Source organism: Amycolatopsis sp. NPDC049252 (assembly GCF_043197175.1).
GTDB lineage: Bacteria > Actinomycetota > Actinomycetes > Mycobacteriales > Pseudonocardiaceae > Amycolatopsis.
On sequence record NZ_JBICSQ010000064.1, the window covers coordinates 1 to 52304 of the forward strand.

Annotated in this window: 44 protein-coding genes; 13 read left to right on the plus strand and 31 right to left on the minus strand. The window is 71.9% G+C overall.

All coding sequences use genetic code 11. From position 1 onward, the window contains the following. A partial coding sequence (locus ACGFMK_RS37710; protein WP_392773774.1) for an NAD-dependent epimerase/dehydratase family protein occupies positions 1-823 on the plus strand: 823 nt, incomplete at its 5' end. A 278-nt stretch (positions 824-1101) separates the two neighbouring features. Here the strand turns inward: ACGFMK_RS37710 and ACGFMK_RS37715 are convergent. Together ACGFMK_RS37715 and ACGFMK_RS37720 are read right to left on the minus strand one after the other, a co-directional pair. Next, positions 1102-1593, minus strand: a complete 492-nt coding sequence (locus tag ACGFMK_RS37715) for a DUF6912 family protein (RefSeq protein ID WP_392773776.1) — start codon at positions 1591-1593, stop codon at positions 1102-1104. Next, positions 1590-2996: a wax ester/triacylglycerol synthase family O-acyltransferase gene (locus ACGFMK_RS37720; protein ID WP_392773777.1), complete on the minus strand. Its 1407-nt coding sequence runs from the start codon at positions 2994-2996 to the stop codon at positions 1590-1592. Before ACGFMK_RS37720 ends, ACGFMK_RS37715 begins: the two co-directional genes overlap by 4 nt. A gap of 34 nt (positions 2997-3030) precedes the next feature. On the opposite strand from ACGFMK_RS37720, the gene ACGFMK_RS37725 reads away from it, so the two are divergent. Beyond that, positions 3031-3798: a TrmH family RNA methyltransferase gene (locus tag ACGFMK_RS37725; RefSeq protein ID WP_392773779.1), complete on the plus strand. Its 768-nt coding sequence runs from the start codon at positions 3031-3033 to the stop codon at positions 3796-3798. On the opposite strand, the gene ACGFMK_RS37730 is transcribed toward ACGFMK_RS37725, so the two are convergent. Continuing rightward, on the minus strand, positions 3792-4166 hold the full coding sequence (locus tag ACGFMK_RS37730; protein WP_392773831.1) for an HAD-IA family hydrolase: 375 nt from the start codon (positions 4164-4166) through the stop codon (positions 3792-3794). The genes ACGFMK_RS37725 and ACGFMK_RS37730 overlap by 7 nt on opposite strands. A 211-nt stretch (positions 4167-4377) precedes the next feature. Between ACGFMK_RS37730 and ACGFMK_RS37735 the strand changes: the two genes are divergently transcribed. Then, positions 4378-4839 (plus strand): Rv3235 family protein, encoded by a 462-nt coding sequence (locus ACGFMK_RS37735; protein ID WP_392773781.1) that lies wholly within the window; start codon positions 4378-4380, stop codon positions 4837-4839. 99 nt (positions 4840-4938) lie between these two features. Here the strand turns inward: ACGFMK_RS37735 and ACGFMK_RS37740 are convergent, their stop codons facing one another. The 8 genes from ACGFMK_RS37740 to ACGFMK_RS37775 form a co-directional block, all read right to left on the minus strand. After that, positions 4939-6120: a cytochrome P450 gene (locus tag ACGFMK_RS37740; RefSeq protein WP_392773783.1), complete on the minus strand. Its 1182-nt coding sequence runs from the start codon at positions 6118-6120 to the stop codon at positions 4939-4941. Between the two features lie 97 nt (positions 6121-6217). Next, positions 6218-9103 (minus strand): preprotein translocase subunit SecA, encoded by a 2886-nt coding sequence (gene secA / locus ACGFMK_RS37745; protein ID WP_392773785.1) that lies wholly within the window; start codon positions 9101-9103, stop codon positions 6218-6220. A gap of 205 nt (positions 9104-9308) precedes the next feature. Beyond that, positions 9309-9995 (minus strand): ribosome hibernation-promoting factor, HPF/YfiA family, encoded by a 687-nt coding sequence (gene hpf / locus ACGFMK_RS37750; RefSeq protein ID WP_392773787.1) that lies wholly within the window; start codon positions 9993-9995, stop codon positions 9309-9311. 855 nt (positions 9996-10850) lie between these two features. Further along, positions 10851-11489 (minus strand): hypothetical protein, encoded by a 639-nt coding sequence (locus tag ACGFMK_RS37755; RefSeq protein WP_392773789.1) that lies wholly within the window; start codon positions 11487-11489, stop codon positions 10851-10853. Positions 11490-12441: 952 nt separating this feature from the next. Continuing rightward, positions 12442-14154, minus strand: a complete 1713-nt coding sequence (locus ACGFMK_RS37760; protein WP_392773791.1) for an LpqB family beta-propeller domain-containing protein — start codon at positions 14152-14154, stop codon at positions 12442-12444. After that, the gene (gene mtrB / locus ACGFMK_RS37765; protein WP_392773792.1) at positions 14151-15875 is read right to left on the minus strand and encodes an MtrAB system histidine kinase MtrB; all 1725 of its coding nucleotides are present in this window, start codon (positions 15873-15875) and stop codon (positions 14151-14153) included. The genes ACGFMK_RS37760 and mtrB overlap by 4 nt, the downstream gene beginning before the upstream one ends. A 7-nt stretch (positions 15876-15882) precedes the next feature. Next, positions 15883-16560: an MtrAB system response regulator MtrA gene (gene mtrA / locus ACGFMK_RS37770; RefSeq protein ID WP_005150760.1), complete on the minus strand. Its 678-nt coding sequence runs from the start codon at positions 16558-16560 to the stop codon at positions 15883-15885. A gap of 178 nt (positions 16561-16738) precedes the next feature. Beyond that, on the minus strand, positions 16739-17056 hold the full coding sequence (locus tag ACGFMK_RS37775; protein WP_323323265.1) for a bifunctional 3-phenylpropionate/cinnamic acid dioxygenase ferredoxin subunit: 318 nt from the start codon (positions 17054-17056) through the stop codon (positions 16739-16741). A gap of 164 nt (positions 17057-17220) precedes the next feature. Here ACGFMK_RS37775 and ACGFMK_RS37780 point away from each other — a divergent pair, with 164 nt between their 5' ends. After that, a complete protein-coding gene (locus ACGFMK_RS37780) occupies positions 17221-18006 on the plus strand; it encodes an IclR family transcriptional regulator (protein WP_392773796.1) in 786 nt (261 codons plus the stop codon). On the opposite strand, the gene ACGFMK_RS37785 is transcribed toward ACGFMK_RS37780, so the two are convergent. Next, positions 18003-18965, minus strand: a complete 963-nt coding sequence (locus ACGFMK_RS37785; protein ID WP_392773798.1) for a helix-turn-helix transcriptional regulator — start codon at positions 18963-18965, stop codon at positions 18003-18005. The genes ACGFMK_RS37780 and ACGFMK_RS37785 overlap by 4 nt on opposite strands. 64 nt (positions 18966-19029) lie before the next feature. Here ACGFMK_RS37785 and ACGFMK_RS37790 point away from each other — a divergent pair, with 64 nt between their 5' ends. The 3 genes from ACGFMK_RS37790 (at position 19030) to solA (ending at position 22883) form a co-directional block, all read left to right on the plus strand. After that, the gene (locus ACGFMK_RS37790; protein WP_392773799.1) at positions 19030-19479 is read left to right on the plus strand and encodes a hypothetical protein; all 450 of its coding nucleotides are present in this window, start codon (positions 19030-19032) and stop codon (positions 19477-19479) included. Between the two features lie 87 nt (positions 19480-19566). Then, positions 19567-21759, plus strand: a complete 2193-nt coding sequence (locus ACGFMK_RS37795; RefSeq protein ID WP_392773800.1) for an FAD-dependent oxidoreductase — start codon at positions 19567-19569, stop codon at positions 21757-21759. Beyond that, positions 21756-22883, plus strand: a complete 1128-nt coding sequence (gene solA, locus ACGFMK_RS37800) for an N-methyl-L-tryptophan oxidase (protein WP_392773802.1) — start codon at positions 21756-21758, stop codon at positions 22881-22883. The genes ACGFMK_RS37795 and solA overlap by 4 nt, the downstream gene beginning before the upstream one ends. Here the strand turns inward: solA and ACGFMK_RS37805 are convergent. From ACGFMK_RS37805 to ACGFMK_RS37815, 3 genes are all read right to left on the minus strand, one after another. Then, positions 22880-23521 carry a dTMP kinase gene (locus ACGFMK_RS37805; RefSeq protein WP_392773804.1) on the minus strand — a complete coding sequence of 214 codons (642 nt, stop codon included), beginning with the start codon at positions 23519-23521 and terminating at the stop codon, positions 22880-22882. The genes solA and ACGFMK_RS37805 overlap by 4 nt on opposite strands. Before the next feature lie 70 nt (positions 23522-23591). Beyond that, a complete protein-coding gene (locus tag ACGFMK_RS37810; RefSeq protein WP_392773805.1) occupies positions 23592-24359 on the minus strand; it encodes a hypothetical protein in 768 nt (255 codons plus the stop codon). Next, positions 24356-24937 carry a papain-like cysteine protease family protein gene (locus ACGFMK_RS37815; protein WP_392773807.1) on the minus strand — a complete coding sequence of 194 codons (582 nt, stop codon included), beginning with the start codon at positions 24935-24937 and terminating at the stop codon, positions 24356-24358. The genes ACGFMK_RS37810 and ACGFMK_RS37815 overlap by 4 nt, the downstream gene beginning before the upstream one ends. Before the next feature lie 247 nt (positions 24938-25184). Between ACGFMK_RS37815 and ACGFMK_RS37820 the strand changes: the two genes are divergently transcribed. Continuing rightward, entirely contained in the window at positions 25185-26183 is a 999-nt protein-coding gene (locus ACGFMK_RS37820) for a hypothetical protein (RefSeq protein ID WP_392773833.1), read from the plus strand. 31 nt (positions 26184-26214) lie between these two features. Here ACGFMK_RS37820 and ACGFMK_RS37825 read toward each other — a convergent pair whose 3' ends face one another. From ACGFMK_RS37825 to ahcY, 3 genes are all read right to left on the minus strand, one after another. Next, positions 26215-26658, minus strand: a complete 444-nt coding sequence (locus ACGFMK_RS37825; RefSeq protein WP_392773808.1) for a type II toxin-antitoxin system VapC family toxin — start codon at positions 26656-26658, stop codon at positions 26215-26217. Next, positions 26652-26939 carry a toxin-antitoxin system HicB family antitoxin gene (locus ACGFMK_RS37830; RefSeq protein WP_392773809.1) on the minus strand — a complete coding sequence of 96 codons (288 nt, stop codon included), beginning with the start codon at positions 26937-26939 and terminating at the stop codon, positions 26652-26654. The genes ACGFMK_RS37825 and ACGFMK_RS37830 overlap by 7 nt, the downstream gene beginning before the upstream one ends. A gap of 107 nt (positions 26940-27046) precedes the next feature. Then, complete coding sequence (gene ahcY, locus ACGFMK_RS37835; RefSeq protein ID WP_323323293.1) at positions 27047-28519, minus strand: adenosylhomocysteinase; 1473 nt, start codon at positions 28517-28519, stop codon at positions 27047-27049. Positions 28520-28610: 91 nt separating this feature from the next. On the opposite strand from ahcY, the gene ACGFMK_RS37840 reads away from it, so the two are divergent. Beyond that, on the plus strand, positions 28611-30869 hold the full coding sequence (locus tag ACGFMK_RS37840; protein WP_392773835.1) for a hypothetical protein: 2259 nt from the start codon (positions 28611-28613) through the stop codon (positions 30867-30869). Positions 30870-30935: 66 nt separating this feature from the next. On the opposite strand, the gene ACGFMK_RS37845 is transcribed toward ACGFMK_RS37840, so the two are convergent. The 3 genes from ACGFMK_RS37845 to ACGFMK_RS37855 form a co-directional block, all read right to left on the minus strand. Then, positions 30936-31613 (minus strand): LPXTG cell wall anchor domain-containing protein, encoded by a 678-nt coding sequence (locus ACGFMK_RS37845; protein ID WP_392773811.1) that lies wholly within the window; start codon positions 31611-31613, stop codon positions 30936-30938. A 267-nt stretch (positions 31614-31880) separates the two neighbouring features. Further along, positions 31881-33407 carry an amino acid permease gene (locus tag ACGFMK_RS37850; protein ID WP_392773813.1) on the minus strand — a complete coding sequence of 509 codons (1527 nt, stop codon included), beginning with the start codon at positions 33405-33407 and terminating at the stop codon, positions 31881-31883. Positions 33408-33487: 80 nt separating this feature from the next. Further along, entirely contained in the window at positions 33488-34405 is a 918-nt protein-coding gene (locus tag ACGFMK_RS37855; protein ID WP_392773815.1) for a cation diffusion facilitator family transporter, read from the minus strand. Between the two features lie 212 nt (positions 34406-34617). Between ACGFMK_RS37855 and ACGFMK_RS37860 the strand changes: the two genes are divergently transcribed. After that, entirely contained in the window at positions 34618-37587 is a 2970-nt protein-coding gene (locus ACGFMK_RS37860) for a BTAD domain-containing putative transcriptional regulator (RefSeq protein WP_392773816.1), read from the plus strand. A gap of 441 nt (positions 37588-38028) precedes the next feature. Here ACGFMK_RS37860 and manA read toward each other — a convergent pair whose 3' ends face one another. The 5 genes from manA to ACGFMK_RS37885 all read right to left on the minus strand — a co-directional run bounded on the left by manA (position 38029) and on the right by ACGFMK_RS37885 (position 42466). After that, entirely contained in the window at positions 38029-39258 is a 1230-nt protein-coding gene (gene manA / locus ACGFMK_RS37865; RefSeq protein ID WP_392773837.1) for a mannose-6-phosphate isomerase, class I, read from the minus strand. Positions 39259-39289: 31 nt separating this feature from the next. Further along, the gene (locus ACGFMK_RS37870) at positions 39290-40384 is read right to left on the minus strand and encodes a hypothetical protein (protein WP_392773818.1); all 1095 of its coding nucleotides are present in this window, start codon (positions 40382-40384) and stop codon (positions 39290-39292) included. After that, the gene (locus tag ACGFMK_RS37875; RefSeq protein ID WP_323323309.1) at positions 40368-40592 is read right to left on the minus strand and encodes a Trm112 family protein; all 225 of its coding nucleotides are present in this window, start codon (positions 40590-40592) and stop codon (positions 40368-40370) included. The genes ACGFMK_RS37870 and ACGFMK_RS37875 overlap by 17 nt, the downstream gene beginning before the upstream one ends. An 81-nt stretch (positions 40593-40673) precedes the next feature. Next, positions 40674-42029, minus strand: a complete 1356-nt coding sequence (locus tag ACGFMK_RS37880) for a phosphomannomutase/phosphoglucomutase (protein WP_392773820.1) — start codon at positions 42027-42029, stop codon at positions 40674-40676. A gap of 80 nt (positions 42030-42109) precedes the next feature. Further along, a complete protein-coding gene (locus ACGFMK_RS37885) occupies positions 42110-42466 on the minus strand; it encodes a DUF3499 domain-containing protein (RefSeq protein ID WP_323323313.1) in 357 nt (118 codons plus the stop codon). Positions 42467-42545: 79 nt separating this feature from the next. Here ACGFMK_RS37885 and ACGFMK_RS37890 point away from each other — a divergent pair, with 79 nt between their 5' ends. Then, a complete protein-coding gene (locus ACGFMK_RS37890; RefSeq protein ID WP_323323315.1) occupies positions 42546-43010 on the plus strand; it encodes a metallopeptidase family protein in 465 nt (154 codons plus the stop codon). Positions 43011-43618: 608 nt separating this feature from the next. Here the strand turns inward: ACGFMK_RS37890 and ACGFMK_RS37895 are convergent. Next, positions 43619-46888, minus strand: a complete 3270-nt coding sequence (locus ACGFMK_RS37895; RefSeq protein ID WP_392773822.1) for a glycosyltransferase — start codon at positions 46886-46888, stop codon at positions 43619-43621. Between the two features lie 133 nt (positions 46889-47021). Continuing rightward, positions 47022-47309 (minus strand): WhiB family transcriptional regulator, encoded by a 288-nt coding sequence (locus tag ACGFMK_RS37900; protein ID WP_161790928.1) that lies wholly within the window; start codon positions 47307-47309, stop codon positions 47022-47024. A gap of 318 nt (positions 47310-47627) precedes the next feature. Here ACGFMK_RS37900 and ACGFMK_RS37905 point away from each other — a divergent pair, with 318 nt between their 5' ends. Beyond that, a complete protein-coding gene (locus ACGFMK_RS37905; protein WP_392773839.1) occupies positions 47628-48332 on the plus strand; it encodes a site-2 protease family protein in 705 nt (234 codons plus the stop codon). A gap of 16 nt (positions 48333-48348) precedes the next feature. Here ACGFMK_RS37905 and ACGFMK_RS37910 read toward each other — a convergent pair whose 3' ends face one another. The 3 genes from ACGFMK_RS37910 to mshB are packed head-to-tail and all read right to left on the minus strand — an operon-like array spanning position 48349 to position 50364. Continuing rightward, a complete protein-coding gene (locus tag ACGFMK_RS37910) occupies positions 48349-49137 on the minus strand; it encodes a hypothetical protein (protein ID WP_392773824.1) in 789 nt (262 codons plus the stop codon). Continuing rightward, positions 49130-49522, minus strand: coding sequence for a hypothetical protein (locus ACGFMK_RS37915; RefSeq protein ID WP_392773826.1), 393 nt, complete (start codon positions 49520-49522; stop codon positions 49130-49132). Before ACGFMK_RS37915 ends, ACGFMK_RS37910 begins: the two co-directional genes overlap by 8 nt. Next, a complete protein-coding gene (gene mshB / locus ACGFMK_RS37920; RefSeq protein WP_392773827.1) occupies positions 49519-50364 on the minus strand; it encodes an N-acetyl-1-D-myo-inositol-2-amino-2-deoxy-alpha-D-glucopyranoside deacetylase in 846 nt (281 codons plus the stop codon). Before mshB ends, ACGFMK_RS37915 begins: the two co-directional genes overlap by 4 nt. 113 nt (positions 50365-50477) lie before the next feature. Between mshB and ACGFMK_RS37925 the strand changes: the two genes are divergently transcribed. Continuing rightward, entirely contained in the window at positions 50478-52259 is a 1782-nt protein-coding gene (locus ACGFMK_RS37925; RefSeq protein WP_392773829.1) for an ABC transporter ATP-binding protein, read from the plus strand. The last annotated feature ends 45 nt before the right edge of the window (positions 52260-52304 follow it).

Sequence of the window (52304 nt, forward strand, 5' to 3'; positions counted from 1 at the left end):
ACCTGCCCTGGCACGGCTGCTGGCGGCGGGCCACGAGGTGAGCGGGCTGGCCCGCGCGGCCGGCCGCGAGCCGGCGATTCTCGCGACGGGCGCGAAGCCGGTACCGGGTGACCTGTTCGACGCGACATCGCTGGCCAAGGCGTTGCGCGGGCACGACGCGGTCCTGAACCTGGCGACGCGCATCCCGGGCCCGGGCGACATGACGCGCAAGGCGGCCTGGGCCCCGAACGACCGCGTCCGGCTGTCGGGCAGCGCCGCGCTGGCGGCGGCGGTGCGCCAGGTGGACGAGCTGCGCATCGTGGTCCAAGAGGGCATTTCGTTCGTCTACGAGGACGGCGGCGACCGCGAACTGGACGAGGAAGCACCGCTGCGTCCCCGGGGTGTGACGGCGTCCTCGGTGACGGCGCACGCGAACGTCGCCGCGCTGGAGGCGGCGGGCCGGACGGTGATCAGGCTGCGCATCGCGAACCTGGTGGGCTCCGGCGCGCTGCTGTCCCCGCTCGTCCTGGGCTCCCGAAAGGACTGGACGACAGCGATCCACCCAAGGGACGCGGCGGCGGGCGCGGTGGCCGCACTGGAGGCGTCTTCAGGGGTCTACAACGTGGGGGCGACCCCGGTGACGAAGGCCGAGCTGGGCGCCGTCCTGGCGGAGGCGGCGGGAGTCCGGAAGGCCCGAGTGGTGCCGAAGTGGCTGGCGTCGCGGCTGACGCTGGCGGAGCCGATGGCGCGGTCGCAGCGGGTGGTGTCACGGAAGCTGGAGGAGGCGACCGGGTGGCGGTGCGAGCTGCCGGTGCCAGGCCCGGAGTGGTTCGAGACTTCCTGACCGGCCCCCGCCCTATCCCTGGGGGGCGTCCCCTGGTCCAGTCTATCGGCCGCCCCCGACAGAACCGCCTGATCAGCCGCGCCGGGCCCAAGTTGTCCACATGCGGATCGACCTGTGGACAACTTGGGGATGCCGACCCGCTGCACGTCGGCGGAGCAGCTCAGCTGGCGGCTGGGAGCCGGCACCTCGGAGCAGCGAGACGCGACACCGCCGAGCAAGCACCTCACCACCAGGAGACCTCAGCCGACGCAGCCCAGGCCAGGCCAGGCCAGGAGACTTCAGAGCAGTTCCAGCAGGAACGGCAGCTCCTGCGGCGCGTACCAGGCCAGCTCGTGGTCCTCCGCGTCGCCGAGCACGAACTCCGCGTCCATGTCCCCCAGATCCGCCGCGTCGATCACCGCTGCTGCCGCCGAGACCGCGTCCGCGGCCTCCGCGGAGTCCACGTGGATCGCCGCCACCGCGGACAACGGGATCGGGCCGCCGATGCGGACCACCGGGGCGTCCAGGTCCGGGCGCAGCGTGATGCCCTCGACGTCCGCCGACACCACCACCCGGCGGGGCTCGCCCTTCTCCTCCGCCGCGATCAGGCGCAGCGAAGCGCGCGCCGCGTCCAGGAGTGCCGCGTACTCGAGCTCCTCGTCCGAGCCGCTCGAGTACGCCTCGCGCAACGCCGGGGTCAGCGCGAACGCCGTCCCGCTGCGCGCCCGGAACTCCCCCGACGATTCCAAGTCGCGAAGCATCGCGATGGTCGCAGGCAGATAGACCCTCACCAGTGCGCACCCTTCAGCTCTTCCAGGGACTCTTCGATCATCCCGGCCAGCAGGTCGACGTCGAAGGCGGCCTTGCGGTCGCCGTTGAGTCCGAAGTAGACGCCGCCGTGGTACGACGTCACCCCGATCGCCAGCGCCTGGGTGCGCATCAACGGCATCACCGGAAACATCTCGACCAGTCTCGCCTCTCCCGCGTACATCGGCATCTGCGGGCCCGGTGAGTTGGTCACCATGACGTTGAAGATCCGCCCGGACAGCGACCCCGCCGCTCGCGCGCCGAGCGAGTGCAGGGTAGCCGGGGCGAAGCCGCCGACCTTGAGCAGCCCGCGCGCGGCGACCGAACGGCCCGAATCGAGGTGCTCGGTCATCGCGTGCCCGATGTGCTGCAGCCGCAGCACCGGGTTGGGCTCGCCGACCGGCAGGTCCACCAGGTAGGCCGCCACCTGGTTGCCGACCAGGGCCGGCGTGGAGTACTCCGCCGTCTCGGCGTCGCGCACCGCCAGCGGGACCAGCGCGCGGACCGTCGCGTTGGCGGTCAGCGTCTCTTCGCGGGAGAGCAGCCACTCGCGCAGCGCGCCGGTGATGGCCGCGAGGACGACGTCGTTGACCGTGCCGCCGTGCTCCGCGCGGATCTTCCGGAAGTCCTGGAGCCGCGTGCGGACCACCGAGAACACCCGGCCGCCGGACACCCGGACGTTCAGCGGTCCCGGCGGCGCCGGGTTGACCAGCGTGCGCAGCGCCGCGGCCACCCCGCCGACGGTCTCGGCGAACTTGCCGGCCGACGCGGCCGCGTCGTTGGCCGCCGACCGGACGTTCTCCACCACCTCGCCCGGCCGCTGGATGCCCTCGCTGACCGCGTCGAGCACCAGCTGGGTGCGGCTCGGCTCGCGCCGCGGCGCCCAGATGTCTTCGAACGGCTCCGGCGCCGCCGGGGTCGGGTCGAGGATCAGCTGGCCGAGATCGATCGTGCCGATACCGTCCACAACGGACTGGTGGGTCTTGGTGACCAGGGCGATCCGGTCGCCGGACAGGCCCTCGATGAAGTACGCCTCCCAGAGCGGCCGCTCCGGCGCCAGCCGCCGTGACATCAGCCGCGCCACCAGGTCGAACAGCTGGTCGTCGCGGCCCGGCTGGGGCAGCGCCGAGCGCCGGACGTGGTAGTTGAGGTCGAAGTCGACGTCGTCCACCCACACCGGCCGCGCCAGGTGGCCGGGCACCTCGGCCACGCGCTGCCGGTACCGCGGCAGGTACGCCAGCCGCGCCCCGACGAGGTCGAGCAGCTGGGCGTAGCTGAACCCCGAGCGCGGCCGTTCGAAGATCGCCACCCCACCGACGTGCATCGGGGTCGCGTGGTCCTCCATGTAGAGGAACGAGGCGTCCAGCGCGGAGAGGCGGTCGGGCATGGGCCGATCCTTACACAATGCGAGACTGCCGGGTGTGGGTGATGAGTCGACTGTCTCGCCGAAAGACCGCTTTCTGACCGTGTACGGCCGGAAGCCGGTGCTCGAAGCGCTGGCCGACGCCGGCCTGCACGTGGACAAGGTGATCCTCGCCGACACCGCCCGCGGCCCGGGCGCGGCCGAGATCCAGCGCGCGGCCAAGGACGCCGGGGTGCCGGTGCAGCGCGCCAGCGCCCACCGGGTCAAGGTGCTCGCCGGCAACGGCAAGCAGGACCAGGGGGTGCTCGCCGACGTCGTCGCCCCGCGGATGCGCGCGCTGGACACCGCGCTCGCCGACCGGCGGCCGCCGTCGCGGGTGCTGCTGCTGGACGGCATCACCACGCCGGCGAACGTCGGCATGATCCTGCGCACGGTGACCGCGGCCGGGCTCGAGGGCGTGATCGTGCCGCGCCGCGGCGTCGCGGCGCTGGATCCGCTGGTGGTCAAGGCTTCCGCCGGGGTCGCGTTCCGCGCTCCGGTGCTGCGCTGCGGCTCCGCGCGCGAAGCGGCGGAAATGCTCACCGAAGCGGGCTACAGCCTCTACGCGCTGGGGTCGTCCGCGAAGACGACGATATTCGACATCGACCTGCCGCAGCGCACGGCTTTTGTCCTCGGTGGCGAAACGGACGGGGTCGGCCCGGAGGTCGGCGAGCTCGTCACGGAATGGGTGTCGATCCCGATGCCGGGTGACGTCGAGTCGCTGAACGTCTCGGCCGCCGCCGCGGTGCTTTCGTTCGAACTGGTCCGCCGCGCCGCCGCTCACTGATCCGGGAACAGCACCTCGAGCTCGGCCAGTGTTTCCCCGACCGACCGGTGGTGCACCCCGACCATGCCCGCCTCGACGGCGCCGCGGATGTTCGCGGCGGAGTCGTCGACGAACGCACAGCGCACGGCGGGCAGGCCGAGCCGGTCCGCCGCGATCAGGTAAACCGCCGGATCCGGCTTGGCGACACCGACCTCACCGGAGAACACCAGTGCGTCGAAATAGTCGAACATCGTTTTCTTGACCTGGTCCGACGCCCCGGGCGCGTTCGACAGCAGCGCGGTGCGGACGCCCCGCTCGCGCGCGGCCATCAGGTAGTCGTAGAACCGGCCGGCGTCCGGATCGGTGAGAACTCCGGCGAAATCGACCAATAGCCCCTTCAACACCCGGCACACCATAGCCGGGTGACGGAGCGATGTCTCTCACGGCGCAACAATGCGATGTGCCCTAGCGCACCGGCGCCGCCGAAGCCATACCTTCGGCGGTTCTCTGCCGAATCGTGCGATTCCTGACGCGATTCGGGCCGGTTCCTCCCTCTAAGCGAGTGGACGCAGCGAAATGCCGGGTCCAGGAGGGGAGGAAATGTCCGAGGAACATCGCCTGAGGACGCTGATCCGCTACGAAGCACCGCGGCGGGCCGAGCGGCTCGAAGCCGTCACACCGCAGGAGCACCGCCGGGCCGGCGCACGATGGCCGGCGTCGAGGCAGCTCGAAGCGTCCGAAGTGGGCCACCTGCTGAACATGCTGCTGGAGGCCTACGACGGACGCCGCGCGGTGCCGCAGATCCGCGGCCTGGTGGCGCCGGAGGTGTACGCGGGTCTCAGCGGGCCGCGCCTGCCCCGGCCGCGGCACCGGACGCACAGTGTCCACACGTGCAACCCGGTGCCGGGGGTGATCGAGGCGTGCGCCCGCGTGGAGGCCGACGGCCGGTCGTTCGCGCTGGCGGCCCGCTTCACCCGTAGCGCGGCGGGGTGGCAGTGCGTGCGTTTCGCGCTGCTGAAACCGCGGCGGCTCGACGGGCCGGCCCTGCGAGCAGCGGCGTGAGGCGGGCGGGCGCGGCCCGGGCGCCGCCGGAGGAGTCCCGTCGCGACGGTCGCAGGTGGACGGTCGTGAGTGGTGACGGGTGCTGACCCTCGTTGCCGCTCACGACCGGACCGGCAGCTTCGACAGGCCGCGCAGCGTGGTCGTCGGGTTCCATTCCGGGACGCCGTTCAGCGCGAGGTCCGGGAGACGGCGGGCCAGTTCGCGGAACACGATGCGGCCTTCGAGGCGGGCCAGCGGCGCGCCGAGGCAGAAGTGGATGCCCTGCCCGAACGCCAGGTGCCGGCCCGGCGGGCGCGCCGGGTCGAACGCCTCCGCGCCGTTCGCGGGGTCGCGGTTGGCCGCGCCGAGCAGGACGATCACCTGGCTGCCCGCCGGGACCGGCAGCGAGCCGAGCGCCGTGTCGCGCACCGCCGTCCGGGCGGTCAGCTGCACCGGCGAGTCGTACCGCAGCACCTCTTCGACCACGCGGTCGGGCGCGTCCGCGGCCGGGCGCAGGCCGCCGTGGCGGAGCAGCGCCAGCACGCCGTTGCCGATCAGGTTCGTCGTCGTCTCGTGGCCGGCGATCAGCAGGAGGGTGAGCGTCACCAGGAGCTCACCCTCGCTGAGGACGTCACCCGCGTCGGACACGGCCACCAGCGCGGACAGCAGGTCGTCACCGGGCTCGGCCCGGCGCCGCGCCGCGAGTTCGCGGAAGTAGCCGACGAACGACCGGCGCGCCCGCACCGCCGGTTCGACCGTCTCGGGACTCTGCAGGAACGCCGGGTCCAGCGCCCGCGCCATCGCGTGCGACCACGCGGCGAACCGCTCGCGGTCGTCCAGCGGGACGCCGAGCAGTTCGGCGATCACCTCGACCGGCAACGGCTTCGCGAGCGCCGTCATCAGGTCGAATTCGCGCGGCACGCGATCGATCAGGCCGGCGGTGATCTCTTCGATCCGCGGCGTCAGCCGCTCGACCATGCGCGGGGTGAACGCCTGGGACACCAGCCGCCGCAGGCGCGTGTGGTCGGGCGGGTTCAGCGACAGGAACGCCCGGACCACGCGTCCTGATTCGTCGACCGGCTGGTCCGGCTGCCGGTCCGCCGGGTCCAGGTATTCGGGTTCGGGGTGGCCGAACGCCGGGTCGCGCAGCACCTGCGTGGCTTCCGCCATACCGCTGACGGCGAACGTTCCTCCGGCCAGGACCGCGACCGGACGGCTTTCCCGCCACCGCCGGTACTGCGGATACGGGTCCGGCCGCCGCTCGGCGGCGAACAGCGCGAAGAATTCCTGCGGATCAGCCACCGCCGGCAACGTCGTCACGGTTTTCCCCCGTTCATGAAACCGGGGCGCGTGGACAAACTCCACGCGCCCCGGCTTTGGCCCACTTCAGCGGCTCACATCAGCGACGCGGGCCCTTCTTGCCCTTCTTGGCCGCGTCGCGCTGGGCGGCCCGGCGGTCCCGGCGGGTGGCACCGCTTCCGCCGGCGGCGCCGCCGGCTTCTTCGGCGTGCGCTTCGACCTCGCCGTCCTCACCCGGGCCGGACAGCGTCAGCCCGGACTGCTGGCCGTTGCCGCCGAGGCCCTTGCCGCGCAGCGCGGCCGGGACGGACTCGGTGTCGGTCGTCGGCGGCTGCGGCGGCGCCGGCCGCGCGTGGCGACCCTCCGGCGCGGCCTGGCCGTTGCCCGTGCCGACACCCGCCGGCAGCGCGGCGGCGTCCTCGGCGGGCGGCGCCTCGGCCCGCTCGACCTGCAGGTTGAACAGGAAGCCGACGGCCTCCTCCTTCAGCGAGTCGAGCATCGCGCGGAACATGTCGAAGCCCTCGCGCTGGTACTCGATCAGCGGGTCGCGCTGCGCGAGCGCCCGCATGCCGATGCCCTGCTTGAGGTAGTCCATCTCGTAGAGGTGCTCGCGCCACTTGCGGTCCAGGACCGTCAGCATCACCTGGTGCTCCAGGGTCCGCATGCCCTCCGGGCCGACGAGCGCGTTGATCTCCGCTTCACGCTTGTCGTAGGCGTTGCGGGCGTCCTGCACCAGGGCCTCGCGCAGGCCGTTCGCGTCGAGGTCACCTTCTTCGAGCAGGTCGTCCCAGTCGAGGCTGACCGGGTACAGCGTCTTCAGCGCCGTCCACAGCTTCTCGTGGTCCCAGTCCTCGGCGTAGCCGTTGGCGGTCGCACCGTCCACATAGGCGTTGACGACGTCGACGAGCATGCCCTCGATCTGGTCGCGCAGGCTCTCGCCGGCGAGCACGCGGTGGCGCTCGGCGTAGATCACCTTGCGCTGCTCGTTCATGACCTCGTCGTACTTGAGGACGTCCTTGCGCTGCTCCATGTTGATCTGCTCGACCTGGGTCTGCGCGCTCTTGATGGCCTTGGAGACCATCTTGTGCTCGATCGGCACGTCGTCGGGCAGCCGCATGGTCGTCATGACGCGCTCGACCATGGTCGCGTTGAAGCGGCGCATGAGCTCGTCACCGAGCGACAGGTAGAAGCGGGACTCGCCCGGGTCGCCCTGACGGCCCGACCGGCCGCGGAGCTGGTTGTCGATGCGGCGCGACTCGTGCCGCTCGGTGCCCAGCACGTACAGGCCGCCCGCCTCGCGGACCACCTCGGCCTCGGCCTTCGACTCCTCCTTGACCTTCTCCAGGACGGCGGGCCAGGCGGCCTCGTACTCCTCGGAGTGCTCGACCGGGTCCAGGCCCTGCTCGCGCAGCACCTGGTCGGCGATCAGGTCGGGGTTGCCACCCAGCACGATGTCGGTACCGCGGCCCGCCATGTTCGTGGCGACCGTGACGGCGCCCTTCTGGCCGGCGCGGGCGACGATCAGCGCCTCCCGGTCGTGGTGCTTCGCGTTCAGCACCTCGTGCGGCACGCTGAGCTTGACCAGCAGCTTCGACAGGCGCTCGGACTTCTCGACGCTCGTGGTGCCGACCAGGACCGGCTGGCCCTTCTCGTGCCGCTCGGCGATGTCCTCGGCGACCGCCTCGTACTTCGCCTCTTCGGTCTTGTAGATCAGGTCCGGCTGGTCGGCGCGGACCATCGGGCGGTTCGTCGGGATCGGCACCACACCCAGCTTGTAGGTCTGGTGGAACTCGGCGGCCTCGGTCTCGGCCGTACCGGTCATGCCGGACAGCTTCTTGTAGAGGCGGAAGTAGTTCTGCAGCGTGATCGTGGCGAGCGTCTGGTTCTCGGCCTTGATCTCGACCTTTTCCTTGGCCTCGATCGCCTGGTGCATGCCCTCGTTGTAGCGGCGGCCGTGCAGCACGCGGCCGGTGAACTCGTCGACGATCGCGACCTCACCGTTGCGGACGATGTAGTCCTTGTCGCGGTGGAAGAGCTCCTGCACCTTCAGCGCGTTGTTCAGGTAGCCGACCAGCGGGGTGTTCGCGGCCTCGTAGAGGTTCTCGATGCCGAGCTGGTCCTCGACGAACCGGACGCCCTTCTCGGTGACGGCCACCGTGCGCTTCCGGACGTCGACCTCGTAGTGGTACTTCGAGTTGATCAGGTTCGTCTTCTCGACCCGCTCGCGCGACCCCATCGTGGTGGTGTCGATGCCGTTCATCAGCGGGGCGAGCCGCGCGAACTCGACGTACCAGCGCGACGACTGGTCCGCCGGGCCCGAGATGATCAGCGGCGTCCGGGCCTCGTCGATGAGGATCGAGTCCACCTCGTCGACGATGGCGAACTGGTGCCCGCGCTGCACGCAGTCGTCGAGGCTCCAGGCCATGTTGTCGCGCAGGTAGTCGAAGCCGAACTCGTTGTTCGTGCCGTAGGTGATGTCGGCGTTGTACTGGCTGCGCCGGACGTCCGGCTGCTGCTCGGACAGGATGACGCCGACCTCGAGCCCGAGGAAGCGGTGGATGCGGCCCATCCACTCCGAGTCGCGCTTGGCCAGGTAGTCGTTCGTCGTGACGACGTGCACGCCCTTGCCGGGGATGGCGTTCAGGTAGGCCGGGAGGACGCAGGTCAGGGTCTTGCCCTCACCGGTCTTCATCTCGGCGACCTGGCCCAGGTGCAGGGCGGCGCCACCCATCAGCTGGACGTCGAAGTGCCGCTGGCCGAGCACCCGCTTGGCCGCCTCCCGGGCGACCGCGAAGGCCTCCGGCAGCAGGTCGTCCAGGGACTCGCCGTCCGCGTGGCGCTTGCGGAACTCGTCCGTCTTGGCCCGCAGCTCGGCGTCGGTCAGGTCCTTGACGTCGTCTTCGAGGGTGTTGATGTGATCGGCGATGTTGCGCAGCCGCTTCACCATCTTGCCCTCGCCCGCGCGGAGCAGGCGGTTCAGCACCATCCGGTCGACCTCACTAGCTGATCATGAGCGCGCCCAGGCCGGTCCCGGGCAGGTTCTCCCACGGCGGCGGCCGTGGTCGGCGCCACCGTTCCACCCCATCGTAGGGAACCCGGGGCGTCGTGTGCACACGCCGTACGTCCTGACATGCGGATGGCCCGCACGCGGGCGCGTGCGGGCCATCGGCGGAGGCCTCCTTAGAGCCGGCTCAGCCGAGCCGGATCACGCCGTAGTCGAAGCCTTTCCGCCGGTAGACCACGCTGGGCCGCCCCGCGTCGGAGTCGTTGAAGAGGTAGAAATCGTGGCCGACCAGCTCCATCTCGTAGAGAGCCTGGTCCACCGTCATCGGATCAGCGGTGTGCTGCTTCTCGCGGACGACGCGGCCGGGCTGGTGGCCCAGGTCGTCGTCGGCCCAGCTCAGTTGCTGGGGCAGGGTGATCTCGTCGGCACTCGCGAAGCCGTTCGTTTGCGGTTCGGCTTCGGGTGCGTCCAACACCGCGGTACGCGCGGCGGGACTGGCGGCGGCCGGGGAGGTACCACCCGGCAGTGCCGAGGTCGCTTCGGCGACCGACTCCGGACGGCTGCGCCCGTAGTGCACGCGCCTCCGGTCGTGTGTCCTCCGCAGCCGGTTCTCCAGCTTGGTGACTGCGGAATCGAGCGCTGCGTAGAAGTCGGCGGCACACGCTTCAGCGCGTACGGCCGGGCCACGCCCCTTTCCGGTGATTTCGACGCGCTGGCAGCTCTTGGCCTGGCGACGATTGGGTTCGTGGAACAGTTCCACGTCGTACCGGATGACTTTCCTGTCGTAGCGCTCGAGGCGGGCCAGCTTTTCGCTGACGAGTGCCCGATAGTGGTCGGGCACCTCCACGTTGCGGCCCTTAACGACGATGTCCATACACGACCTCCCTCGCTGAGATGACTGCGAGCTGTTGAGTTCACACACGGCGCCGGTGTTGCGGGGACGTAAGCCCGGATCGCGGGCTGAGAAGGAACTCGGATCGGTTCACGACGTCTCGTGCCGGATGCCCGAGCGCGGACTCAGCGCACCTCCGGCGCCAGGGACATGGGCTCGTCACCTCCCTGCCTGCGGGGATTGCTGATAGCGGAGCACGTTAGCTTCCTCACGCCCGTTACAACAGCCCCCGAGCCGGGGGATGTCGGGGAATGAGACTCCGTCACCCCGCGCAGTGAGCGGGGGGTGAACACCAGAAAACACCCGCTGGTCGGACGCGCGCCGGTTGCCGTGGCATCACACGGACGGCGCATCACTTCAGCTGGACGGGCGCCGAGGGTGACGGCCTTGCCCGGCGCAGCCACCACTCCGGTGGAGTGGTTCGGCACCCGAGTGGCCTTGATCGACACCCTCATGCCCGGACAACGGCCGCGGGTCCGCTCGCGTTCCCGCCGGATGTCACTCGTGTAGGTGACACCCGGGTCACCCGGGCGCGGAGGTTGGCGGGGGTGGCTGCGTTCGGTGGCCGGGTATTGGTGGGGTTTACGGGTCTGGGTGAGCTGGGGAAACCGGGGTGGTGCCGGCTTTGGTTTGATCGGCGGGCTTGCTCCTTCACGGGTTTGGTCCTGTTTCTCGACAGGATCTTCGACGGCTTGCTCGTCGGCGGTTTTTTCGGTGGGGTGACTGGCCGGATCGCTCCGGTGACCGGCTGCTTGTTAATCGCGCTCAGCGATTCCTCTGGTCGCGTGCAGTTGACCGCGCAACCACCGGATCGCGCCAGTGCGTTCAGCCGGCGGTTCACCCGGCCGCGAGCAGGGCGAGGACGGCCGAGACCGCGATGCCTTCCGCCGCCAGGGCGCGCACGCACGCGGCGGCGGTGGCGCCCGTGGTCACCACGTCGTCGAGGACCACCACCGGGAAGCCGGGTGGCGGGCGTCCGGCGTGGCGGAACCGCAGGCGCCCGGCCAGGTTGGCGGCGCGCTGGGCGTGGCCGAGCCCGACGGCGTCGCGGGCGCTGCCGGCCAGTTCGAGGGCGGGCGCGACGGCGACTTCGAAGCCGCGACCGGCCAGGACGCTTGCCGCGGCCTCCGCGAGCCGTTCGACGTGGGGGCCGCCGCGCACCCGGGACGCGGAGGGGCGGCTGGGCGCCGGGACCAGGCAGAGCTTGCGGGCTTCGGGAGCGGATCCGGTGCTCGGGGAATGGTCGCGGGGCCGATCGGCGGGAGCGGTACCGGCGCTGCACAGTGGATCCGGCGGCCGGTGGTCCTCACCGGATTCGCTGCTGCCGGACTGGGCCGGTGGCCGGTCGGCGGAAGCGGTTCCAGCACCGCGCACCGGGCCCGGCAACCAGCGGACCTCACCGGACTCGCTACTCCGGATCTGCCCCGGCAACCGGTCGACGGAAGCGGTTCCGGCACCGCCCTCCAGGCCCGACAACCGGTGAACCTTACCGGACTCACTACTCCGGATCTGCCCCGGAGGCCGGTCGGTGGAAGAGGTTCCAGCACTGCACTCCGGGCCCGACGACCGACGGACCACACCGGACTCACTACTCCGGATCTGCCCCGGAGGCCGGTCGACAGAAGAGGTTCCAGCACTGCACTCCGGGCCCGACGACCGACGGACCACACCGGACTCACTACTCCGGATCTGCCCCAACGGCCGGTCGACAGAAGCGGTTCCAGCACCGCGCTCCGAGCCCGGTGACCGGCGGACCTCACCGGGCTCGCTACTCCGGATCTGCCCCGGCAACCGGTCGACGGAAACGGTCCCGATGCCGCGCGCCGCGCCCGGCAACCGGCGGACCTCCGCGGATTCCGTGGTGGGGGAACCGCCACGGGACCAGTCGGCGGAAGCGGTTCCGGCGCTGCCCAGTGGACGCGAGGGTCGGTAGGTCTCACCGGACCCAGTGCTCCGCGCGACGGAAGCGGTGTTGCGAGCAGGGCCCGACGACCTGCCGTCGGAGGCGGTTCCACCGCCGCAAACCGCACGCCGCGACCTGTCGTCGGAAGCGGTTCCAGATCCAGCGGGACCGGTCCCCCGCAGCGGCAACACCGCCAACGCCTCTGCCAGCGCCCACCCGAGCGACGGCGCCAGATCCCGCCGCCCCCGCTCCTTGTACGCGATCAGCAGCCTCCGCCCCACTCCGCGATACCGGGCCAGGGCGAACACCCGCACCGACCCCGCCGTGGGCATGCGGACCACTTCCCTCGCCGAGCCCCAGACGGCCGCGCAGCCGGCGCAGCACGGCGCCCCGCGGGCTCCGCAGGCGGCGCAGCGGCTGGGGATCAGCAGGTCGAGAAGCGCTTTGATGAACACAACGGAAAGTGTCGCGACCACCACCGACAGTTTCCGGCCCGCGACCGGAACCAGTCACCCGAAAGTGTGGTCAGCCCGGGTAGAAGGGGTCCGCGTCCTTCGCCGAATGAGGCTGCGGGCGCCAGACCTCGCCGAGCACCGAGGCGATCCACAGGCCGCTCGCGTCGGCCACCACGATCTGGCGGCTGGGGGCCGCCGTGACGCCGTGGACCGGGGGTGTCAGGTTCGAGCTGTTGAACGCGTCCATCCGCTGGCCGTCCACCGTCACCTTGATCACCGGCTGGGACGTCGACGTCGTCACCGCGACCAGGGTGTCCTGGGACAGCCAGTCCACGTCGACGACGTTCTGGAGGTCGTGGGGCTGCAGGTGCCGCGGCTCGCGCAGGGCGATCGAATCGCCGGTGCCGCCGACCACCGACGCCACCCACAGCTGGCCGGAGATCACCGCGGCGACGCGAGCGCCGTCGTGGGAGAAGCGCAGCTCGGAGATGCCGCCCTGCTGGGTCAGGTCGGTCGCGTTGACCGTCAGGGGGGTCCACTGGCCGTTCGGGGTCAGCACCATCCTGGCCACCGTCAGCTGGTCGGCCACCGTCCACACCTCGGACGCGCCGGGGCGCCACGTCGGGCGGCTCAGGGTGCTGCCGGCCAGGCTGACCAGGGGCAGCTCGCGGCCCAGATCGCCGATGCGCAGGTGGACCTGGCCGCCGGTGCGGTCGACCACCGCGAGGCGCTTGCCGTCGGTCGACTGGGCGGCGCTGACGACGTCGTAGCCGCCGTTGCCGACCGGGCCGGGCACCGGGGCGCCGTCACCCAGGGAGCGGACGCGGCCGTCGACCGTCATCAGCCCCGGCAGGTCCAGGCTCAGCGAGGGCGACGCGCCGTACGCGGGCAGCTCGTTCAGCCGCCAGTCCGGGTGGTTCGGCACCAGCGGGGCGCCGTCGGCGAGGATCCGGATCCGCGCCGACGTCACGTACTGCAGCGAAAGCACGATCTGCGCGGCGATCAGGTTCCTGATGTTCTCCCCGACGCCGGTGAGCCCGGTCAGGGGCACCACGAGGGTCCCGTCGTCGAGGCTCTTGACGTTGGTGTCGATCTCCACCGGCTCGCCGAGCAGGTTCTTCACCGCCCCGGCCAGGCTCGTGGACGGGCCGTCGACCAGCAGGTCCATCACCCGGCCCGGCAGCCCGGACTGCGGCTTCGCCACGACGTAGCGCCGGTCCGGGACGAAGGCGTTGGACGACTCCGAGTAGAAGCTCACCGGCACCGCGGTGTAGTTCTCGCTGAAGTCGGCCTCGGTCGCGTACAGGTCGGCGGGCGGGTCGACGATCCGCCACTGGCCGTTCTGCTGCTTGCGCACCTTCACGTGGAGCAGCGCCGAGCTGTAGTCCGGGACGAACGAGCTGTTCTGGTCCAGCGTGCCGATGTCGATCCCGCGCACGTTGACGACCTGCGTGTTCGGGTCCGGCTGCGGCTCGGTGTCATAGACCGTGCCGAAGGTGTCCTGGATGATCGTCAGGCTGCGGCTGGGCCGCCAGTTCGCCCGGCCCTGGTCGTCCAGGTAGGCGCGGGCGGCCGCGTTGTTCTGGCCCGGCTTGAGCGTCGCGCGGATGAACTCGCGCACCAGCGTCAGCGAGTCGATGCCCTGCTCCGGTTCGGGCGCCTCGGCGTTCTGGCCCTGGCCCTGCCGCTCCCCCGAGACGACGACGGGCTGGGACTCGAGCGGCACGTTGGCGCAGCCCGCCACCAGCACCAGGCACAACACTGCAAGCAGAACCCGTTTCACTGACCGACTTCCTCACGTTCGGCGAAGATCGCCTCCGGCGCCGGCGTCACCTCGATGATCCCGAGCGGCACCTCGCCCGGGATGTGGTCCGGCGGCGGCAGGGCCAGCGGCGGCTCCCCGGCCGGGATGTCCTGGTGCCGCGGGAAGGTGAACCGGAAACAGGCGCCCCGGCCGGGCGCGCCCCACGCGTCGAGCTCGCCGCCGTGCAGGCGCGCGTCCTCCAGGCTGATGGCCAGGCCGAGCCCGGTGCCGCCGGTCCGCCGGTTGCGTGACGGATCGGCGCGCCAGAACCGGTTGAACACCAGGCCCTCCTCGCCGGTCCGCAGGCCGACGCCGTGGTCCCGGACCGTGATGGCGACGGTGGTTTCGTCGGCCGCGACGGTCAGCACCACCGGTTTGCCCTCGCTGTGGTCGACGGCGTTGCCCAGCAGGTTGCGCAGGATCCGCTCGACGCGCCGCGAGTCGACCTCGGCGGGCACTTCCTCGTCGGGCAGCACGAGCTCGACCGAGCTGCCCGCGTTGCCGGCGATGACCCGCACCTGCTCGACCGCGCGGGTGGCGATCGGGCGGACGTCGATGAACTCGGCCGACAGCTCCTCGACGCCGGCGTCGAGCCTGCTGATCTCGAGCAGGTCGCCGAGCAGGGCCTCGAACCGGTCGAGCTCGTCGACCAGCAGCTCGGTGGACCGCGCGAGGCCGGCCGGGAACTGCTCGCGGGAGGCGTGCAGCACGTCGGCGGCCATCCGGACGGTGGTCAGCGGGGTCCGCAGCTCGTGCGAGACGTCGGAGGTGAACCGGCGCTGCAGCCCGCCGAACTCCTCGAGCTGGCGGATCTGGCGCTGGATGCTGGCGGCCATGCCGTTGTACGACCCGGCGAGCTTGGCCAGGTCGTCCTCGCCGACCACGGCGAGGCGCTGGTCGAGGTCGCCGCCGGCGAACTGCTCCGCCGCCGCGGCGGCCGACCGGACCGGCCGCACCACCTGCCGCACCACCAGGTTCGTGATGCCGGCCAGCAGGAGCAGCAGGACGAGGCCACCGACCAGCAGCGTGTTCTGCACGGTCGAGACGGTGTTCTGCTCGGTCGTCAGCGGGAACAGCAGGTACAGCTGCAGCGGGACGGCGACGGTCTTGAGCGGCGTGCCGACGATCAGGTACGTCGTGCGCCCGCCGTTCGCGTCCGGGACGGTGTGCTCGAGGTAGCTCGTCTGCTCGGCCTCGACGAACTGCCGCAGCCGGGGCGGCACGTTCTCGAACGGGCCGGCGAACGCGGGCTCGTCGCGGGACTGGTCGTGGCCGCCGCTGGCGAGCACCGGGATGAACGTGCCCGCCGCCGAACCCGCGGCGTCCTGGCTGGTCGGCGTGATCGCGATCTTCTTCAGCGCGTTTTCGAGGCGGTTGCGCATCGCGTCCGCCGTCTCGCCGCCGAGACCGACCAGCTCACCGGCGGCGGTCTCCGCGGCCGCGCGGGTCTGCGCGGTGGCGGCGTCGCGCTTGGTGTCCAGCAGCCGCTCGGTGATCTGGTTCTGCAGGACCATGCCCAGCACGAACACCACGGCCGAGGACAGCGCGAGCGTCGAGACGGTGACGCGGAACTGGAGCGAGTGCTTCCACAGCTCGTTGAACGCGACCGCGCGACGGCGCGCGAAAACGACGACACGCCGGACCAGGCGTGCCGTCGAACGCGCGAACGCGGGCAGCCGTCTGCCGCTCGCGTTGGTCATGGAGCCATCACGGCGGTCCGGCCTTGTACCCGACGCCACGAACGGTCAACACCACCTCGGGGTGTTCCGGGTCCTTCTCGACCTTCGAACGGAGCCGCTGGACGTGCACGTTCACCAGGCGGGTGTCGGCCGCATGCCGGTAGCCCCAGACCTGCTCGAGCAGCACCTCGCGGGTGAAGACCTGGCGCGGCTTGCGGGCCAGCGCCACCAGCAGGTCGAACTCCAGCGGGGTCAGCGGGATCGCCTTGCCCTCGCGGGTGACCTCGTGGCCGGGCACGTCGATCGCCAGGTCGCCGATCGTGAGCGACTCCGCCGGTTCGGCCTCGGTGCGGCGCATCCGGGCGCGGACCCGGGCGACCAGCTCCTTCGGCTTGAACGGCTTGACGACGTAGTCGTCGGCGCCGGACTCCAGGCCGAGGACGATGTCGACGGTGTCGCTCTTGGCGGTGAGCATGACGATCGGCACCCCGGACTCGGCGCGGATCGCCTTGCAGACGTCGATCCCGTTCATCCCGGGCAGCATCAGGTCGAGCAGGACGAGGTCGGGCTTCAGTTCACGCAGCGCGGGAAGCGCGCGTGAGCCGTCGGCGACCACCGCCGTGTCGAACCCCTCCCCACGGAGCACGATGGTGAGCATCTCCGCGAGTGCAGGGTCGTCGTCGACCACGAGAACACGTGCCTTCATGTCCACATATTCGCACTAGTTCCGGCGGCCGGACGCGCGACCCGCGTGTTTGACCACCAGAAAGATCAAGATCCGCACCGGTCCCTGCTCCATCCGGGTGCCGGTGGGCGGTCCGTGAAGGCCACGTCGAGGGACTCTGAGTCCCTCGACGTGGCCTTCACGGACCTGGGAGAAGGGCTCAGGGAGCCACGGCGGGGACGGGCGCGTCGACGTAGACGACGCCGTCGGTGACGGCCACGCGGTGGGTGCGCACGGCCTTCTTGGCGGGCAGGCAGGTCGGCGCGCCGGTGCGGAGGTCGAACTGCGCGGCGTGCAGCGGGCACTCGACGAAGCAGCCCTCCAGCCAGCCGTCGGCCAGCGACGCGTCCTGGTGGGTGCAGGTGTCGTCGACGGCGAAGAAGCCGGCTTCGGTGTGGAACACGGCGATGGGGACGGGCCCGTCGAGACGGAGGGACTCCCCTTCGGGCAGATCGGCGACGGCGCAGGCTCGGATCATCGGGGCCTCCGGGAACAGGTGACGGGAAACCGAGACGTTTGGTGAAAGTTGCGCATGGCGCGACGCTGCGCTTCCTGCGCAACAATCCGGTTCGACGGGCGGTCGCGTCAAGAGATTCGCCCACTCAGCCGATAGGGAGGGCACAAAACGGATAGTGTTGCGCTATGCGGAACCAGGACTCGGGCAACGCAACTCAGAGCCAGGTGCAGTCGGTCGACCGGGCGATCAGCGTGCTGGAGCTGCTCGCCCGCAACGGCGAAACCGGCATCACGGAGATCGCGGGCGAACTGGGCGTGCACAAGTCCACGGCGTCGCGCCTGCTCAGCGTCCTGGAGTCGAGAGGCCTGGTCGAACAGCTCGGGGAACGCGGGAAGTACGCGATCGGCTTCGGCATCGTGCGGCTGGCGGGCGCCGCGACCGGGCGGATGGACCTGGCCAAGCTCGGCCGCACCAGCTGCCTGAGCCTCGCCGAGGAGCTCGGCGAGACCGTGAACATCGCCATCGCCGACGACGGCGTCGCGATCAACATCAGCCAGGCCCGCGGAGCCGCCGCGATCACCACGCAGAACTGGACGGGCCAGCGGACGCCGCTGCACGCGACCTCCAGCGGCAAGGTCCTCTTGGCCTACATGGCCGAAGCCGAGCGCAAGCGCGTGCTGAAGCGGAAGCTGGAGCAGTACACGCCGCGCACGACGGTCGAGCCGGACGAGCTGATGACGGAGCTGGAACGGATCCTCGAAGACGGCTTCGCCGCCTGCTACGAGGAGTTCGAGCTCGGCATGCACGCGGTGGCGGTGCCGATCCACGGCCCGGGCGGCGACGTGGTCGCGGCGATGAGCGCTTCAGGGCCGTCGTACCGGCTTTCCAAGCAGCGGGTGAAGCAGATCGTCCGGCCGATGACCGAAGCGGCGGACGAGCTTTCCGCGCAGCTCGGCTATTTCCGGGACTAGTCGTAGAGCCGGGCCATCGCCCGGATCGTCCTTCCCATGTGCGCCACCAGTTCCGGAGGTGCCAGCACCTGCGCGTCCGCGCCCAGCCGCAGCAGGCCGGCGGCGGCGTGCGGCACGTTCTCCAGCGGGACGGCCGCGCGCCGCCAGCCGTCGGCGTCCGGGGGTTCGAGGGTGCGCGAGACGAGCCGGGCGGCCTTCGGGCCCAGGATGTCCGGCAGGGCCGCGATTCCCGCCGCCGAAAGCCGCACGACGGCCGCCCCGTCGACGTCCGCCTCCTCGTACCGCTCGACGTGGTCCCGCCAGAACTCCGCGAGGTCGAAGCCGGCGGGCCGGGTGAACGTCTCGTCGAGCGGGGTCAGCGCCTCGATGTTCGCGACGCGGTAGGTCCGCCCGGACGCCACGAGGTACCAGACGCCGGCCTTGAGGACCAGGCCGAGCGGGTGCAACCGCCGCGTCACGACGCCCGGACGCGGTGACCAGCGGCGGTAGCGGATCTCGACGACCTGGTCCTGCCACAGGGCTTCCGCGGCGGCGAGCAGCTGCGGCACCGGGTCCGCTTCGCGGTACCAGCCGGGCGCGTCGAGATGGAAGCGCTGCCGGATCCGCGTCGACGCGTCGCGGTACGGCGTCGGCAGCGCCGCCATCAGCTTCAGCTCGGCCGCGGCCACCTGGGCGCCGAGCCCCAGCTCGGCGGCGGGCTGGGGCAGGCCGGTGAGGAACAGCGACTCGGCCTCGTCGGCGGTCAGGCCGGTCAGCCGGGTGCGGTAGCCGTCCACCAGCTGGTAGCCGCCACTCGGGCCGGGTTCGGCGTAGATCGGGACGCCCGCGGCGGCCAGCGCCTCGACGTCGCGGTAGACGGTCCGGGCGGTCACCCCCAGCTCGGCGGCCAGCCGGGACGCGCTCATCCGGCCGTGGTTCTGCAGCAGCAGAAGCAGGGACACCAGCCGGCTCGCACGCACGCGGCGAAGTTTGCCAGCCACCACTGACAGAAGATGTCAGTGATCGCGGCCCAGGATCACCGTCATGAACGACTTCGACTTCTTCCACGGCTCCTGGACCGTCGTCAGCCGGCGGCTCCGCACCCTCTTCGCCGGCAGCGACGACTGGGACGTCTACCCCGGCACCACCACCTGCTCGCCGTTCTTCGAGGGCGGCGGGAACACCGAAGAGATCCTCTTCCCCGACCGGGGCTTCCGCGGCTTCACGCTCCGCCTGTTCGATGTCGGCCGGAAGGAGTGGTCGATCTACTGGGCCAACGACCGCACCGGCCTGCTCCAGCCGCCGGTCGTGGGCACGTTCGCCGACGGCCGCGGCGACTTCTACGGCGACGACACCCACGAAGGGCGGCCCATCAGGGCGCACTACATCTGGTCGGGCACCGCGGGGCCGTCGCCGCGGTGGGAGCAGGAGTTCTCCGCCGACGGCGGGAAGACCTGGGAATCCAACTGGGTCATGGAGTTCACCCGGGCCTGAACCGGCACCTTTTCGGGCGCTTGACAGCAAGTCGCGTATGACGCACGTTGTTGCCGAAGACGCAACTTCGCCCGGAGGGATCCCGCGATGGCCGCACCGCCCCGGGTGGTCGTCCTCGGCGCCGGCCTCGTCGGCTGCGCGCTCGCCGACGAGCTGACCGAGCGCGGCTGGACCGACGTCACCGTGCTGGGCGGCGGCGAGGCACCCGGCGCACCCGGGCTCGTGTTCCGGACGGACGCGGACCGCACGCTGACGGAGTTCGCGAAGTACACCGTCGCGAAGTACAGCGGCCTCACGGTCGACGGGCGGTGGTGCTTCAACCCGGTGGGCAGCCTGGAGGTCGCGACGACACCCGAGCGGCTCGAGGACCTGAAGCGGCGGTACGGCTGGGCGACGTCGTGGGGTGTGCGGGGCTTCCTCCGCACGCCCCACGAATGCGCGGACCTGCACCCCCTGCTCGACGAAACCCGGGTCCTGGGCGGGTTCCACGTCCCGGGTGACGGGCTCGTGGACCCGCGCACCGCGGCCGAGGCGCAGGCCCGGCGGGCCGCCGGGCGGGGCGCGAAGTTCCTCGACGAGGACGTCGTGGCGATCGACCGGGCCGGCGGCCGCGTCACCGGCGTCGTCACGGCGTCGAGGCGGCTGCGCGCCGACGTCGTCGTGTCGTGCGCCGGAGCCGGCGGGCTCGCCGGCCTGGCGGTGCCGCACACACCGCTGCCCCACCGGTACGCGCAGACGTCGCCGCTGGCCGAGCTGGCCGGGGACAACGACGACCACGCGCAGGCGGGCAAACCCGTGCTGCGCCACCACGACCGCGCGCTGTACGTCCGCGAGCACGTCGACCGGCTCGGCGTCGGGGCCCTCGACGTCGGCTCGGAGGATTTCGACGCGGCGTGGGAGGCGGCGGCCGCCCTGCTGCCCGCGCTGCGCGACGCCAAGGCCGAGACCGTGACGACCGTGGTGCTCCCGGGCACCCCGGACGGCCGGCCGCTGCTGGGTGAGCACCCGGACCTCGAGGGTTTCTGGGTGGCCGAGGCCGTCCGGCACGAGCACTCCGCCGGGGTCGCGCGCGAGCTGGCGCGCTGGCTCGTCGACGGGCAGCCGTCGCTCGCCGTGCACGGCTGCGACCTGGCCCGGTTCGACCGCGTTTCCGCGCGGGGACGCCCTTGCGCGGAGGTCCACGAGATCGTCCACCCGCTGGCGCCCCGCGGACAGCCGCTGCGGAACGGGCCCTTTTTCGAGCAGCAGACGGCACTCGGCGCGTACTTCCTGCCGTCGGACGGCTGGGCGCGGCCGCAGTGGTACCGGGCCAACGAGAGCCTGGCCGCGACGCCGGCCCGCGACGGCTGGGCCGCGCGGCACTGGTCGCCGATCGGCACCGCGGAGGCGCTCGCGGCCCGCGAGCGCGTCGCGATGTTCGACCTGACCGCCGAGTCGCGCCTGGCCGTCACCGGCCCGGGCGCGCTGCCGTTCCTGCAGGCCATGACGACGAACGACCTGGCGAAGCCGCCGGGTGCGGTCACCCGCACGCTGCTGCTCGGCGAGAACGGCGGGGTGCGCGGCGCGCTGACCGTGGCCCGGCTGGGCGACGAGCGGTTCCACGTCGGCGCCGGCAGCCGGCTGGACTTCGACTGGCTGCGGCGCCACCTGCCGGGCGACGGCGCGGTGCAGGTCCACGAGACCACGCCTGGCACGTGCTGCCTCGGCGTCTGGGGACCGCTGGCCGAAGACGTCCTACCGGAACTGTCCACAACGGACTGTTCGGCCGAGGAGACGTATGCCGGCGACGTCCCGGTCGTCGCGCTGCGACTGTCCACTGTGGGCGTTCCCGGCTGGGAACTCCACACCACAGCGGATCTGGGGCGCCGGTTGTGGAACACCCTGCAAACCCGAGGGATCACCGCCGCCGGGCACCAGGCCTACACGAGCCTGCGTGTCGACGCCGGGGTCCGCGTGCCGGGCGTCGACGTCACCACCGAGCACGATCCGTACGAAGCCGGGCTCGGGTCCCTCGTCCGGCCGGACAAGGGTTACTTCCTCGGCCGCGACGCCCTCACCGGCCGTTGCGACGCCCTCACCGGCCGCCGGCTGACCCGGCTGAACGTCGACGGCGTCGTGCTGGGCAAGGAACCCGTGTACGTCGGCGGGCGCGCGGCCGGGAACGTCACGAGTGCCGCCGACGAGGTGGCTTACGCCTGGCTGCCGGTCGAGTACGGCGTGCCGGGGACCGCGGTGGAGATCGAGTACTTCGGCAGGCGGGTCCCGGGGAGGGTCGTATGACGCACTACGACGTGATCGTGCTCGGCCTCGGCGGGATGGGCAGCGCCGCCGCCTACCGGCTGGCGCAGCGCGGGCAGCGGGTGCTCGGGCTCGACCAGTTCGCGCCCGTGCACAACCGCGGGTCGAGCCACGGCGGTTCGCGGATCACGCGCCAGGCCTACCTCGAAGGCCCCGAGTACGTCCCGCTGCTGCTGCGCGCGCACGAACTGTGGGACGGCCTGGAGCGCGACAGCGGACGCCGGCTGTTCACCCGCTGCGGCGGGCTCATGGTCGGCACGGCGGACTCCCGGACGATCACCGGCAGCGTGGCGTCCGCGGAGGCGTTCGGCATCCCGCACGAGCTGCTCGACGCCCGCGAGCTGCGCCGCCGGTTCCCGACGACCTCGCCGGCACCGGACGAAGTCGCGCTCCACGAACCGGGTGCCGGGCTGGTGTCGCCCGAGGGCAGCGTCGCCGCGCACCTGCAGCTCGCCGCGCGGTGCGGCGCCGAACTGCACCACGAGGAGAAGGTGTTCACCTGGAGCACCATGGCCGGTGGCGTGCGCGTCGGGACGTCGCACGACTACTACACGGCCGACCGGCTGGTGCTGTGCCCCGGCGCGTGGGCCGCCGAGCTGCTGGGTGATCTCGGCGTCGAGTTCACCGTGCGGCGGCAGGTGCAGTTCTGGTTCGCGCCGTCGGGCGGGGTCGAGCCGTTCCGACGGCACCCGGTCTACATCTGGGAAGGCGACGGCTACACGTTCTACGGCTTCCCGGCGCACAACGCGCCCGGTGACGGCGTGAAGGTCGCGTTCCACAGCGGCGGCCGGACGTGCGCGCCCGACGGCGTCGACCGGACGGTGTCCGACGAGGAGGTCCACGAGATCGCCACGGTCGTCAAGCGCCACCTGCCGACCCTGCCCGGCGGATTCCTGCGTGCGGTGACCTGCATGTACACCGACACGGCGGACGAGAGCTTCGTGCTCGCCCCGCACCCGGCCGAAGAACGGGTCGTGCTGGCGTGCGGGTTCTCCGGCCACGGCTTCAAGTTCGCGCCCGTGGTCGGCGAGATCGTCGCGGACCTGGTGGTCGACGGCGCCACCCCGCACCCGATCGCCCAGTTCGACCCGGCGCGGCTGCTTTAACCCAGGAGCGTCGCGGCGAGCGATTCCAGGTCGACACCCGCGACACCGTCCAGGACGTGCCACGGCGCGAGCCAGCCCGTGGCGGCCAGCTCGTCGTACACCGCCGCGCAGCGCCGCTGCAGGCCGTCGTCGGTCTCGAACGCGTCGCGCTCGCGGTCGGTCTCGGCCGCCGCCCGGCGTTCGGCGCGCTCCGCCGCGACCGACGCGGCGACCCGCAGCAGCAGGTGCGCGTCAGGACGGGGCAGGCCGAAGCGATCGACTTCCAGCTCCCACACCCACTTCACGACCTCGCCGGCCGCGTCCTGGCGCAGGCGCGCGGCCGCGTAGGCGGCGTTGGAGGCGACGTAGCGGTCGAGCAGGACGACGTCGTGCGCGTCACGCAGGGCGCGGATCTCCTCGGCGGCGCCGCTGCGGTCCAGCGCGTAGAGCACGGCCATGCCGTAGACCGAGTCGGCGAGGTCGCCGTGGCCGCGGTGCAGCGCCTCCTTGACGAGGTCCGCGTGCACGCTCTCGCCGTAACGCGGAAAAGCCAGCTTCGCCACGCTCGCGCCCTTCGCGCGCAACGCGTTCGTCAGCCCTTCGGTCAGCGTGCGCTTGCCCGCCCCGTCGAGCCCTTCGATGACCACGAGTCGCCCCATGCGCCACACAGTAACGGTGGTGGACCGGCGGGCTCGGTGGAAGGGATCGACGCCGAGCCCGCCGGCACGTCTAGGCGGTCGTCCGCCGCAGGTGCAGCACGTAGTAACCCGCGCCGCTGACCAGCAGGACGCCGGCCAGGATCAGCAGCGGGACCCAGCCCGTGTCGTTGCTGGAGGGCGCCGGGCCGCCGTCGCCGCGGGGCATGACCGACCCGGTCGCGCCGTAACCGCCGGCCTCGCCGTCGCGGTCGTAGGCCGAGCCGGGGAGCTTGTCGGCGTACTTCCCCTGGACCGTCCGCTGGTAGTCGGCGACGGTCACCGAAGCACCGCCGGCGAGCGGGGTGACGCGCCCGTCGCCGACCGCGTACCAGGCGTCGACCTGCGGCTCGTGCAGCAACTGGGCACCGGCGGGCAGCTTGCGGGCGTAGGCCGTCTCGACGTCCCCCGAGGCGATGTTGCCGACCTGCCAGGCGCCGTCGTCACCACGGACCGACCAGAGCGTCGCGGTCCGGCCGTCGGAGGCTTGGACGGGCACGGCGAAGTAGGAGAATTCGCCCGGTGCCGCGCCCGGCTTGCCGACGACGAAGTCCGCGGACAGGTCGTAGACGGGGTAGGCCTCCGGCGCGATCCGCACGGACACCGGCGCCGACGACGCGCCCGGCGCCTGGGCGAAGAACTTGACCAGCGTGTCCTGGAGCTCGGGCGTGGCGGCCGCGCTCCGGGCCGCCACGGCGTCGGCGCTGCTGATGCCGGCGGCCTGGGCCGCGCCTGACACCGGTGCCGTCATCAGCAGCGCCGCGCCGGTCAGCACGGCGAGGGCCAGCACTCGCCTGCTCATCGGGAGACCCCCGTGAGCGTGTGCGTCCAGGTGAAGGACGAGTTCCGCGTGTAGTAGCCGTAGGTCGACCAGTTGTAGCGCCTGGCCGGGCCCGGGTCTCCCCAGTACACCCAGTCGCCGCTGGTGTCGTAGCCGTAGAGGACGTGCGTGTGGCCGCCGCCCGAGCGGTAGCCGACGCGGGTCTCGACCGGCCGGTTCGCCGCGGTCTGCGTCCGGATCGAGGCGTAGGTGATCCGGCTGTCGAGGTAGCGGCCGGGTGAGGTGAAGCCGAGCCGGGCGAAGGCGCGCTGCGGGTCGGCGAGCGTGCCCGGCAGGTTCGCGCAGTCGGTCCCGGCCGTGTTGTGAGCAAGCTGACAGAAGCGCGTCTGGCTGACGGTGACGCCGTGGTAGGCCGCGATGGTGTTGCCCGACGCCGCCCAGCACCACTGGTTCCGCTGCTGGGCCTGCATCGAGATCGGGTTCCGGAAGCTCGACGGCACGCCGGGCGCGGCTCCGGCGGTGGAAGCGGCCGGCGCGACCAGGCACAACATCAGGCTCACGGCCAGTACGGCGTGGACCCTGCTCGACTTCACCAGCACGGACGGCCTCCTGCTCGAACGTGGGCGAACCAGCGGTGGTCACAACGGTGAACAACCCGGTCACCCGGAGCAAGAACGCCATCTGGAGGAACGGACCGTTCCGGGGGACAGCCGGAACGCGGAACAGTCAGCATCACGTGGCCAACCACCCTGAACGGGGGTCGGCACGTCCCACCTACGCTGCTAACGTGAACGTTCCGCGGTGTTCACGCCCAGCGCACACACTGGTCGGGTGAAGGGACGAGCGGTGGTACAAGACGGGAACCTCCCACTGATCATCGATGGCGCCCGCGCGACGCGGGCATCGGTCGCCGAACTGCCGAAAGAGCTGACAGAAGCGCTCCGGACAGGCGAGTTCCACCACGCCCTGAGACTGGCGATCGCCTACCGCGGCCTCTCGCTCGCGCGGCTTCGCGCGCACCTGGCCCTGCGCGGCGTCCAAATCGGACAGTCGACGCTGAGTTACTGGCAACGCGGGCTCCGGCAGCCCGAGGTGCCCAAGGCGCTCCCGGCGGTCCGGGCCCTGGAATCGGTCCTCCAGCTGCCCGCGGACGCCCTGGTGGTGCTGATCGGACCGCGACTGGTCCGCCGCGGGCACCAGCCGGCGGCGTCGTTCCACGACCTGCGTTCCGGTGACATGGGGTCGATCGTCGAGGACCTGCTCGCCGAGCTCGGCGCGTACCCGTCGTCGAACCACTACAACGCCGACCTCGAGCTGCTTTCGGTGCACGACACGATCACGTTCGACGCCGAGCACCGTCAGGTCAGCCTGCGCACCCGGCTGGTGACGCGAGCCCGGCGGCACGGCCCGGACCGCTACCTGACGGTGTACAACGGCGACCCGGGCTGCCGCATCGACGACGTCGAGCTGATCACCGACGAGGGCTGCCGGATCGGCCGGATGCGCCGCAACCCCGACGCGGACACGATGGCGACGGAGCTGCTGTTCGACCGCAAGCTCGCCGAGGGCGACATCCACGTGTTCTGCTACGAGGTCCGCGACGACTCCGGCTCGGCGTCCCCGGGGTACTACCGGATGCTGCGCGACCGCTGCGCGAGCTACCTCGTGCAGCTCCGCTTCGACCGCAACGCGCTCCCGGCCCGCTGCACCCGCCAGGTCCGCGCCCGCGACGACGCCCTGCCGGTGGTGGCGGAGGAACTGGCGTGCGACATGGGCGGCGTGAGCAGCGCCTTCTTCAACGACGCCGGACCCGGCCTGGCCGGGGTCGCCGTGGAGTGGAACTGACGGCGACCCCGGCGGGACGACGGGCCGGTGCTCAGAGCACCTCGAACCCGTTGGCCTTGGCGGCTTCCGCCTGGCGGTCGTCCCTGGTCACGAAGGTGACCGGCTCGCCACCGGTCAGCTCGGCGGTGTCGTGCATCGCGACCGCGATGTGGATCGCGTCGAGGGTGCGAAGCGGGTAGTTGTCCATCACCAGCCGTCGAGCCGCCGCGATGATCCGCGGCGGCGCCAGCGGGATCACCCCGAGGACCGATCGCGAATCCTGGTCGAACTGGTGCAGGAACTCCTTGGCGTCCGGGATGCGACCGGTCCGCTTGGCCGCGGTGACCGCGCTCGCGAACTCCAGCCGGGTCAGCTCACTGGTGAGGACCAAATGCCCGCCGTCGATCAGCAGCTTCCGCAGCTCGACGTGATCGGCTTCGTCGGTGAGGTAGGCCCCGACCACCGCACTGGTATCGGCGTAAAGCACGGTCACCATTCCCCCCTCGTCCAGTCGAGCGCCTCGCTGACGGCGGTACCCCAGCCACGCGAGAGTTCCTCCAGCTTGTCGTGCCCCGGTGCCTCGCCCTCTGGCTCGAAGGCGAGCAGCTTGCCTTCGGCGACGAGCCGCTCCCTCCGCTCAAGCGGGCTTTCGGCCTGCGCCACCACACCCTGCAGGGCCTCGGTGACCAAGTCGTTCATGCTGCGCCCCTCGGCCTCGGCTCTCGCCTTCAGCCGGGCGTGCAGCTCGTCGTCGATCCGGGTGATCAGTTGCTTCACCCCACCATGATAGCGCATCACCCATTCGTGCTATCACTGTTCCAGCGGCGAAACAGAAAGGCCGCCCCGGACACGTCCGGGGCGACCTGACCTGCAAGAACGAAAACTCAGTAGCGGTAGTGGTCCGCCTTGAACGGGCCTTCGACGTCCACGTCGATGTACTCGGCCTGCTCCTTGGTGAGCTTGGTCAGCTCGCCGCCCAGCGCGTCGAGGTGGATCTTCGCGACCTTCTCGTCGAGCTTCTTCGGGAGGCGGAAGACCTCGTTGTCGTACTCCTCGTGCTTGGTGAACAGCTCGACCTGCGCGATCACCTGGTTGGAGAAGCTGTTCGACATCACGAACGACGGGTGGCCGGTCGCGTTGCCCAGGTTCAGCAGGCGGCCCTCGGACAGCACGATGATCGTGTTGCCGTTCGGGAAGATCCACTCGTCGACCTGCGGCTTGATGTTGATGCGCTTGATGCCCGGGTAGCGCTGCAGGCCGGCCATGTCGAGCTCGTTGTCGAAGTGGCCGATGTTGCCCAGGATCGCCTGGTGCTTCATCTTCGCCATGTCCTCGACCAGCACGACGTCCTTGTTGCCGGTCGTCGTGATCACGATGTCGGCCTCGGGCAGCGCGTTCTTCAGCGTGCGGACCTGGTAGCCGTCCATCGCCGCCTGCAGCGCGCAGATCGGGTCGATCTCGGTGACGATCACGCGGGCGCCCTGGCCGCGCAGCGACTCCGCCGCGCCCTTGCCGACGTCACCGTACCCGCAGACGACCGCGACCTTGCCGCCGATGAGGACGTCGGTGCCGCGGTTGATGCCGTCGATCAGGGAGTGGCGGATGCCGTAACGGTTGTCGAACTTCGACTTCGTCACCGCGTCGTTGACGTTGATCGCCGGGAACAGCAGCTCACCGGCCGCGGCCAGCTGGTACAGCCGCAGCACGCCGGTGGTGGTCTCCTCGGTGACGCCGCGGATGCCCTCGCCGATCTTCGTCCACTTGCCGGTGTCCGAAGCGACCGAAGCGCGCAGCAGCTCGAGGAACACGCGGAACTCGTCCGAGGTGTTCTCGTCCGGGGTCGGCACGACGCCCGACTTCTCGAACTCGGTGCCCTTGTGGACCAGCATGGTGGCGTCGCCGCCGTCGTCGAGGATCATGTTGGGACCCTCGCCGTCCCAGGTGAGCATCCGCTCGGTGCACCACCAGTACTCCTCGAGCGACTCGCCCTTCCACGCGAAGACCGGGACGCCCTTGGGCTCCTCGGTGCTCCCGTGCGGGCCGACGACGACCGCGGCCGCCGCGTGGTCCTGCGTCGAGAAGATGTTGCACGACGCCCAGCGCACCTCCGCACCCAGCGAGACGAGCGTCTCGATGAGCACGGCCGTCTGGACGGTCATGTGCAGGGAACCGGAGACCCGGGCCCCGCGCAGGGGGTAGACCTCCGCGTATTCGCGCCGCAGGGCCATCAGTCCCGGCATCTCGTGCTCGGCGAGGCGGATCTCCTTGCGGCCGAATTCGGCGGCCTCGAGGTCGGCGACGGCGAACTCGATGCCGTTGCGGGTCTCGTGCCGCTTGGCAACGCTTTCGGGGGTCATAGTGGCGATTCCTCCAAGGCTCGATGACTTCCGAACACTACCGTTGTCCGCTCGACCTTCCCTAGAAGCGCAGGAGGCCCTCACCGTGCCCATGCCCGGCCCGGACACCCGCGTCGTCGAAATCCGCGTCGCCGGGCTGGTCGGCACCAGCGGCGAGACGCTGCTCGACGCCGTCTCGACCGTCGACGTCGCCGGCGACGGCCTGGGCCGCGTGATCCGCCCGGCCGACCGGCTGCGGCGGCCCGCGCCGGGTCCGGTGCTGCCGGCGCTCGGCCGGTCGATCCCGCGGACCCTCGAAGGCTACCTCTGGCACGGCATGACGTCCGGGGGTGCCGCGAAGGCCACCTGGGCGCTGCTGTTCCCGTTTTCGCTGGCCAACGTCGCCTTCTGGATGCTGCCGCCGGTACCGCCGGACCGCCGCCTCCCCCGGGTCCTCGGCGCGGTGTGCCGCGGCCTGCTGCGGGTCGCGGCCCTGCTGCTGACCATGCTGCTGATGGGGCAGCTCGCGGCGATCGCGCTCGACCTGTTCGCCGCGCAGTGCCTCGCGCCCGGCTCGGGCTGCCTCCCGTCGATCCCCGACGGCCTCCGCACGGGGCCGGCGCGGGTCACGGTCGGCGTCCTGCCGCTGCTGCTGGTGATCTTCGTGCTGCACCGGATCTCCTCGGCGAGCTGGGCGGTGCACGCCGAGAGCGACCGGGCCGAAGGGCCGCTGCGGATGCGCACCGGTTCCGGGACGCCGTCCCTGCGCGGCCTGCACACCGTCGCCGCGCTCGCGGCGGTCGCGCTGCTGCTGCTCGGCGGGCCGTTCCGGGTGCCGGGGGCCGTGTTCGACCTGGTCGTGTGGATCGCCACGCTGGCGTTGGTGCTCGCCGCGGTCGTCGCCGCGGCGATCGGCACGGACGCCGGCCGGATCGCCCGCCGCGGGCTGATCGGGTTCGCCGCGCTGCTGGTCGTCGCAGCCGCGGTGCGCCTGCGCCCCGGCCCGGGCCGGCTGCCGGGCACCAACGGCGTCGTCGAAGGGCTCGGTGCGTCGCTGGTCGCGGTCACCGTGCTGTTCGCGCTGTTCCTGGCCCCGGCCGCATTGCTGGCCCGGCCCGGCTGGAAGCACAAGCCGCGCCGGCTGCGGCCGTGGGCGGGCGGCTGGGCGGCCGCGCCCGTGCTCGCGCTCGCCGGGCTGCTCGGCGGCGGGTTCGGCGCCGGCCTCGCCGAAGCCGTCCGGCGGCTGTCCGGTGCCGACCACCTGCAGGTACCCGACACGTATCTGCTGGTCACGGTGTTGTGGGGCGCCGGGCTGGCGCTGGCCGCGGTGCTGTCCCTGCTGGGTTTCGCGGTCGCCGTCCCGCTCCGGCGGCTGCGCCGGGGCGTTCCGGCGATCGTCGGGCTGATGGAGCACGACGAGCAGCAGGAGGCCAAGGCCGCGGCGGCGTGGGCCCGGTCGGCGTGGGAACGGCGGCACCTGCACCACCTGGCCCTCACGGTCGCGTCGGCGATGTCGGCGGGCGGGGCGGCGCTGCTGGTGCTGCGGTTCGGCTTCGGGCTGGTCCCCGGCTGGTTCGGGCCGCTGTCCGCGATCGGTGTCTTCGCGCTCGGCGCGCTGGCCGCGGGGTTACTGCGGGTGGTCTACACGGCAGCGCGCACCCCGCAGCGCAGCCGGCACCTCGGCGCGCTCGCCGACCTCGTCTGCTTCTGGCCGCGGGCGGCGCACCCGACCGTGCCGCCGTGTTACGCGCTGAAGGTCGTCCCCGAACTGACCGCGCGGGTCCGCGAGCACCTCGCCGAGCCGGGGACGCGGGTGGTGCTGTCCGGGTACAGCCTCGGCAGCCTGCTGACGGTCATGGCCGCCGCGCGGCTCTCGGCCGAGCTGCCGAAGGCGGACCTCGAGCGCGTCGGCGTGCTGACCGCCGGGTCACCCCTGCAGTGGGGCTACCAGCGGGCGTTCCCCGCGCTGCTGCCCCAGGAATCGCTGGAGCAGCTCTTCGAGAGCCTCGACGGCCGGTGGCGGGCGTTGTGCCGGGGCACGGACATCTTCGGCGGCGGCGTGACGACGTGGCGGCACGAGGTCTCCGACCGGCAGCTCTACGGCGTCGGGTTCCTGCCCGAAGGCGGCTGCGGCCCGCTGAAGGCGAAGGCCGACGAGAACGGCGTCCTGATCCTCGGTGGCGACCACTGGCTGCCGGACCCGCTGCGCGGCCCGACCGGCCGGCACCGCTGGGCGCCGGGGGTGCTCAGGCACCAGGACTACGTCGTCGACGCGGAGTGGGACCACGCCGTGGCGATGGCGGCCGGGCTGGGCAAGCCGTCCGGCGGCGAACAGGGCCTGCTCTTCGGGGACTTCCCGGGAAAAGCGTGAGGGGCACCTTCAAGGACTTGAAGTCCTTCAAGGTGCCCCTCAAGAGCGCTTCGAGCTAGCTCAGCTTCACTCGGAAGCCTTGCGGCGGAACTTCAGCAGCGCGAGCAGGCCGCCACCGCCGAGCAGCAGCAGCGCGGCGATCCACACCAGCCACATGTTGTCGAAACCGGTGTTGGCCAGGCCGCCACCGGTGCCCGACTCGTTGCCCGCCGGCACCGGGGCCGCGGACGTGGTGCTGGTCGGCTTCACGGTCTCCGACGGCGCCGTGGTGCTCGCGGTCGGCTTCGAGGTCTCGGTCGGCTTGGTCGTCGGCGCGGTCTCGGTCGGCTTGGTGGTCGTCTTGGTGCCGCAGACGAACCACTTGTCGATCGTGGTTTCCTTCTGCTTGCTGGTCAGCGTCGGCTTCAGGTCCTTCCAGGGAGCCTTCGGCGACAGCTGCTTCTTGCCGGGGATGTACTCGTTGAACCCGTCGTCACCACCGATGACGACGATGCGGGTCACGGTCACGCCCTCGTGGACCTTCGAGATGGTCAGGGTCTTCTGGCCGACGCCACCGGTGAAGTCGACGTCGTCCTGGGTGACCTTGTCCTGGTTCTCCGCGCACTTCGAGTGGCTGCGGTCCGGGATCGGGTTCGACCGGTCGTCAGGGCTCCAGCAGGCCAGCGCGGAACCGGCGGTGCCGATGAGGGCGGCGGTGGTGAGGGCGATGATCGCGGCCGAGCCGCGAAGGGTACGACTACGCATTCAGAACTCCTGTGCCAGGCGGGGAGACACCTTGAAATCTGTGATCGCGGCACCACTAAGCGTGCGAATCGCACTGTTGTAATTCACCCGTCAGTGGCACACGAAGGATCGAAAGGTATCGCACGTCACTCGACCCGCTACACCGGGTCCCCTTTTAGGCACGATGGGCAAGATCGTCTCGCGATGCCCGTTCCGCGAAGCTGCAAAAAAGACCCGCCGACCTGCGGAAAGCAGGCCGGCGGGGCTTACACGATCGAGTGGGTGACCTCACTCCTTGGGCGTTTTGACCGTATCTTCCAGTTCGCCCGACTGGCGCTTGCCGAGCAGCGAGTGCCGGCGGCTGTAGGCGAAGTAGAGGACCACACCGATCACCATCCACACGATGAACCGCAGCCAGGTCAGCACGGTCAGGTTCAGCATCAGCCAGAGGCAGGCCAGGATGGCCAGAATCGGGATGAGCGGCACCAGCGGCACCTTGAACGCCCGGGGCAGGTCCGGGCGCGTCCGGCGCAGGATCAGGACGCCCGCCGAGACCAGCACGAACGCGAAGAGCGTGCCGACGTTGACCATCTCTTCGAGCTTGTCGGCCGGGAAGAACGTCGCCGCGAGGGCGACCAGGCCGCCGACGATGAGCGTGGCGCGCTTCGGGGTGCCGTTCTCGCCGGTCTTGGCCAGGCCGCGCGGCATCAGGCCGTCGCGGGACATGGCGTAGATGATCCGGACCTGGCCGAGCATCAGGACCATGACGACGGTGGTCAGGCCGGCCAGCGCGCCGAAGGAGATGAGGTTGGCCGCCCAGTCGACGCCGTTGGCGGAGAACGCCGTGGCGAGCGTCTTGTGGCTGCCGTCGCCCGCCGAGGTGGCCAGGTCCTTGTAGGACGTCATGCCGACGACCACGAGCGAGACCGCGACGTAGAGCACGGTGACGATGATCAGCGAGCCGAAGATGCCGCGCGGCACGGACTTCTGCGGGTTCTTCGTCTCCTCGGCGGTGGTCGCCACGATGTCGAAGCCGATGAACGCGAAGAACACCAGCGAAGCACCGGCCAGCAGCCCGAAGACGCCGTACGAGCTGCTCGCGCCGCCCGCGATCAGCGAGAAGAGCGACTGGTCGACACCGGTCTCACCGGCGCCGCCGGTGGAGCCCGGCGGGATGTACGGCGAGTAGTTGGCGCCCTTGATGTAGAAGATGCCGAGGATGATCACGAACAGCACCACGGCGACCTTGATGCCGGTGATCACCATCGAGACCCGCGACGAAAGCTTGGTGCCGACGGCCAGCAGCGTCGTCAGGATCGCCACGACGACCAGCGCGCCCCAGTCGACCGTGACGCTGCCGATGTCGAACGTCGTCTTGGCGCCCTTGCCGAACAGGTAGCCCAGCACCGTTTCCAGGTACACCGACCAGCCCTTGGACACGGCGGCGGCGCCGACGGCGAGCTCGAGGATCAGGTCCCAGCCGATGATCCACGCCATGAACTCGCCGAAGGTGGCGTAGGAGAACGTGTACGCGCTGCCCGCGACCGGCACGGTCGAGGCGAACTCGGCGTAGCAGAGCGCCGCCAGCGCACACGCGATCGCGGCGAACACGAACGCGAGCGAGACCGACGGGCCGGCGTAGTCACCGGCCGCGCGCGCGGTGAGCGTGAAGATGCCCGCGCCGATGACGACCGCGACGCCGAAGACCGTGAGGTCCCAGGCGCTCAGGTTGCGCCGGAGCTTGGTATCCGGCTCGTCAGTGTCCGAAATGGACTGCTCGATGGATTTGGTGCGCCACAATCCCGTTCCGGGCACGGTTGACCTCCTGCGGCTGGCCTGCGAATTTCGCCGGAAGTCACCCTAACGGGTCAGGCCGCGGTCGGCTTGCCGAAGCGCTACCTCGCGAGGCTTCGGTCCAGGTCCGGCTCGAGGTAGATGAGCTTCGCGACGGGCACCTTCGAGCGCACGCGCGCCTCGGCGTCGTCGATGGCCGTGGCCACCTGCGCGGTGTCGAGGCCGGGCACCAGCGCCAGCTTCGCCGCGACGAGCAGCTCGTCCGGGCCGAGGTACTGGGTGCGGATGTGGATGACGCGCTCGACCTTGCCCGCGGCCAGCTCGTCGACGATCGTCGCGAGGACGCCCGGGTTGGCCCCTTCGCCGATGAGCAGGCTCTTCATCTCGACGATCAGGATGATCGCGATGACCCCGAGCAGCAGGCCGATGCCGAGGGTGCCGACGCCGTCCCAGACCGGGTCGCCGGTGATCACCGACAGCCCGACACCCAGCAGCGCGAGCACGAGTCCGAGCAGCGCGCCGGCGTCCTCCAGCAGGACGACCGGGAGCTCCGGTTCCTTGGCCTGGCGGATGAAGCCCCACCAGCTGACGTCACCCTTGATCTTCTTCGATTCGCCGACGGCGGTGTAGAAGCTGTAGCCCTCGAGGCCGACCGCGACGAGCAGGATGATCACCGCGACGATCGGCGACTCCAGCGGCTCCGGCTCGCCGATCTTGTGGATGCCCTCGTAGATCGCGAACGCGGAGCCGAGGGTGAACAGCAGCAGCGCGACGATGAAGGAGTAGAAGTACCGGTCGCGGCCGTAGCCGAACGGGTGGTCCTGGTCCGCCTGGCGCTTGGACGTCTTCTGGCCGAGCAGCAGCAGGCCCTGGTTCGTGGTGTCGGCCAGCGAGTGCACCGACTCCGCCAGCATCGACGACGACCCGGTGACGAGGAAGCCGACGAACTTCGCGGCCGCGATCCCGGCATTGGCTCCGAGCGCGGCGATGATCGCCTTGGTTCCGCCTCCAGCTGACACGACCGCTCCCCTGGTAGGTCCTGAATGTCCGGGTGGAGCGTAATAGGCCGGGTCGCGCTGGGTCGCCACCGCCCGGAAATTCGATCAGGCGGCGTCCGGTCGGCCGGGATCCGCACACTGATCCAGCCCCACCGATCCGCGAGAACGCGGCCGTTTCTGTCGGTGCCCTCCGCTACCGTGGCCCTCCCTGCTCGCCAGTCTGGGAAGGTGACATGGCGCACTTCGCCGTGCTCGGCACGCTCGCGGTCGAAAGCCCGCCGGGGCGGTGGGCCGTGCTGCGCGGGGCGCGGCAGCGCACGCTGCTGGCCGTGCTGCTGCTGAACGCCAACCAGCACGTCCACGCCGACGTGCTGGTCGAAGCGCTGTGGCCGGACGTGCCGCCGAAGTCGTACGCCTCGAACCTGCACACCTACCTCTCGCGGCTGCGCGAGCGGATCGGCGGCCTGCGCGTGGAGCACGGGCCGCTCGGGTACCGGCTGCGGGCCGAGCCGGACGAGCTGGACCTGCTCGTCTTCCGGTCCGCCGCCGCCGAGGGGCAGGTCGCCGCGCGGGCGGGGGACGCCGTCGCCGCGTCGCGGCACTACCGGCGGGCGCTCGCGCAGTGGCGGGGGCCGGTGCTGGCCGGGCTGCACGTGCCGCGCCTGGACGCCGACGTCGCGCGGCTGGAGTCCGAGCGGCTCGCCGTCTTCGAGGACTGCGTCGATGCCGAGCTCACCGCCGGGCGGCACGGGGAGCTGATCGGCGAGCTGCAGGCGATGGTCACCGCGCACCCGCTGCGCGAACGGCCGGCCGCGCAGCTGATGATCGCGCTGCACCGGGCCGGGCGGCAGGGCGAGTCGCTCGAGGTCTACCGGCGGCTGCGGGCCACGCTGATCGACGAGCTCGGCGTCGAACCGGGTGCCGAGGCCCGCCGGGTGCACGCGGCCGTGCTGCGCGGCGAGGACCCGGTGCCGCGACTGCCCACCGCACCCGCGCCGGTCTGGCCGGTGTGCCAGCTGCCGCCCGATACCGCGGACTTCACCGGCCGCGACACCGAACTCGCCGAGCTCACCGAGGTGCTGGGCAGCGGCTCCGGCGTCCCGGTCGCGGTGCTCAGCGGCGAACCGGGCGCGGGCAAGAGCACCCTGGCCGTGCGCGCCGCCCACCGGCTGCGCGCGCAGTTCCCGGACGGTCAGCTGTACGTCCCGTCCGGCCCGCGAGACCTCGGTGACGTCCTGGCCGACCTGCTGCGCGCGCTCGGCGTCACCGGCCCGGCCATCCCGGACGACGTCCACGCCCGCGCGGCGGTGTTCCGCGGCCGGCTCACCGACCGCCGGGTGCTGGTGGTGCTCGACGACGCCACCGACCCCGAGCACGTCCGGACCCTGCTGCCGGGCACGCCGGGCTGCGCCGTCCTGGTCACCAGCCGGCGCCGGCTCAGCGGCCTCGCGGGCGCGCACCGGCTGGCGCTCGGGCCGCTGCCGGACGCGGACGCGACACGCCTGCTGACCCGGCTGGCGGGCGACCGCGTGGCCCACGAGCCCGCCGACGCGGCGCGCATCGTCGCGGCGTGCGACCACCTGCCGCTGGCGCTGCGGATCGCGGGCAGCCGCCTGGCCATCCGCCCGCACCTGCGGCTCGCCGAGCTGGCCGACAGGCTGGAGGACGAGGTCCGCCGGCTCGACGAGCTGACGGTGAGCGACCTGGGTGTCCGCGGCAGCATCGCGCTGAGCTACGACGGCCTCCGCCCCCTCACCCGGCGTGCGTTCCGGCTGATCGGCCGCTGCCACAACCTCGACCTGCCCGCCTGGGCCGTCACCGCGCTGATCGACGACCCAGGCGCCGACGAAGCCGTCGAGGAGCTGGTCGAGGCCAGCCTGCTGGAGTCCGGCGGTCCCGACGAGACCGGCGAAGGCCGTTACCGGCTGCACGACCTCGTCCGGCTCTACGCGACGGAGCTGGAAGCGCCCGACGGCGGCGGCCTGCGCACGGTGCTGGCCGCGACCCTCGCGCTGGCCGACACGGCGTCCGCGCGGCTGCCGCGCACGGTGCCGATGCCCGCGCTGGCGCGGGAAGCACCCGCGCAGCCGTTGCCGGGTGAGCTCGTCGAGCGGCTGCTGGCCCGGCCGGAGCGGTGGTTCGCCGCCGAGCGCGCGAACCTGCTCCTGCTCGTCGGCACCCTGTGCGAGCTGGGCCGCGAGCACGACGCGCTGCTGCTGCTCGACAGGCTCAGCGGCCACCTGTACCTGCAGGGGCACTACGCGGACATGCGCGCGGCGTACGAAACGGTGCTCGCGGCCGCGGGTGCGGACCGGCCACTGGCGGCGGTCGCCGAGGCCAACCTGACGCTGTTGCGGCACACCCGCGGACAGTACGAAGAGGCCGCGGTCCGCTACCGCGAATGCGCGAAGGAGCTGGAGTCCTACGGCGATCGCCGGACGCACGCGTGGGTTTCGGCCAACCTGGCGCACTGCCTGATCGGGCTCGGCCGCGCGGAAGAGGCGCTGAAGACCGCCGCGGACGCCCGCGAACTGTTCACTGTGGACGGTGACGCGGCGGAGCCGGTCTGGGTGCGGGCAGCGGAGTCGGCCGCGCTGCACCGGCTGGGCCGGGTCGGGGACGCCCTGGCCGTCGACGAGGGAACCGTTGTGCTGGCCAGGAAATCCGGCGAGCCACGGCAGCTGGGGATCGCGCTGCACGGCGTCGCGTGGTCGTTGCTGCTCAGCGCGCGGGCCACCGAAGCCGCGTCGGCGATCTCCGAATCGGTGGCGCTGCTGCGGACGACACCGGCGCGTTCGGCGCTGGCGAAGTCCCTGCGCACGCTGGGCGCGATCGAGGCGTTCCGGGGTCGAAGACAGCGGGCCGTCGAGGCGTTCGGCCAGGCCCGTGACCTCGCGCAGGAGCTGAATGAGCGGCCTCGCGAGCTGTCGTGCACCCGCGCCATCGCGGCGAGCTGGATCGGCGAAGGCCGTGCGGCGCAGGCGATCCCGGTGCTGCGCGCGTGCCTCGACGAGTTCCGCGAGATGGGCGGACGGCCCGCGACGAGCCTCACGTCACTGGTTCTGCAGCAGGCCTACGAAGCCGTCGGCGACCCGGCCGCGGCGGCCGAAGCGGCCGCGGAGACGGCGGAACTCGCCGACCCGCGCGACGCCAGCGCGGCGGCTCTCCGCCGAGCCCTGCTGGCACTCACCGAGCCGGCCTGACACTCGGGGGTGGTGGGCGCCCTCCGCTGGCGCTCACAGAATCCGCCCGAGATACCGAGGGGTGTCGCCCCCTGCCCCACGACCCGGCCTGACACCGGGGTGGTGGGCGCTCTCCGCCGGCGCTCACCGAATCCGCCAGAGGAACCGGGGCGTCGCTCCCTTGCCCAACGCCCACCGAGCCGGCTGAAGCGGGGTGGTGTCGCCCCCTCGCGACACCACCCCCAGCCCCCCGAGCCCACGGACGCCGGACGCGGAACGACCGGCGCCACCCCCAGCAGGCCGGCGGCGCGCACCAGCGCACCAGGGTCACCCCGTGGTGAGGATCGTGTCGGAAGGCGCCACACGGAACGCACACAGAACGCCGCGCGCACGGGTGTGCCCGAACAGTCGGCTCACGACCGACTGCCTGGGTACGCGAGCCGACCGCCCGGGTACCGGGTGTCAGTCTTCGCAGGTTCCGGCGGTCGCGCGGAACAGCTGGGCGCCGGACCCGTCGAGCGGGCGGATCCTCACCGGCGGGTCCGCGGCGGGCAGCCACACCGACTGACCGCGGCGCAGCTCGACCTTCTCGCCGTCGTCGGCCGTGACCAGCAGGTCACCCGACGTGCAGAGCAGGATCTGGGGGCCGACGCTGTCGACCGTCACCTCGTCGTCCTGGCCTTCGGCCCACTCGACGCGCGACAGCTCGAACTCCGGCGCGTCCGTGCGGTAGATCGCCATGCGGTCGCCCGCGTCGCCGCACTGGACGGGCATCTCGCCGTACGCGAAGTCGACGACCCGCAGCAGCTCCGGGACGTCCACGTGCTTCGGTGTCAGCCCGCAGCGCAGGATGTTGTCCGAGTTGGCCAGGATCTCCACGGCCGTGCCGTGCAGGTAGAGGTGCAGGTTGCCGGCCGGCAGGTAGATCGCCTCGCCCGCGCGCAGCGTCAGGCGGTTGAGCAGCAGCGCCGCCAGCACCCCGGCGTCACGCGGGTGCGCCTCGCCCAGCTCCAGGATCGTCCGGCACTCGAGCGCGAACTCGCCGTGCTCCTGGACGTGCCGGACGCAGGCGTCCAGCACCTCCGGCAGCAGCGAGTCGAGCGACGACTGCGGCAGCGTGATCCACGTCGTGAACAGCGCGCGCAGCCCCGAGGGGTCCAGCTGCGCCTCGAGCAGCCCGGTGTACTTGGCCAGTCCCGGCGTCTCGATCGCCTTCAGCAGCTTGACCGTGCGCTCCGGCTCGCGGAACCCGGCCAGCGCGTGGAACTCCGTCAGCGCGCAGACCAGCTCCGGTTTCGCCGTCGGGTCCGGGTAGTTGCGGTTCGCCGCGTCGCGCGGGATGCCCAGCTTCTCCTCGCGGGCGTGCCCCTCCGCGGCCTGCGCCGCCGACGGGTGCGCCTGCATCGACAGCGGCTCCTCCGCGGCGAGGATCTTCAGCAGGAACGGCAGCCGCCCGCCCCACCGCTTCGCGCAGCGCTCGCCCAGCTGGTTCACCGGGTCGGCTTCGACCAGCTCGAGCAGGCTTCGCTCGGTTCCGTCGGGACCGATGACGTGCGACGGGTCACCCGGGTGGGCACCCATCCACAGCTCGGCCTCGGGGTGCGGCGCGGGGATCGGGCGGCCCAGCAGCTCGGGGATCGCCGTCCGCGATCCCCAGGCGTAGGGCCGCACCGCGTTGCGCAGCAGCTCCACTGTCACCTCAACTCCACTCCTTCGGCGGCTCTCAGGCCGTCACGGGCTCGAAGCGGCCCGCGCCGCCGATGCTGCCCGCCGCCAGCCCGAGATAGACCGCCGCCAGTTCGAACCGCAGCGCCAGCACCGCGGCCCGCACGATTTCGTCCGCCTCGAACTCCTCGGCCGGGGCGATGACGTCCGCCCCCGGCAGCAGATCCTCGGCTTGGAAGCGCGCCGCGTCCGTGGCCGGACCGGTTCGCACCGAGAGGAGCAGCACCCGAGTCGGGATGTCACCTGATGGATCGTCCGGATCGGCGAAGATGTCACGCTCCGCGCCACCTGATATCGCCGCCCGCCGCAATGCGGGGCGCGCCAACGCCTGACGGTAATCCTCGACGTCACAGACAGTAGCAGCGTGCGCGGCAAACGCGTGCGCAGCGTGTTCGCCGACGGCGACCGCGACCGGGTCGAGCCCCCACAGCAGCGGCACGCGGTCGGCGACCCGCAGCGCGAGCGCCTTGGCCGGGTTCGCGAAGGAGTCGCGGGCCAGGTAGTCCTTTTCGGCTTCCAGGTCGAGCTGGTCGGCCAGCACCTGGACGTCGGCCACCAGCAGGCCCAGCGCGTTCGCGGTGAGCAGGCCGGCGGCCAGGCCGCGCGGGAACGCCAGCTCGGGCGGCACCGGGATCCGCGGCGCGAGCAGCACGCCCTTGCCCGCCACCGCGGCCGCCACCGGGCCCTCGGCCGGCGCGGAGAGCACCACGGACGCGCCGAAGCGCGCGGCGCGCTCCAGCGACGCGGCGAGTTCGCGGTCGCCGGGGTCGTCGGTGTGCGCGAAGACGACGTCGAGCGCGCCGATCCAGCTCGGCACCACCTCGGCGACGACCACCGGCACCGGGCACGACGGCGCCAGCAGCGCCGCCAGCAGCCGCGTGAGCGTCCGGCTCACCCCCGGCCGGTCGATCAGCACGACGGCGCGCGGACGGCCCACGTCGAGGCGGTCGGCCAGGCCCAGCTCGGCCGCGAGCTCGGCGGCCGCCCGCACCTGGGCGCCCGCCATCGCGGCGGCACGGAGCAGCCCCGCGCTGTCGGCCTCAGCCAGGCGCGCGGGGTCGTCGAGCAGCGTGTCGTCAAGCACCGTCGGCATCGGACGCTTCGCTTTCAGCGGGGCCACCGGTCGCTTCGTCGAGCAGCAGCACCGGGATCCCGTCACGGACCGGGTACACCCGGCCGCACTCGGTACAGGTCAGGGCGTCGGCCTCGGGGTCGCCCGGGGTCCCGGGACGCAGCGGGGCGTGATCGGGCGACGGGCACGCCAGGATCTCGAGGAGCTGGGCGTCGAGCGTGAGGGCCATGGTTCCTCCATACCACGCGGTGAGGTGGTGAAGGGCACCTTCAGGACACAGTTCGTCCCGCCTGCCCTTCACCCGGACAGGTCAGCTGCGGATGATCGCGAGGACGTCCTCCACCAGCGCCTGCACCGCCTCTTCGTTGGCGGCCTCGACGTTCAGCCGCAGCAGCGGCTCGGTGTTCGACGGCCGCAGGTTGAACCAGGCACCGCCCGGCAGCTGCACGGTGAGGCCGTCCAGCTCGTCGATCTCGACGCCGGAGCGGGCCCCGAAGACGTCCTTGACCGACATCATCTTCGCGACCTGGTCGTCCACCGTGGAGTTGATCTCACCCGACGCCGCGTAGCGCGAGTACGCGCTGGTCAGCTCGGACAGCGGGCCCTCCTGCTCGCCGAGCGCGGCGAGCACGTGCAGCGCCGCCAGCATGCCGGTGTCGGCGCGCCAGAAGTCGCGGAAGTAGTAGTGCGCGGAGTGCTCGCCACCGAAGATCGCGCCGGTGCGGGCCATCTCGGCCTTGATGAACGAGTGCCCGACGCGGGTGCGGACCGGCTTGCCGCCGTGCTCGGAGACGATCTCCGGCACGCCCTTGGACGTGATCAGGTTGTGGATGATCGTGCCGCCCGGGTCCTTCGCGAGCTCGCGCACCGCGACCAGCGCCGTGATCGCGCTCGGCGAAACCGGCTCGCCGCGCTCGTCGACGATGAAGCAGCGGTCGGCGTCGCCGTCGAAGGCCACCCCGGCGTCCGCGCCGACCTCGCGCACCTTCGCCTGCAGGTCGACGATGTTCGCCGGGTCCAGCGGGTTGGCCTCGTGGTTCGGGAAGCTGCCGTCGAGCTCGAAGTACATCGGGACGACGTCGATCGGCAACCCGTCGAAGACGGTCGGGACGGTGTGCCCGCCCATGCCGTTGCCGGCGTCGACCACGACCTTCAGCGGCCGGTTGCCGGACAGGTCGACGAGGTTGCGCAGGTAGGCGGCGTAGTCGGCGAGGACGTCCCGCTCCGACACGGTGCCCCGCTGGCCCTCGAACTCGGGCACCCCCTGCTCGACGGTGTCCCGGATCTCGGCGAGCCCGGTGTCCTGGCCGACCGGCGACGCGCCGGCACGGCACATCTTGATGCCGTTGTACTTGGCCGGGTTGTGGCTGGCCGTGAACATCGCGCCCGGCAGGTTCAGCGAACCCGACGCGAAGTACAGCTGGTCGGTGCTCGCCAGCCCGATGCTGACGACGTCGAGCCCCTGTGAGGTGACACCCTCGGCGAAGGCCGCGGACAGCCCCGGCGACGAGTCGCGCATGTCGTGGCCGATCACCACCGCGGGGGCCTCGGGCTTGATGAGCAGCGCGAACGCGGCACCGAAGTCGCGGACGAGGTCCGCGTCGAGCTGCTCGCCGACCACGCCGCGAATGTCGTAGGCCTTCACGATGCCCGAAAGGTCTGGCACGCCGTCTCCCCGCGAATAGTCGTCCCGGCGCCCGCTGCGCCGCGCGGAAAGCCTACCGGCGCCGGAGGTGGGTTACGCGCTCAGGCGCGGCCGGGCAGGACCCGGAGGTGACCGCGGCGTCCGGACGGGCCGTCCGGTTCGGTGGCGGGCGGCGCGGGCTTGTCGGAACGACCGGCCTCGCGCACGGCCTCGGCCAGCGCGGTCAGCTCGTCGGCCGACGGGTCCGGAGCGGCGAAGGCGCCTTCGTGCCGGACGACTTCCCAGCCCTTGGGGACGGTCAGCCGCAGCGCGTGGGCTTCACAGAGGTCGTACGAGTGGGGCTCGGAGGCGGTGGCCAGCGGGCCGACGACGGCGGTGGAGTCGCTGTAGGCATACGTCAGCGTGGCCACTGCCGGCTCGAGACAGCCGGTACGCGAACACTTCCGTACGCTCCGCACGATCGGAAACGATAGCGCGTCGCCGCAAGGTCGTAGGAGCGACACGCGCTGGGACGTGCCGACCGCATAGACTTCCGGGGTGGCGACGGCTCGTGACTACCGACAACGGCGGCGCCTGCGACGGGACCGGCACGGCCGGGGCCTGCGCGGGACGCTCTATCCGGCGACCCTCCCCGCCGCCGCGAGCCGGGCGGAACGGTTCGACGCCTTGGTGCTCGACGCGCTGGAACCGATCGAAGCCCGCTGGCGCCACGAGCTGACGAAGCTGGACGTGGCGGTCGACGACGTGCCCGAGGTCCGCGAGAACGGCAAGGCACCGTCCGACGGGGTGCTGCACGACGGCGCGGTGCCGCTGTCGCGCCTGGTCCCGGCGGGGGTGGACCGCACAGGGATGCCGACGCGGGCCCGGATCGTGCTGTACCGGCGGCCGCTGGAGGCGCGGGCGAAGGACCCGTCGGAGCTGGCCGAGCTGGTGCACGACGTGCTGGTGGAGCAGGTGGCCGGGTATCTCGGCGTGGAGCCGGACGTCATCGAAGGCGAGTAGTTCCAGCCCGGGACCGGCTGGGCTGGGCTGCGCTCGGGGTTGGTTCGGCGCGAACGGGCCACTCGCGACCGCCTCCCGGACCGCACCAACGGCCCACTCGCGCCTGTTCGGGCACGAACGGCCCTCTCACGCCCGCATTGACCGCGGCACGAACCGGCCACTCGCGCCCCTGCTGCACCGCGCCAACGGGCCACTCGCGCTTCTTTCGGCACCAATGGCCCACTCGCGCCCATCACGGCACCAACGGTCCGCTCGCCGCCCACATCCACCCGCACCAACGGCCCACTCGCGCCTGTTCAGGCACGAACGGTCCATTCGCACCCACATGCCGGACCGCGCGAACGGGCCACCCGCGCTTGATTCGGCACCAACGGACCACTCGTGCCCACACCGACCCGCCGCACCAACGGGCCACTCGTGCTTGATTCGGCACCAACGGGCCAGTCGCACCCGCACACCCCGCCGCACCCAACGGGCCATCCGCGCCGGTCACGGCGCGAACGGGCCACTCGCGCCCACCTGCGCACCGCGCGAACGGGCCAGTCGTGCCCGAAACAGCGCGAACGGACCGTTCGTGCCCGATGCGGCACCAAACAACCCGGCGAAGTTCAGCGGCGCCGCCGCGCCGGAACCGCCGTCAGCAGCGTGAACAGCACCGCCGCCAGCTGGGCCAGCAGCAGCAAGTTCCGCTCCGTACCCGGGAACTCCACCATCACCTCGGACGTCGTTGGCGGAACCGACACCGCCACCTGATGCCCCCAAGCCGGGACGATCGGCACCCCCTTGCCGCCCACCGACGCCTTCCAGCCCGCTTCCTGCTCCGCCGCCAAGACCAGCAGCCGCCCGGTCGGGCCGTCCGACACCCGGACGCGGACGTCCGGCAACCCGGCCTGGACCGGCACCACACCCGGCGCGTTCCCCGGCGCACCCCCGCCCGTCACCGCGGCCTTGGCCTGCTCCGGGGAAATCAAGATCACCTGGCCCGCCGGGGAAAGCAGCCTGAGCACGCCGCGGCCGTCCGACGTCGGCGCGGCCACCGAGACCATGTCCTTCGCCAGCGGTGGGTACGCCTGGGCGTCGACACCAGGTGGGAGCACCACGTACTCCACCCCCGCGGCCGCCGCGGCGGCGAAAGTGCGCTGCACCGCGGCCGCGTCGCCCTGGCCGAGGTCGCGGCGCCACGTCGCGAGCCGGGTCGGGGTGCCCGGGGTCGGGGCCAGCTCGTCGTCGCCGTAGTGGGGCAGGCGGCCGCCGATCTGGCGGGTCGCGTCCGGCGCCATTTCCAGCACTGACCGGCCCGACGCGCCCAGCTCCGCCGTGACCTCCGGGGCCAGCGACGGCCGCGCGCCGGCGCGAAGCGGTCCTTGCCCGCCGACGACCACCGCGCCGGCCGCCAGGGCCACCAGCACCGCGACGCCGGCCGTCGCGAACACCTTCGGCAGCCACGTCGCCGGTACTCCGGCCGAGCCGCCGCGCTGCCACGAACCGAGCACGACCCACAGCAGCCCCGCGCCGACGATCAGCAGCGGCACCCCGGCGTGGCCGTGCGCCGCCGCGCCGCCCTGCATCGGCGTCGCCGTGACGAGCCGGACCAGGACCAGGCCGCCCGCACCCAGCGCGGCCAGCGCGAGCCCGCCCGCGGCCAGCTTCGTCGGACGGACCACGAGCGCCACCAGCGCCGCCGCGATCACCGCGACGCCGATCGGCCAGGCACCCGGCCCGCCGGGGTCGAGCCCGGCCAGGTCGGTCGCGGAGACCGCCGCGGCCGCTCCGCCCAGCCCCTGGACGAGCAGCTCCGGGTGCTTCAGCAACACCGTCGGCCACGGCAGCAGCAGGGCCAGCGGCAGCAGCACCACGATCCCGACCGACGCGATCCGCCGCGCCAGCCCGGTCGGCGCCGGCAGCACCACGAACCCGATCAGCAACCCGGCGAGCGCGAGCCCGTGCGCCAGAGGGGAGAACGCGCCGAGCAGCGCGACGCCGAACGCCGAGAGCGCCGACACGTGCAGCCACCGCGTGTCCGCGCGGACCAGCAGCCCGGCGATGCCCGCGGCGACGAGCGGCAGCACCAGGTGCACCACGACGACGTCGAGCCGGCCCTGCGCCACCGCCGCCGTGGCGGCCGGCAGCAGCGCGTACGTCGCGGCGATGACCGCGCGGACCCAGCGCCGGACGCGCAGCCGCCGCGTCGCCACGTACGCGCTCAGCGCGGCCAGCGGGATGTCCCCGAGCAGCAGCACGGCGACCAGCGCGGCCGGGCCGCCGATCGGCGCGAACACGGCGCCGAGCGTGCCCAGCACCGGCACGGTCGCCGACGCGGGCGCGCCGGTACCGCCCGCGACCGCGTGCCACGGCTCGAGGTACGACGTCCAGAGCTCACCCAGCCCGCCGACCGGGAGCAGCTTGCCGCCGAACAGGTCGAGCCCGAGCCGGGCGCGGTTGACGACCAGGCCGAGCGCGGTCATCACGACCAGCAGCACCACCGGCGGCGCGAAGATCGTCGCCCCGAGCACGCGGCGGCGGTTGACCTCGACGAAGACGAGTTCCGGCTCGGGCGCCGGAGTGACGTCTTCGAGAGCTTCCGGTTCGGGCGCCGCGGTTTCCGGCAGCGCGACGGCGACCAGCGTGCCCGGCCGCCGCAGCCCGGACCCGCGCGAGCTGACCCCGCGCAGCGCGCCCGCGGGCAGCGCGTCCGGCCCGACGGGACGGTTCTCGCGCGCGTCGAGCGCTTCCGGCGTCACCCACGCGGACTCGGTTTTGACGGTCTCGGGCACGGTTCCGAGCGCGACGTCGTTCTCCACACCACGCCGCACGAGACCGACCACGCCGGCGCGGACGGCGTTGCGCAGCCGCGTCACACGACCGGTGAAGAGCCCGCGAACCGTGCCAGGCCGCGGATTACGCCGCCGGTGGGCCCGCGCGGCGCGCAATCCGCCGCGTCCACTGAGGAGGTACGCGGCCGCGGCGAACTCCGCGCGCGCTTCCCCGGTGCGGCGCAGCAGGACGAACGCCAGCGCGCGCAGCACCGACAGCAGCGGGAGCCGGATCATGCCCAGCCAGAAGGAAAACGGCGAGCAGTTCACCAGGAACACGCGCAGCCCGTGGGCGCGGTTCGCGGCCGCGAGCGACGCCGGGACGGCGTCCGCGGGCCGCTGTCCGGTGGTGACGGCGCGCGCGTGCCGAACCCGCGCGGTCGGCACGGACAGCACCAGCCCGCCCGCCGCGTTCGCGCGCCAGCCGAAGTCGAGATCTTCGCGCAGCAACGGGAAATCCGGGTCGAAGCCGCCGAGGGCGTCCCAGGCGTCGCGGCGCACGAGCGAGCCCGCGCTGGGCACGGCGAGCACCTCGGCCGGGTCGTCGCCGGTGGCGGCGATCTGCTGCCGGTGCCCGGACGCGTCGGTCGACAGGCCGGCTTCGACGATCAGGCGCGGGTCGGTCCAGTCGAGACCGAGCGCGCCGAGCACGGTCGCGGACGGTTTCGCGGTGGCCACGCGCAGGAGTTCGTCGAGGCAGTCCGGCTCGGGCGCGCAGTCGTCGTGCAACAGCCAGAGCCACGCTCCCGGGTCGCCCCACCGCTCGGCGGCGTGCTCGACGGCTTCGGCCACCGCGGCGGCGAAGCCGGTTTCACTCGAAAGCGTGATGATCCCGGAGAGCACGGGAGAAGAACCCGGGTCGCCGTCCGGGTCGGCCGCTTCGGCCAGGAGACGGGGGGTCGCGTCGGTGGACCCGGTGTCCACGGCGAGCACGTGCCGGGGTGCGACGGTGCTGCGGCGCAACGAAGAAAGCGCCAGCGGCAGCCAGTTTTCCCCGTTGTGACAGACCACAATGGCCAGAACGGGCGCGGTGCGCAGGGCGGGCGGCGCGGCGGTGCGGGGCAACAAACGCTCCAGATCAGGCGGTGGACCGGTGCGGCCACCCTACGGCCCCGGTCCGTCACCCGATGGTGAACCCACGCCGCGTGTTCACCACATGGAATCACCGGTGACGCCACGCATCACCGGTGATCTCCCCTCACACCGCGCGTTTCTTCAGCTTCCGGCGCTCCCGCTCGGACAGACCGCCCCAGATGCCGAAGCGTTCGTCGTGGGCCAGCGCGTACTCAAGGCACTCGTCCTTGACCTCGCAGCCCAGGCAGATCCGCTTCGCTTCGCGGGTGGAGCCGCCCTTCTCCGGGAAGAACGCCTCCGGGTCCGTCTGCGCGCACAGAGCGCGTTCTTGCCAGTCCTGCTCTTCTTCGGTGGCATCGATGAGCTCGGTGAGATCTCCCAGAGCCTGCTCCGGGATCTCGCCCCAACTCATGACGTGCCCCCATTCCTTACCATCGGCTTCCAACCGCACGTCCGCCTCCTCGCTCCCTAGCACTCCCCAGGCTGGCGGTGGTGAAACGACACTCGCCGTCCCCTCGACGACGAATGACATCACTGTGATTACACCCGTGTAGTGCGGTCAGGTCAAGCGGAGTAGCGAGTTCGGGGGACCCTTCGGCCCGATCGCGCAAGGGGACACGCCGGTAACTTCACACCGGGCATACGGAAGACTGGAAGCGTGCAGAAGTCAGCAACGCGCCCCAGCCCGGTCTTCCTCGGCATCCTCGCCCTCACCGTCGCCGGTGGCGTGATGGCGGCCTTCGGCTACGTCAACCCACTCCTAGCCCAGGATCACGACACACTGGTCGTGGCTGGTGTCGTGATCTTCGTCGCCGCCGGCTGGGTGGCGTCGCTGTCGCTGCACGAGTTCGGGCACGCGATGGTCGCCTACCGCGGTGGCGACTACAGCGTCGCCCAAAAGGGGTACCTCACACTCGACGTGCGGAAGTACACCGACCCGGTCCTATCTATCCTGCTGCCGTTAATCTTCCTCATCATCGGCGGCATCCCGCTGCCGGGCGGCGCGGTGTGGATCAACCGCGGCGCCCTGCGCAGCCGCGGGACGTCGTCGTGGGTGTCGCTGGCCGGGCCCCTGAGCAACCTCGCGGTCGGGGCGGCACTGGCCCTGGTGGTCGCGCTGGTGCCGATGGCGCACGGCCTGGTGGTCGCGATGTCCTACCTGGTCCTCCTGCAGGTGCTCACCTTCATCTTGAACATCCTGCCCATCCCGGGACTCGACGGCTGGGGCGCGATCGAGCCCTACCTGTCGCCGCAGGCGCGGGAGTTCGGCGCCAAGGCGCGCCCTTGGGCGCCGATCGTCCTGTTCGCGCTCCTGTGGTTCTTTCAGCCTGCGCGGGACGCGCTCTGGACCGGTGCCGGCTGGATCTTCGACCAGCTCGGCGGCTACAGGGACGCGGCGGGGGATGGTGCCCAGCTCTTCCACTTCTGGCAGTGAGGGGCCGACCGGAAGCTCACGCGCAGTGCGCGGTCAGCCAGGTGTGCGCCCGCTTCCAGACCTCCTTGAGCCCGGACCGCTCGCCGAGGTAGTCCCCCGCTGCCCCGACGACCGGGAGCATGCCCAGCGCGCGGTGCACGAAGTTGCCCCGCGGGCGCTTCTCGAGTTCGCCGGTGATCGCGATCAGGCCGCGGCCGAGGCGCCACAACGTGCCCGCAGCGGCCTTGATCGTCGCCTTGCCGTGTTTCTTCTCGGACGCCGTGAGCTCTTCGGTCAGCTTCGCGGCTTCCTCGGCCTCCGCGGCTTCGTCGTGCTCCGGGTGGCGTCCCGCCGCGAGGTCGGCGTCGATGTCCCGCTCGAACAGCACCGCCGCGATCAGCCGCACGCGCGTCCCGACGTCCGTGACGCCGTACTCGCCGGCGATCGCGCACAGCAGCAGCCCCTGTGACGCCGCGCCGAGCGTGTCCTGCACCGGCAGCCGATCGGCCAGCGCGCCGCCCAGGCCGGGGATCGACGTCAGCAGCGCCGTGAACCGGCCGACGCGGTTCATCCACCAGCTCGACCGGTCGTAGCCGGTCATCCGCCCCCACGCGGCCGTGCCGGGGACCTTCACCGACGTCAGCCCGTGGATCAGCTTCGCCTTGAGCCCGGACTCGACCTCGGCGAGGTCGTCCTGCTCCCGCCGGTCGCGCGCCTGCAGCCCGAACGGGTCGGACTCGCGCAGCGCGTCGAGCATCGGCCCGCAGGCCCGCACGAACGGGCGCAGCACCGCCACGACCTGCTTGTCGGAAATCGCCTCAGCCACGTCCCGGTTTCCTTCCCGCCGCACGGCCCAGCCCGCCGCCGAGCACCATCGCGCCGGGTAGCGCGCTGGCACCGAGCAGCAGCAGCGCCCGCCAGTCCTGGATCAGCACCAGGTCACCGCCCGGACCCAGCATGCCGAACCCGAACACGACGAGCACCCACACGACGAGGGGTACCCACGAAAGAGACGGCCGCACCAGCTTGGCCGTGGTCGAAACCAGCAACGGTGTCGTCACCGCGCCGACCAGCACCGTCACCGGCAGCGGGACGACGCCGATCCGCAGCGGCAAGAAGAACAGTTCCAGCACGCCCAGCAGCACGGCGTCGAACGCCAGCAGGACCAGGAAGCCGAGCTGGGCCCCGGTCAGCCGGTCCGGCGCGGTCACAGTCCACCGAACAAGTCGGTGGCGGCACCCTCGGCCGGGCCGTGGGCGAGGACGAAGCAGTCGTGCGCCGGGATCGGCTGCGCCAGCTCGTTGGTCAGCGCGAAGTGCGGGACGGCGCCCTCGACCACGGTCAGCTGGGTCGCGTGCGCGCGCAGGGCCGCCAGCTTCGCCGGCAGGTACGCGGCGACGTCCAGGACCGTCGTGATCTCTTCGTCCGGGGTCACCGGCAGCTCGGCGTCGGGCGGCACCGGGAAACGGGACGTGCCGTCGGCCCGCAGCTCGGCCAGCCCGGCGCGGACGGCGTCACGCGAAGCGACCGTGTGGAACACCCGGGCGACCGACGAAGCCCGCGGCGCCGCGGCCATGGTGACCTCGTGGGCGCGGATGTGGTCGGGGTGGCCGTAACCGCCGAAGGCGTCGTAGGTGACGACGACCTGGGGCCGGACCTCGTCCAGGATCTCCGCCAGCTGCGCCGCCTGCTCTTCGAGGGCGCCACCGGCGAACGCCCGCGGGTGCGCCGCCGCCGGCGTGCCCGCCATGCCCGAATCGCGCCACCGCCCGATCCCGCCCAGGTAACGATGTCGTGACACCCCCAGCGCGGCGCACGCGGCCGTCAGCTCGCCGACGCGGTAACCGCCCAGCTGGTCGGCGGCCCAGGCCCCCAGCCCGGCCAGCTCCGGCAGCTCGCGGACGATCTCGCCCTCCTCACCGAGCGTGCAGGTCACCACGGTCACCTCGGCACCCTCGGCGGCGTATCGTGCGATCGTGGCGCCGGTGGTGATGCTCTCGTCGTCGGGATGGGCGTGGACGAGCAGCAGCCTTCGCGGTACCGGGGAGATCACGGGTTGAGCGTAATTCCCGTGCTCCGACCTTCGTCGGGGACACCCTCGGTTATCCTCGCGCGAGTCGCGACCGCCGCGTCGCGATCGTCTGTACCCCCACGAAGGGCATCTTGGTGAGCACTGAAGCAACTTCGGCGGACGTCGCCGGCGTGTCCGGTTCCGTTCTGTCGATCTCCGACCTGAGCGTGTCGTTCCCGACCGAGGACGGCGTCGTCGACGCGGTCAAGGGCATCGGGTTCGACGTGAAGCCCGGCGAGATCGTCGCCGTGGTCGGGGAGTCCGGCTCCGGCAAGTCCGTCACGTCGATGTCGGTGCTGGGCCTGCTGCCCAAGACCAGCCGGATCGCCGGCGAGCTGCGCCTCGGCGAGCGCAACCTCGCGGACCTCAAAGAGAAGGACATGCAGAAGATCCGCGGCAACCAGGTCGCGATGATCTTCCAGGAGCCGATGACGGCGCTGAACCCGGTCTACACGATCGGCTGGCAGCTGCGTGAGGCCCTGCGCTCGCACCAGGACATCTCCAAGGCCGCCGCCGACAAGCGCGCCGTCGAGCTGATCGACCTGGTCGGCATCCCGAACCCGGAGCTGCGGTTCAAGCAGTACCCGCACCAGCTGTCCGGTGGTCTGCGCCAGCGCGTCGTCATCGCCATGGCGATCGCCTGCGACCCGCAGGTCATCATCGCCGACGAGCCGACCACCGCGCTCGACGTCACCGTCCAGGCGGAGATCCTGGGCCTGCTGCGCAAGCTGCGCGACACCCTCGACACCGCGATCGTGCTGATCACCCACGACATGGGCGTCGTCGCCGACATGGCCGACCGCGTCATCGTGATGTACCAGGGCGAGATCGTCGAGCAGGCGCCGGTGCGCGAGCTGTTCGCCTCGCCCAAGGAGGACTACACCCGGCGGCTGCTCGCCGCGGTGCCCGTCCTCGGCCAGCGCCCCGCAGGCCGCCGCCTGCTCGACGACGCCGGGATCGCCTCCGACAGCACCGAGGCGGCCAAGATCGCCGAAGACATCCGGCTGGCCGACGCCGAGCTGGAGGCCGTGATCGAAGAGGCCGCGCCGGCGCTGGAGATCAAGAACCTGGTCCTCGAGTACCCGGGCCGCCGCGGCCAGAACAAGAACCGCGCGGTGGACGACGTCTCGCTGACCATCGCCAAGGGCGAGATCGTCGGCCTGGTCGGCGAGTCCGGCTCCGGCAAGTCGACCGTCGGCCGCTGCGCCGTCGGCCTGCTCCGGGCCACCCAGGGCACCGTCGCGATCGCCGGCAAGGACATCACGACGATGTCCGCGAAGGAGATCCGCCCGCTGCGCCGGTTCTTCTCGATCGTCTTCCAGGACCCGGCGTCCACTCTGGACCCGAAGATGACGATCGGCGAGTCGATCGCCGAGCCGATGGTGCTGCACAAGGTGCTGTCCGGCAAGGAGCTCTCGGCGCGCGTGCGCTCGCTGCTCGACAAGGTCGAGCTGGGCGGGCACTACATGAACCGCTACCCGCACGAGCTCTCCGGCGGCCAGCGCCAGCGCGTGGCGATCGCCCGGGCGCTGTCGCTCGACCCGGCGCTGCTGATCGCCGACGAGCCGACCTCGGCGCTGGACGTGTCGGTGCAGGCCCGGGTGCTGGACCTGTTCCTCGACCTGCAGCAGTCGCTGCAGTTCGCGTGCCTGTTCATCAGCCACGACCTCGCGGTGGTCGACCTGCTGGCCGACCGCGTCGCGGTGATGCAGTACGGCAAGCTGGTCGAGGTCGGCAGCCGTGACCAGGTGCTGCACTCGCCGCAGCAGGAGTACACGCGGCGCCTGCTGTCGGCGGCCCCGGTCGCCGACCCGGTGCTGCAGGCCGAGCGCCGCGCGGCGTGGGAAGCGGGCCGGCTGGCGCCGGTCGCCGACTGACGCTCCCTGAGACGCGCGGAAGGCCGCCACCCGGCTCGGGTGGCG

What these genes read in the sequence shown, in the direction of transcription:
- ACGFMK_RS37720 (WP_392773777.1), bottom strand. Translation starts at nt 2,996, where the DNA reads ATGCCCGACCGCCTCTCCGCGCTGGACGCCTCGTTCCTCTACATGGAG.
- ACGFMK_RS37735 (WP_392773781.1), top strand. Translation starts at nt 4,378, where the DNA reads ATGTCCGAGGAACATCGCCTGAGGACGCTGATCCGCTACGAAGCACCG.
- secA (WP_392773785.1), bottom strand. Translation starts at nt 9,103, where the DNA reads ATGGTGCTGAACCGCCTGCTCCGCGCGGGCGAGGGCAAGATGGTGAAG.
- hpf (WP_392773787.1), bottom strand. Translation starts at nt 9,995, where the DNA reads ATGGACATCGTCGTTAAGGGCCGCAACGTGGAGGTGCCCGACCACTAT.
- mtrB (WP_392773792.1), bottom strand. Translation starts at nt 15,875, where the DNA reads ATGACCAACGCGAGCGGCAGACGGCTGCCCGCGTTCGCGCGTTCGACG.
- mtrA (WP_005150760.1), bottom strand. Translation starts at nt 16,560, where the DNA reads ATGAAGGCACGTGTTCTCGTGGTCGACGACGACCCTGCACTCGCGGAG.
- ACGFMK_RS37775 (WP_323323265.1), bottom strand. Translation starts at nt 17,056, where the DNA reads ATGATCCGAGCCTGCGCCGTCGCCGATCTGCCCGAAGGGGAGTCCCTC.
- ACGFMK_RS37780 (WP_392773796.1), top strand. Translation starts at nt 17,221, where the DNA reads ATGCGGAACCAGGACTCGGGCAACGCAACTCAGAGCCAGGTGCAGTCG.
- ACGFMK_RS37790 (WP_392773799.1), top strand. Translation starts at nt 19,030, where the DNA reads ATGAACGACTTCGACTTCTTCCACGGCTCCTGGACCGTCGTCAGCCGG.
- ACGFMK_RS37795 (WP_392773800.1), top strand. Translation starts at nt 19,567, where the DNA reads ATGGCCGCACCGCCCCGGGTGGTCGTCCTCGGCGCCGGCCTCGTCGGC.
- solA (WP_392773802.1), top strand. Translation starts at nt 21,756, where the DNA reads ATGACGCACTACGACGTGATCGTGCTCGGCCTCGGCGGGATGGGCAGC.
- ACGFMK_RS37805 (WP_392773804.1), bottom strand. Translation starts at nt 23,521, where the DNA reads ATGGGGCGACTCGTGGTCATCGAAGGGCTCGACGGGGCGGGCAAGCGC.
- ACGFMK_RS37810 (WP_392773805.1), bottom strand. Translation starts at nt 24,359, where the DNA reads ATGAGCAGGCGAGTGCTGGCCCTCGCCGTGCTGACCGGCGCGGCGCTG.
- ACGFMK_RS37825 (WP_392773808.1), bottom strand. Translation starts at nt 26,658, where the DNA reads ATGGTGACCGTGCTTTACGCCGATACCAGTGCGGTGGTCGGGGCCTAC.
- ahcY (WP_323323293.1), bottom strand. Translation starts at nt 28,519, where the DNA reads ATGACCCCCGAAAGCGTTGCCAAGCGGCACGAGACCCGCAACGGCATC.
- ACGFMK_RS37840 (WP_392773835.1), top strand. Translation starts at nt 28,611, where the DNA reads ATGCCCGGCCCGGACACCCGCGTCGTCGAAATCCGCGTCGCCGGGCTG.
- ACGFMK_RS37845 (WP_392773811.1), bottom strand. Translation starts at nt 31,613, where the DNA reads ATGCGTAGTCGTACCCTTCGCGGCTCGGCCGCGATCATCGCCCTCACC.
- ACGFMK_RS37860 (WP_392773816.1), top strand. Translation starts at nt 34,618, where the DNA reads ATGGCGCACTTCGCCGTGCTCGGCACGCTCGCGGTCGAAAGCCCGCCG.
- ACGFMK_RS37870 (WP_392773818.1), bottom strand. Translation starts at nt 40,384, where the DNA reads ATGCCGACGGTGCTTGACGACACGCTGCTCGACGACCCCGCGCGCCTG.
- ACGFMK_RS37875 (WP_323323309.1), bottom strand. Translation starts at nt 40,592, where the DNA reads ATGGCCCTCACGCTCGACGCCCAGCTCCTCGAGATCCTGGCGTGCCCG.
- ACGFMK_RS37900 (WP_161790928.1), bottom strand. Translation starts at nt 47,309, where the DNA reads ATGAGTTGGGGCGAGATCCCGGAGCAGGCTCTGGGAGATCTCACCGAG.
- ACGFMK_RS37905 (WP_392773839.1), top strand. Translation starts at nt 47,628, where the DNA reads ATGGCGGCCTTCGGCTACGTCAACCCACTCCTAGCCCAGGATCACGAC.